Origin of the sequence: Christensenella tenuis, assembly GCF_014287795.1 — a bacterium.
Classification (GTDB): Bacteria; Bacillota; Clostridia; order Christensenellales; family Christensenellaceae; genus Christensenella; species Christensenella tenuis.
In genome coordinates this window covers 115019-170388 of record NZ_JACOON010000004.1, presented here as the reverse complement: position 1 = coordinate 170388, position 55370 = coordinate 115019, and the positions used below count along the sequence as shown (strand labels likewise).

Genomic DNA, 55370 nt, shown 5'->3' with positions numbered 1-55370 from the left:
TAAATACTACTATGCCAATAAAAAAGACAATACCCACCTCATCCGATCAAGGGCAATCTTTTATCGTCCTAGTGAAAGTCGAAACCTAAAATTCCACAGACAAATTTATATTGATTTCATTAAAATATAGTATTATCATAAAGGTACAAAAATATCTACCTACACAAAGCAAAACAGAATAGTGTTTAAGCTCTACGGCTGCCATTGACGACGCCAATGAAAGGAAGGTCCTTATGGAGTGGAGATTTATGGTTGTACAGCGACGCTATAGTAATGGAGCGTGCGAGGCAGAGATTATTGAACACGATAACTTCCGCAAAGAAGATTTTCCAGAGGATAAGGAACGATACGAGCAGAAGTTTTTTCCGTGCAAGGACTTTAAAAAAGCTGTAAGAGAATTGGCGCGAAGGTCATTTGCTGCGCTATAATTGGATCAGTACAGCAGAAGAACAAGACGATAAGCCGCTTTGAATAGGGACAGCCTTTTCTACGAGGGTACAAAACCGAAGGGATAATTGACGCTCCCAAAAGCAGAAAACGGAAATTTACCGATCCCGCCACATTGTCCGCTCTATAAATTACAAGTATAGTAAAACAAAATAGCCGGTAAACTATGTTGCGCTTCCCCGCGACCATTATTAAAAAGGCTTTTGGAATATTCCAAAAGCTTTCTTGTATCATGAAAACCCCGCGCTAAGCGTGGGGTTCCGTAAAGTTTAAAGCTATGGGAAGAGAACCCCTCCGTTTGATAAAATAACCTTGCGGCCTGATAACTGCAAGGAAACAAACGGAGGATTTCAAACGGAACTGCAAATATCATATCGTATTTGCACCAAAGTTCGGAAAGCAGTATCAAGACACAAAAGAAAACGGTATCGATGACAAACCCTGGCAGTGAAGTATTCCGCAAGGGAGGACACAAGATGTATTTCGCGCATGGAGTGTATACAGCGTGCGGCAAACATAATTTTGCGCTGGGAGTAGAGGTCCGCACGGGAAATGTACACGACGACAGCGTGATATTTAATCCGTTATACGCGCAAGTAGCAAACGCCAAAAAATTTATAAAAATGTTTCAGGATAGTAAAATAAGGGTATCATACTCGATAATAAGACTCGTTACTAATAATGGAGGGCGTGATAAATGACGATCAGGACTGCCGCTGTAACAATAGTTGGATTTATCCTTCTTGCACTGGGCGCAATCGGGATTGTCCTGCCCGTCTGGCCAACCACTCCCTTTGTTATTGCGGCGGCCGGCTGTTTCACTTATGTGCCGGCGATGCGCGCACGGATCATGAAAATTCCTTTTTTCAAAGAATATATCGAAAATTACAGCAAAAGAAAAGGACTTACCGTAAAAACAATTGCGATAAGCCTTGCCTTCCTGTGGGGCATGCTTGCGCTTTCCAGCGCGCTGATGAAGCGGGTATGGCTCCTGCCTGTGCTCGCGGCGGTCGGCGCGGCGGTCACGGCGCATATCCTGTGGATGGCAAGGCCGCGCGGAAAAGCACGGGAATGGAAGGCCGGGGGATCGGAAGAAGCATGAAAGAGAAAAAACGTTTTTTCGGAATTGTGGAAGTGGTATTTGATATTGCCTACCTCTCTGCCGTACTGGTTTTGGGAATTTTTATTCTCCTGCACGCCTTTCCGGCGGTGCGCCTCCTTGGCGGCGCGGCCGCGTTGGTGCTGGCGGGCGGAGATTCCTTTCATTTGGTTCCACGGATTGCCTCGATCATACGGGATAACACGGATGGATATCAAAAGGCGCTCGGGCGCGGAAAGTTTATTACCTCAATTACGATGACAGTCTTTTACTTGCTGCTGTGGCATATCGCCCTGCTGCTGTTTTTGCCGCAGGGGGCCGGGGCGTGGACCATACTCGTCTATATCCTTGCGGCTTTGCGGATCGCTCTTTGCTGCCTGCCGCAAAACAGGTGGCTGGATCAGAACCCGCCCGTTATGTGGGGCATCTACCGCAACATCCCGTTTCTTATCATGGGAGTTATGGTCATTGCGGTGTATGGGCTTTTGGGAAACGGTGTTTTGGCGGTGAAATGGATGTGGCTCGCGGTCACGCTGAGCTTTGCGTTCTACCTCCCGGTCGTAGCCGGGGCAAGGCGCAACCCCAAACTGGGGATGCTGATGCTGCCGAAAAGCTGCGCATACGTGTGGATCGTCGCAATGCTCGCGGCGCTGTAGAAAACGCCGCGCGGAACGAAAAAGGAGAAACGGGAAATGATGTGGACGGGGATTTTGATCGGAGTTATATCGTTTTTGATTATCGGGGGATTCCACCCGATCGTCATTAAATGCGAATATTATTTTAGTGCCAAAATATGGCCGGTTTTTTTACTTGGCGGAGCGGCACTCTGCGCCGTCTCCCTATTCCTCCCACATCCCATATTGTCCGCGGCGGCAGGCGTGGCGGGGTTTGCGATGCTGTGGAGCATCAAGGAACTGAAGGAGCAGGAAAAGCGCGTCGAGAAGGGCTGGTTTCCCGCCAATCCGAAACGCAGGACAAAAACCAGGGCCTTGCGGCAGGAAAAAGGATTTTCAAAGGACGAAACGGTTTGAGCTGTTGCAGGAAAGGCGCCAACGCTGTGCCTTTTTATAAAATACAAGATAGAAAAAAGGGTTTGATTTAGCCAAGAAAAGGAGAACAGGACTATGAAAGAACAAGGCAAAGACAGGAAGAAATTAACGAATGAAGTGGGAGCGCCGGTGCCGGATAATGAGAATTCCATCACGGCGGGCCCGCGCGGGCCTGTGATGATGCAGGACGTGTGGCTGATGGAAAAAATGGCGCACTTTAACCGCGAGGTGATCCCGGAACGGCGGATGCACGCCAAAGGATGGGGGGCGCACGGCAAGTTTACCGTGACGCACGATATTTCAAAGTACACGAAGGCAAAGGTATTGCAGCCGGGCGCGCAGACGGATGTGTTTATCCGTTTTTCAACGGTGGCCGGGGAACGCGGCGCGGCGGATTGCGAGCGGGATATCCGCGGCGTGGCGGTCAAATTTTATACGGAGGAAGGAAATTGGGACCTTGTGGGCAATAATACGCCGACTTTCTTTATCCGCGACGTGCACAATTTTTCCGACCTCAACCGCGCTGTGAAGCGCGACCCCAGGACGGGCAGGCGCAGCCCGCAGAACAACTGGGATTTCTGGACGCTGCTGCCGGAGTGTTTCCACCAGGTTACGGTGGTAATGAGCGACCGCGGCATTCCGGCTTCTTTCCGCAACATGCACTTTTTCGGAGAACATACGTTCAGCCTTTATAACGAAAAAAACGAGCGGGTGTGGTGCAAGTTCCATTTCAAGACCCAGCAGGGAATCAAAAACCTTTCCAATGAAGAGGCGGCACGGATCAACGGCATGGACCGCGAACACCACGGCGCAGACCTTTTCAACGCAATTGAAAACGGGGATTACCCGAAATGGACGATGTATGTGCAGATCATGACGGAGGAACAGGCGAAGAACCATTACGAGAATCCGTTCGACATCACCAAGATTTGGCGGCATGCGGAATATCCGCTGATCGAGGTCGGGGAACTGGAACTCAACCGCAACCCGGAAAACTATTTTGCGGAAGTAGAGCAGGCCGCGTTCGCTCCGGCCCACGTCGTCCCGGGGATTGGATTCTCGCCCGACAAGTTTTTGCAGGGCCGCCTGTTCGCCTATGGCGATGCGCAGCGTTACCGTTTGGGCGTCAACCACAACCTGATTCCAATCAACCGCGCGAAGGTGGAGGTGAACGAATACCACCGCGATGGCGCGATGCGTGTGGATGGCAATTACGGCGCTGCGCCCGCATATACGCCGAATAGCGCCGGATATTGGACGGCCCAGCCCGAAGTAGCGGAGCCGCCGCTCGACCTCGAAGGAGCAATGTGGCGGTATGATCCCAAAGACGACCCAACCGACGATTGCTTCCGGGCGGGCGGCGACCTGTGGCGCGTGATGACAGAGGACAAAAAACAATTGTTGATCGAAAATACCGCCGCCGATATAGCGCCCGTTACGGAGAACATCAAATACCGCCACGCGGCGCACTGCTACCTTGCCGACAAGGAATACGGCGAACGGATGACAAAGGCGCTGGGCCTTGACCCCGACCGGGTAAAAGAACTATCCAAGCTTGACAATGACGGCCTGATCGAGGCGACACTGCCGGATACGGTGTAAAGACGAAAGGGACCGATGCAGGAGTGACAATCTATGAAGCAACAGCGCAATTCCCGCCAGCGGCGGCTGGTATTGGAAGCCGTACGGAACCATACCGACCACCCAAGCGCGGACCGGATTTACCTTGATGTTCGCCTGCGGGACGATAAGATCAGCCGGGGAACCGTGTACCGCAACTTGAACCTTTTGGCGGCAAACGGAAAGATCAGCCGGGTGGAAACGCCGGGAATGGACCGCTTTGACCTGCGGACAGAACCGCATTACCATTTGATGTGTGTGGGCTGCGGCAAAATAACCGACGCCGCCCTGCCATACCAAACGGAATGGGACCGGGAGGTTGGGGCACAGGCTGGTTACACGGTGCATACGCACAGCGTTCTGTTCGAAGGGTTATGCCCGGACTGCGCGAAGAAGGACGAAAAAGAGCGGGGCGCCCCCCGCGAATAAGGGCGCACAAAAATACCCCTTTCGGCGGCAACCGCCGGAAGGGATATTTTATTTGTACAAGTGTGTTTCGCGGACCGTGTAGCTATGCGCTTTCTTATTCCAGACGGAAAAGCGCCTTCTCGTATTCCTTTACATAATACCGGAAATTCGTCCGGCCCCGGCGGATAACCGTGTGGCCCTCCGCTTCCAGCTTCTCCTTTTGCGCCGCAACACCGCCGGGATATTTGGGATTGAGCTCCCCGTTGGCTTTCAAGGTCCGCCAGTAGGGCGTTTCATTATCCTTCCGCTGGGCGCTTGCCCACGCGGCGATCGAAACAAAGATACCGGCTGTGACCGGGTCGGTGAAATCGGCATGATTTTGTTTGGCGAAATAGTCGCGGATCGCGCCGATGGTAAGCACCTTTCCATAAGGAACGGTTTTCATCACCTCATCATACGCGAAGGGGGGAGCAAAAAACATTTTTTCCCCGCCATATTTTTGAACCGTGGCCTCGTCTGTTACAACCTGTATTTTCGGCATCCCGGTATCTTTGTGCAGCATCGCGTTAAAGTCCTTTTTTTCCTCATTTGCCATCATACGCACCTCCTGCCCCAAGCATAACCTGTTTCCGGCAGGGATGCAATGAGGCGGTTGAAAAAATTTTTCTGCTTTCAGGAACAATGAAACTGTGCCGCAAAGCGCCGGGAAAGGGCCTTCTCCCCACTTTATCCGGCCATGCCGCTGTAATGGTAAACGGTACAGGCGAATAAAGCGGAACAGGGCGTCGAACGCGGCGGGCGTCGGCGAATGCCCGAGGGTGCAGGCCTGTCCGGCTCAAACAAAAGTCCAACGCGGTGTAAATGGAAGGTAAATAAAAAGCGGGCCTTGCCCGCCATAAAGTTTTGAAATTTCGGAATGGGCTTTCAAATGCAGTAGGAATGTGCGGCTGGGCCTGCTGGCGAAAGCCTATTCCGCCGAAGGTGCTTTTTTTACCGCGCCTTTTTTCCGCGCGGCAAGAACTCCGGCATAGAGCGCGGCAAGGATCAGGCAGCCCCAAAACCTGACAATCTGCACCGCATGGACCAGCGTTTCCGGGTGGGACACTTGTTCCGTCATCGTGAAAAACGCCGCCGCGGGTAGCCGGTAAAAGCTGAAAAGGGCGAGAAGGAAGGCGGCAATGATGAACTGGTAGGTGATGCTGCCGATATCCTGCATGGTAAATTTACTGACGAGCCGCCTGTCTGTGGGAATGGACTGCGTATGGTAATACTCCCGGTTGAGCAGGGAACTTGTGCCGCTGAAGAAAAAGCTGACGAGGAAGACGCCGGCCGGGAAATAAAAGGGCGTCATCAGCAGGACGAGGCTCGCGCATGCGCCGATTGCCTGTACCGTAAAGGGAGATACACCTCCCGCTAGTTTCCACAGTTTTGAGGCAAACGCCATCGAACAGCCCATACCAAGGACGAATGGGACGTATACGTAGGCGGCCGCTTCGCCAATCCCGTAAACAGCGCCGACATAAAAGGAACCGAAAATAAAGAGGAAATTCCCGCACATACCGTTGGCGAGGGAAAGAAGGTTGAGCCATAGGGGCAGCCGGGCCTGTTTCCTGCGCAGCCAAACAAGGAGCATGGCGATAAGGAAGGCGACGGCGAACCAAATGGTAACGACGTCCAGTTCCTGCGCGTCAAAGGTCAGGCGCGCGATGCGCAGTACGATCAGCAAAACGAAAAATATAAGGAAAACGGCCGCGTACCGCGGGGATACGGTCACGTTTTTCAGGCGGACGAAACGCAAGGTGTGCGCCGGGTCGCGGGAGGCGGAATAGAGGGCGAGCAGGAAAAGGGCAAGGTAAAGCAGCATCACGCCGCCCGTCCGTATGGGGGAGGGCAGGGCCATCAGGGCAAGCAGGAACACGGCGACGAATGCGAGGGGCGCAAAATTTTTCTTTGGCTTGCCCGCTCCAGACGTTTGGGTTTGTTCCTGCCGCTGGAAATGCAGGGTAGTGAAAGCGGGCTGGATGAAGGCCGTACTAAGCCCAAGGAGGATTGCGGAGGGCGTGAAAAACGGGAAATAGAAAACGCCCAGCACGCCGCAGAGCGCGCCGGCGGCTCCAAGGACCAGCGAAAACATCATCATAAAATAGCTGTCCGCGCCCGCGCGGATACTGCGCAGCAAAAATATACCCGTCATGCGCAACGTGTAAAAGATCACGAGGGGCAGAACCGTTGCGAGGCTGGTTCCGTCCACCAACTGAAGGAACAGCAGGTAGGGAATGGCGATCAGGGAGCTGTTCAATAAAAAGGCGGACGATCCGGCGATGGATCCGAAGAATGCTTTTGCTTTTTTGATAAGACTTCCCTCCTGGGCGAAAAAGGCAGGCGCCAAAACATGGCGTTTGCCGGATTTTTGTTTCGTATTGGCTATAAACAGAAATTTCCTTCTTTAAACAGGGCGCGCCGGACGGAATGACAAAGCGTTCCGCATCCGGTATAATGTATAATAAAGGGAAAACATACAAGGAGCGCGCTAAAATGGATCAAACGATGAAAGCGGTTGTTTTTGAGGAAAAAGGAAGATTTGCGCTTAAAGAACGGCCCGTACCGGCGCTGCATGCGCCCACGGATGCGGTCGTCCGGGTGACGCTGGCTTCCATCTGCTCGAGCGACCTGCATATAAAGCACGGCAGCGTCCCCCGTGCAAAGCCAGGAGTTATCGTGGGGCATGAAATGGTGGGCGTGGTGGAGCAAACCGGGGACGGCGTGCGAAAGGTCCGCGTGGGGGACCGGGTGGCGGTCAACGTGGAGACCTTTTGCGGCGAATGCTATTTTTGCCGCCGCGGGTTCGTCAACAACTGTACGCACGAATATGGCGGCTGGGCGCTTGGGTGCAGGATTGACGGCGGACAGGCGGAGTATGTCCGCGTGCCGTTTGCCGACCATGGGCTTGACGTGATCCCCGCTGGGGTAACGGACGAACAGGCGCTTTTTACAGGGGATATCCTTGCCACCGGCTATTGGGGCGCCGGGATCGGCGGGATCAAAGAAGGAGACACGGTGTTGGTGCTCGGCGCGGGCCCAACGGGCCTGTGCACCATGGCCTGCGCGCGGCTCTGCCGCCCGGCGCGCATCATTGCCGCGGATCTTTCCGAGGGACGGCTTTCGCTCGCGCGGCGTATGGGAATCGCGGACGTTACGGTGAATCCCGCGCGGGAAGACCCCGTCGCTGCGGCGCGCAGCTTTACCCAGGGGCGGGGCGCAGACGTGGTGTTTGAAGTGGCGGGCGGCGCGGGCACTTTTGAGGCCGCATGGAAAGCAGCGCGCCCGAACGGGACGGTATGCGTAATCGCCATGTATGAAACACCGCAAGTCCTTCCCTTGCCCGACATGTACGGCAAGAACCTGACCTTTAAGACGGGCGGTGTGGATGCCAATTCCTGCGGAAAAATCCTGGAGCTGATCCGGCAGGGAAAACTCGATACCACGCCGCTGGTCACGCACCGTTTTTCACTGGACCGTGCGATGGAGGCTTATGCGCTTTTTGAAAGCCAGGCGGACGGCGTGGTGAAGGTTGCGCTGGAGCCGTAAGGAAAGAAATGCTTTTTAAGCATGAAAAATAATAGAATATAGGTATTAGACATTATAAGGCATACCCCTTATCCTGTGGATAAGGGGTATTTTTGACGGACAGGGTGGATATGAACAATTTGTAAACAAGAAAAAGAGGAGCTTGACTTAGAGTTCACTCCAAGGAGTAGAGTTTTAATAAAGACAGAAGAAATATGGAAGAACAGGGAGGAAAACGATATGAATTACCACATGTATTTACCGACAAGGACACTGTTTGGCCCAGGAGAGCTGAATAACCTCAATATCCAGGAAATGCCGGGCAGGAAAGCCATGGTCGTTATTTCAAACGGCAACTCGGCGCGCGCAAACGGCGCGCTTGCACGTACGGAAGAACAGCTGCACCTCGCAGGGGTACAGACTGTGGTGTTCGGCAAGGTGCAGGCCAACCCGCTTAAAGATACGGTGATGGAAGGCGCGGCGTTCGCGCGGGAAAACGGCTGTGATTTTGTGGTGGCGCTTGGGGGCGGCAGCGTGATGGACGCGGCCAAAGTCATGGCCATGATGGCCCCAAACCCCGGCGACCTGTGGGATTACGTGGCGGGCGCGACGGGAAAAAACAAACCGCTTGAAAACAGGCCGCTGCCCGTCGTTTGCATCACCACCACGGCGGGAACCGGCTCGGAGGTGGACGCGGGGGGCGTGGTGACGAACCCGGACACCCACGAAAAGATCGGCTGCGGCGGTATGGACAGCCTGTTTCCCGTGCTTGCGGTCGTCGATCCGGAGCTGATGACCACCGTACCGCCGGAATTCACCGCATACCAGGGGTTTGACGCGCTGTTCCACAGCACGGAATGCTATATTTCCAAAGCGGCGAACCCCATGAGCGACATGGTGGCGCTGACGGCGATCGAAGCGATTGCCAAATACCTGCCGGCCGCCGTGAAGAATGGGGAAGACCTTGAGGCGCGCGGGCAGGTGGCGTTCGGCAACACCCTCTCCGGGTATGTGATGAGCCTTTCGTGCTGCACGAGCGAGCATTCCATGGAGCAGGCCATGAGCGCCTTCCACCAGGAGCTTCCGCACGGGGCGGGCCTCATTATGCTTTCCCGCGCATATTACGAATATTTTATTGAAAAGAATGTTTGCGAAGACCGTTTCATCCGTATGGCGAGAGCGATGGGCATGGAAACTGCGCGCGGGCCGGAGGATTTCCTTGCGGCGCTTACGAAACTGCAGCAGGACTGCGGGGTCGCGGATCTTAAGATGTCGGACTATGGGATCACGCGGGAGGAACTTGGAGCGCTTGCCGAAAATGCCCGGGCCACCATGGGCGGCCTGTTTACCGCCGATCCGTGCGAGCTTTCACATGAGGATTGTACGGCAATCTATCAAAAGGCGTACCGGTAAAAAATGGAGGGATAAAACATGGATGACCTTTCAAATAGTGTGATTTTTCCCCGGGGCGGCAAGCTGCCCGGGGAATTCAGCAAGAATTTTACGGGGCAGGCCTATCTTGAGATGCTTGCCGCAGGCGGCGATGAATTCCATTGCCCGATTGGCAACGTGACCTTTGAACCGGGCTGCCGCAACAACTGGCACAGGCATCCGGGCGGCCAAATATTGCTCGTGACCGGCGGGCGGGGCTGGTATCAGGAAGAAGGCCGGCCCGCGCGCCCGCTTGGCCCCGGAGACGTGGTGAAGATCCCGCCGGACATGAAGCATTGGCACGGTGCGGCGAAGGATAGCTGGTTTGTACATCTTTCCGTCGAAACCAACAGCAGCATGGGTCCGGCGCAATGGCTGGAGTCGGTGACGGACGAAGAATACGAAAAATTGGAATGGAAGGGAAAGTAAATGCCGCATATCACAGTCGCAATGTTTCCGGGGCGGGACGCGGCCGCAAAAACAAACCTGGCCCTGGCCGTGCGGGAGACGGTTTCAAAAGAGCTTGGCATCGGGCCGGAATATGTTTCCGTATCGGTGGAAGACATTGAACCGGAACGCTGGGAAGAGGCGATGCGGCGGATTCCCGCCGGAACGGTGTTTGTGGAGCCGGGCGCGCCGAAAAACGCGGATGGTGCAAAAGGAGGAAAACAGGTATGAAGAAACTGCTGATCGCATATTATTCCCACTCAGGGAATACGAAAGGGCTTGCGGAGCTGATCCGTACGGAAACGGGAGGAACCCTGCTTGAGATTAAGCCGGTGGAGCCGTATCCTTCCGCCTATCAGGCGGTGGTAGACCAGGCGAAAGAAGAGATACGCGCCGGTTTCCGTCCGGAAATCAGGGAAACCGCAGACGTGGGGTCTTACGACGTTGTGTTTGTCGGCTCGCCGAACTGGTGGAGTACGATTGCGCCGCCGGTCGCGTCGTTCCTCGAACGCTGCGACCTTACGGGCAAGACCGTCGTGCCGTTCTGCACGCACGGCGGCGGAGGAATGGCCGAGCTGGCGCGCGATACGCAGGCCCTCTGCCCGGGCAGCAAGGTTCTGGACGGCTTTGCCGCCTATGGAAACAGCGGCCTTCGCGCGCGTGACGAAGTGGACGCATGGCTGCGGGGAATCGGCCTTAAGGAACAGGGGTGAAACGATGGACCGCATAGGAAAAAGCAAACAAAAGAAAGAACAATTATTCGGCCCGGGCCGCGGCGTGGAAGATACGGATCCGGAGTTCCAGCAGATACTGGACCGGTTCGTCTTTGGCGACGTATTCCACTACGGAAGCCTCGACGACCAAACCCGGGAATTGATTACGCTGGCGGTGCTGACGGTAAACGGGACGCTGCCGCAGCTGCGGGCGCATACGGGCGCGGCGCTCAGTGCGGGCGCGGACCCGGCGGGTATCCGGGAAGCAGTCTACCAGTGCGCGCCGTATATCGGGTTCCCTAAAACACTGAACGCGCTTGGGGAAATGAATGCGGCGTTCCGCGAGCGGGGCGTTGCCCTGCCTGCCGCCCCGCAGGGTACGGTGGATGAAGACACGCGCTTTGAAAGAGGGCTGGACGTGCAGACGCAGATTTTTGGAAATGTGATCCGTGAAAACCATGCCGCCGCGCCGGAAAACCAGAAACACATCCAGGAATACCTTTCCGCATTCTGCTTTGGGGATTTTTATACCCGAGGCGGCCTTGACCTCAAAACGCGCGAACTGCTTACCCTGTGTATCGTAAGCGCGCTCGGGGGGTGTGAAAACCAGGTGAGGGCGCATGTGCGGGGGAACGCAAACATCGGAAACGGGAAGGAAATCCTGATTTCGGCCATCACGCACTGCCTGCCGTATATGGGTTTCCCACGGACGCTGAACACGCTTTCATGCATCAATGAGGTCCTGCCGGAGGCGGAGTAGAGGGGAAAAAGGGACCGGAACATCCGCAGACCCTGACAGCGTATTTTTCCTGCCCGGGGAATATGCGCGGGATTGCGGAGGCTTCACGCATATACCGGAAACAAAAAACCGGGGTGGACCGCCTTATCCGCCCCGGTTCTGCATGTTTGCGGTTTATGCGTTTTCACAGCTTACGAGCGTATAGCCCGCGTCTGCAATAGCGTTCCGGAACACCTGCTCGGGAACGTCTTCTGAAAGGGTGACGGTGGCCTGTTTCTTCTCAAGGTCAACGGCCGCATCCGTAACGCCGTTGAGTGCCAGGAGCGTTTTCTGCACGTTCATCTGGCAGTGTGCGCACATCATTCCATCAATTGTCAGTACTTTTTTCATCTCATTTTTTCCTTTCTCGCGTTCCGGCGCGCTTGCGCCGGTATTTTGTAGTTTCTCCGCTGCCGAAACCGGCGCGGCAGGCCGGGCCGTATTGTTTTTGTCCTTGAACAGCCGCAGCCGCAGTGCGTTCAGTACAACGCACACGGAGCTCAGGCTCATGGCGGCGGAACCGATCATCGGGCTCAGGCGGATGCCGAACGCCGGGAACAGCGCGCCCGCCGCGAGCGGGATGCCGAGGACGTTGTAAAAGAAGGCCCAGAACAGGTTCTGGTGGATGTTGCGCACCACCGCTTTGCTGAGGTCGATGGCCGTCGCCACATCGAACAGGGAATCCTTCATCAGCACCACGTCCGCCGATTCGATGGCGATATCCGTTCCCGCGCCGATGGCGATGCCGATATCCGCGCGGGTCAGCGCGGGCGCGTCGTTCACCCCGTCGCCCACCATGGCGACTTTATGGCCTTTTTCCTGCAGTGCGCGCACGCTCGCTTCCTTATCCGCGGGCAATACGTCTGCGATTGCCTCTTCCACGCCGACCTCTTTGCGGATCGCTTCCGCGGTCATGCGGTTATCGCCCGTCAGCATCACAACATGCAGGCCCATTTTGCGGAACCGTTCGATGGCCGCGCGGCTGTCCTCGCGGATAGTGTCCGCCACGGCGATCACCCCAAGGAGGCTATCGTCCGCCGCGAACAGAAGGGGCGTTTTACCCTCGCCCGCGAGGCGGTGCGCGATCTCCTTTGCCTGCGCATTTTCGGCGAGGCCGGATTCTTCCATAAAAGCAAGATTGCCCGCCACATAACGCCGTCCGTCCACGAGCGCGCGGATGCCGCGTCCCGCCTGCGCTTCAAATTCTTCTGCGCGGGGGATGGAAAGCCCTGCTTCCCGTGCTTTTTCCACCACCGCCTGCGCGAGCGGATGCTCGCTTCCGGCTTCCGCCGCCGCGGCCTGCGCAAGAAATTCATGTTCCGTGAGGGATGTGTCCAGCACCACGATATCCGTGACTGACGGGTGGCCGGAGGTGATGGTCCCGGTCTTGTCGAGCACGATGGTATCCACGGAATGCAGGTTCTCGAGGCTCTCTGCCGATTTGATCAGGATCCCCTGCTCGGCGGCTTTTCCGGTGCCCACCATGATGGCGACGGGCGTTGCCAGCCCAAGCGCGCACGGGCATGAGATGACCAGCACCGAAATGGCATTGGAGAAGGCAAATTCAAAATTCTGCCCCGCGATGAGCCATACGGCGACCGTCACAATGGCAATGCCGATGACAACGGGCACGAAGATGCCGCTGACGCGGTCCGCAAGGCGCGCGATCGGCGCCTTGGAATTCCCCGCCTCGTCCACCAGCCGGATGATCTGCGCGAGCGTCGTGTCCTCGCCCACCTTGGACGCCTGGAACCGGAAAGTCCCATTTTTATTGATCGTTGCCGAAATGACGGTATCGCCGGTTTTTTTCTCCACAGGGACGCTTTCCCCGGTGATGGCGGCCTGGTCCACATAACCGTAGCCTTCGGTGACGACGCCGTCCACCGGGATGCTTTCGCCCGGGCGGATAACGACGATATCGCCCGTTTTAACCTGCTCCGCGGGAATCACAAGTTCTTCGCCGCCGCGGATGACGGACGCCGTTTTCGGCGCAAGGTCAACGAGCTTGCCGAGCGCGTCGGAAGTTTTGGATTTGGAGCGCGCCTCGAGGTATTTCCCCACAGTAACCAGCGTGAGGATCATGGCCGCCGATTCAAAATACAACGCGTGCGCATATTCGTGTACCAGCGTCATATCCCCGTGGCCAAGGCCAAAGGCCATGCGGTACATAGCAAAAATCCCGTAAACAAGCGACGCGCCCGAGCCGACCGCCACCAGCGAATCCATATTGGGGGCACGCGCGATGAGCGCCTTGAACCCGTTTTTAAAGAAATGTCCGTTGATGACGATGATCGGTATGGTAAGCAAAAGCTGCGTCAGCGCCGAGACCAGGGAATTTTCCATCCCCACAAGGAAATCGGGCGCGGGAAGCCCCATCATCGGCCCCATCGCTACATACATCAGCGGGATAAGGAGGATAATGGAGGAAATGAGCCGCCGTTTCATGCTCTCACGGCCCTCGTCGGCAAGCTTTTGCCGGGCCTCCCACTCGCTGCGGAAACCGCTCCCGCCCGCTGCGTTTTCCGTATCGCTGCCGGGCAGGGAAGCGCCATAGCCCACACCTTCCACGGCTTCTATGATGTTTTCCGGGGTCAGTTTCGTTTCGTCATAGGTGACGGTCATGCGGTTTGCGAGCAGGCTGACGTCCACATCGCTCACGCCGTCAAGCTTTTGTACGGTGCGGGTGATGTTGGCCTGGCACGCCGCGCAGGTCATCCCGGTGATATTGAATCTTTCTGTCTTCAAGGGAACCCCTCCTCACTTCAGTTTTTTGACCAGTTCCACCGCTTCGTCCACAATGCCGGTGTTGCCCTTGCGGATCTCTTCCACCACACACGTCTTCATGTGGTCCTGCAGGATCAGGTACCCGAAGGATTGGAGCGCGCTTTCGACAGCCGCGATCTGCGTTAAGATGTCTCCGCAGTAACGGTTGTCATCCAGCATCTTGCCAATCCCGGAAAGCTGGCCGGCCATCCGGCTCAAGCGGTTTTTCAAAAGGCGCAGCTCCTCTTCGCTGCGCGGTGTGGCTTTATGGTGGCACGCGCACTGCGCGTCCCTGCCGCCGGTATTTTGTTCGTTTCCCATTGTTTCCCTCCGTCCTGCAATGGTTTGGAATTCTATAAATACCCTATACGGGTATTTTATAACAATGATTATAATATACCCCGATGGGGTATTTGTCAAACCAAAATACTATACCGGAAAATTTTGCAGGCATTCTGCTGTTGACAAATGGAATAAAGGATGATATTTTAAGAACGTTGTTATTGATAACGGTGTTATTAATATTTCCGGAAAGGGGCAGGGTATGGCGAAACGGGAGGAAGGGATCACCGAAAAACTTCTTTTATGCGCGAAACGGGAATTCCTGGAAAAGGGATACAAGGACGCCTCTTTGCGGGAGATCGCGGAGAAGGCGGGCACGAGCACAGGAGCAATCTATATCCGCTATCCGGATAAAAGCGCCCTTTTCGGCGCGCTGGTGGAGCCCGTGGCGGAAGGTCTTATGGGCCGCTTTCGCGCCGCGCAGGACGAACATTTCGACCTGATTCCCGAAGGGAAAACCGGAACCAGCCAGGAGCTTTCCACAATGTATCTCTACCGCTTCCTGGATTATATTTATGAAAACTTTGATGCATTCAAGCTGCTTATTTGCCGTTCCGATGGAACAAAATATCAGGATTTCCTGCACGAACTGGTACGCCTCGAGGTGGAGCGGAGCGGGGAGTATTACAGACAGCTCCGGGAGGCGGGAAAGATCGGGGGAACGCTCGATGGGGAAGTCCACCATATGCTGACGAGCGCGTATTTCACTGCAGTATTCGAAGTGGTGGCGCACGATATGCCAAAGGAGAAGGCCCTTGCTTACGTGGAGCAGATCGCGCATTTTTTCAACGCCGGATGGAATAGCCTGGTGCGTTGGCTATGATTTTTTTGGACGAAAGTTAGTCTTTGCTAACTTTGTTGAAAGATATGTCAACAAAACATTTGAGGAGGAGAAAACAAGATGAAACCGAATGCCAAATGGTCCGCAAAAGACGTGATCACGACTGTGCTTTTGAGTGTGCTGTTGATTGTAATCCAGCTGCTGATTAACATGATTTGCATGGCCAACCACTTTGTCAGCATGGTGCTTTCCGTGGGAATCACTTGCCTTGTGTGCGCGCCAATTTACTTCCTGATGGTGCGCCGTGTACACAAGCGGTTCGTTTCTCTGCTCTACATGACGCTGCTTGGCGTTGTTTTCCTGATTATGGGCGACTGGTTCCTGCTGCCTTATTTTATTGTAGTGGGATTTGTATGCGAAGCAATCTTATGGAAAACGGATGCGTATGATAATCCATGGCGGATCACCGCCGCGTGGACGGTTTACAGCGGGCTTTACCAGGGCGTGAACCTGCTGCCCATCCTCGCGTTTTGGGAGGCCTTCACTTCCAATGCGCTCGCCTCCGGCATGTCGCAGGAGTATATCGATTCCTATCTGTCCTATTATACGCAGCCGGGCTGGCTGGCGTTCATCCTTATATTTACGGTGGCCTGCGGCTTTGTAGGCAGCCTGATCGGCAGCCGCATGATGAAAAAGCATTTTGGCAAGGCGGGCATCCTGTAAATGGGAAAACAGGATGCAGGCTTTGCCGCCCCCGTCAGGCTGTGCGTGTTTGCCGCAACCCTGTTGGGCGTTTTCCTGACGGGCGGCACGGAACGGACATGGATCATTGCGGCGATGCTGTTTTTGATCCTCATGGCGCAAAAGGCATGGAAGCAATGCGCGGGGTTCGCCGTTTTTTACGGGATATTGTCCCTGCTGTTATACCTGATCCGTTTCCACGGGCTGCGGATGGCAGTGTTTTCGGAATTTCACGTGTTCCTGTTTTGGTGGATGACGCCAGTCTTCATGGCGGCATGGAACCTTGTATCCACACCGCCCGGTGAGCTGAGTGCGTTTTTTGCGCGTGTCCACGCGCCTACGGGGGCGATCCTTGGGATGCTGGTCATTTTCCGTTTTTTTCCCACCATGCGCGCCGAACTGCGCGGACTGAGGGAATCCATGCATAACCGTGGGCTCACCGGACCGGCGCAGGTGCTCCGCCATCCGGGGAACACGTTTGAATACATCCTTGTGCCCATGCTGCTGCGCTGCCTGCAAATTTCCGACCAGTTGGCAGTGTCTGCCGCGGCCCGCGGGATCGATACGCCCGGCCCGCGGCACAGCTATTACGAACGGAAGCTCCGCGCGCGGGACATCCTCGCGGCGGCGCTTTATGCAGGCGGGATCCTGGCGTTCCTGCTGACCGGAGGGATCAAATGATTGAGCTTGAAAACGTATCGTTTGCCTATGTGGGAGAAAAGCCGTGCGTCCGCGGCGTGAACCTCAAGGCAGCAGAGGGGGAATGCGTCGTACTCATAGGGCGGTCGGGCAACGGGAAAACTACGCTGACGCGCCTCATAAACGGCCTTGCGCCCTATTATTACGAGGGGACGCTTGGCGGGACGGTCCGGCTTGGCGGGACAGACCTTGCGGTTATGCCGCAATGGGAGCGCGCTAAGCGGGTCGGCTGCGTATTTCAGGATCCTAAATCCCAGTTTTTTTCAGGAGAGCTTACAGGGGAAGTGGCGTTTGCCTGCGAAAATCTTGGTTTTTCTGTGCGGGAGATTCGAACGCGCACGGATGGGATGATCCGCGCGATGGGCCTCGGCGGACTGCGCGGGACGCCGCTCGACCGGCTTTCCAGCGGAGAGAAGCAAAAGGTGGCGATCGCCTCGGTGCGCGCAGCGGGCCCGCGGATATTCACCTTTGACGAACCCACCGCAAACCTTGACGAAGAGAGTGCAGACCAGCTTTCGGAGACGCTCGGGGCGCTGAAAAGAAAGGGACACACGCTGGTTGTCGCCGAACACAGGCTGTCGTGGCTGATGGAGATTGCGGACCGGTTCCTGTATGTAGACGACGGCAGGATCGTGCGGGAATTTTCTCCGCGGGAGCTTCGCGCGCTGTCCGCGGGCGAAGCCGCGCAATTGGGCCTGCGCCGCCCGCACGAAACGAAGCCGCCTCTCCTGCCCGGTGCGGATTACCGCCACGGCGCGGCGGTGGCGGTGCGGCAGGCCTGCTGTGCGCTGAAGGGAAAGACCATTTTTCGGGATGTGGAATTCAGCGCTTTTCCAGGCGAGGTCGTGGCGGTCACGGGACGCAACGGAAAGGGTAAAACGACGCTGGCAAAAATACTGTGCGGGCTGCGCCGCGAAAGCGGCGGAAGCGTGCTTTTCAGCGGGGAAAAGATACCGCCGCGAAAGCGGCGGGAGCGCGTCTTTTACAGCGCCAACGATACCAACACCCAGTTTTTTACGCCCAGCGTGGAGGAAGAAGTGCTTTTGCTCCTGCCCCGGCGGGAAGAAAACCTGGAACGGGCGAGGGAGACGCTTCGGCAGCTCGGCCTGTTTGAACACCGCACCCGCCACCCCGCTACCCTTTCCGGCGGACAGAAACAAAGGCTCTCGCTGGCCTGCGCCGTCCTGAGCGGACGGGAAATCCTGATTTTCGACGAACCGACCAGCGGCCTTGACGGCGGCAATATGAAGATCATTTCAGGCGTGCTGGGGCAACAGGCCGGGGACGGAAAAACGGTGCTGGTGATTACGCACGATCCCGAATTGATGGAAGCATGCTGCACACACCGGTTTTCCATCGGCGGAGAATGAAAATGCCGAAAAGAAGCGGCGGCGGGACGCCTTGGCGGAAAACACAGAAAGGCCCCGCGTATTTTTATGAAAGCATTGACAGATTTCCCATTGAATAGTAAACTAAAAAACGGGGTAAGCATACGCTAACCCCATATATTCCGGCCAAAGGTTAGCTTTGGCTTACTTACTTTGGAGGCAATATGAGCGGTGGATTTTTGGCGGCAGCCCTGCTGCCTATCCTAGGCGGCATGATTTTAAACGGTGGGAAAAAGCGGCGCAAACCCAACCAGTTGAATCTCCCCTCTTTTCGCGGGGTGATGGAGGTAAAAAGCGCGATAGACGGACGGATTCGTTTTCACGCGCCCTTCCTCAAGGGAAATGATGAATTGGCAAAGCAGGCCGGACAGCAGATCGGTAGGCTTGGAGCGGTGACGGAGGTGTCGGCGAACACAGTGACAGGCTCCCTGCTGGTTCGCTATGATACGGCGGCGGTGGAGCCGCAGCTTTTGATGGCGGCGGTAATCAAGCTCTTGGGGCTGGAGGAAGCGGCCCGGCAGAGCGGCGGATCGCTCCTCGGGAAAGAGTGCCGAACCTTTGCCGATTCTTTAAACCATGCCGTTGCGGACAAGACAGGCAAAGCGGCATTCCTCGGGGAATTTTTCAATAAATACCTGCAAACCTATCCGCAGCTTCCCTTTGCAGGAGGCGGACGGTTCGTCGTGCAGGGATAAAAAATGGTATGCAACCGGCCGCAGGCCGGATCAATAAAGGAGGAAATCATTTATGATGAGCGGACTTGCAAAGGGGCTCCTGACCGGATTTGGGATCAGCGCGGTAGGGTTCTATTTCTACAAAAAAAAACGAACAGAAAGTCGATTCATTCTTGCGCGGGCATGGGTTCCCGGTGCCGGATTGCGGGAAACTGAACCTTTCGGACCTGTCGCTTGAGGAACTCATGGAAACCAAGGAAGATATCGAGGACATCATCGCCGAGCGCGAAATGAGCGGGGAGAGCAATGTAATTACGTGTACCGCGGAACCCGCCGCGCCTGCCGAAAAGGCAGAACTTAAACCGAAAAAAGCCTGAAAACAACGGATACCGGAAGCGCCCGGGCCATAGCCATACTCCCAGCGGGGGTATGGCGTTTTGGTTTACGGAAAAAAGTGGATTCTTGAAATGATATGTGAAAAACGATATAGTATAGAAAAACAGTTTGAAGCATAAAAAGCGCTTTTTGCGGCGTACCGGGGCGGTATCTGCCTATGGCCGCAAACCGTTTTGGAAGATTGAAAAAAGGCAAAAGAGGGATTTATGGAAAAACCGGTGTTTCGGATCGCGGTCTGCGACGACGAAAAAGTGCATAGGGACCACCTCATGCGCACCGTGCGCGGCGCGTGGGAAGACAGCGAAAAGCAATGTGAAATTCTTGGTTTTTCTACGGGAAAAGAGCTGCTCGAGGCGGCGGAACAAAGCTGTTTTGACCTGATTTTCCTCGATATCCTGATGGACGGGATGGATGGGATGCAGGCCGCGCAAAAGCTGCGCGCGGATGGGCTGCGCACAAGGATCGTCTTTGTGACGTCAAGCCCGGATTTTGTGTTCCGGGGCTACGAGGTGGAGGCGCTGCGCTACCTGATGAAGCCGTTCCGGGAGGAACAGATCCGCGAGGCGCTGCGGGCGTGCCGGAAAGATGCGGCGCAGCCAAAGGAGCTTTTGGTCCGCGCGGGCGCGGCGATCCATAAAATTCCCTTTCGGGATATTTATTATGTGGAAGCGCAGCGGAAATCTTCCGCCGTTGTGCTGAAAGACCGCACGCTTCTGTCTGCACATGGAATCAGCGATATGGAAAAAGAGCTTCCCGAAGATTTATTTTTCCGGTGCCAGAAAAGCTTTATCGTGAACCTGCGGCAGGTAGCGAGCATTTGCCGGTATGAAGCTACGCTGAAAAACGGCGCGGCCGTACCTGTAAGCCGCGCGAAATGGGCGGAGATGAAGGAACGGTTGATCGGCTATCTCGCACGCTGATGTGAAGTTCCCGTTCCGGCGCTTTCCTTGCGCCGCAGGGAGTTTTCGCCCTGGCAAAACAGCGGAATGCGGGCTTAAGGAAGATTGGCGGGAACCGCTATACTGAGCTTGAAGCTCGCGTCCGTGGATTCGATGTTCATCGCGCCTTGATATTTTTCAACAATCTGCTCCATGATGGCCAGTCCGTAGCCATGCACGCTGCCCGCAGGCCTTGCGGCTTTTGCGGCGGGCGCGGGATGGTCGGCCCCGTTTTCACAGGAATAATATAAGAAACCGTTTTTAAGATGGATATTGACTTCGAGAAAGCGGTTTTTTGCTGCCTGCGCGGCGGACAGCGCGTTTTCGAGGCTGTTCAACAAAAGGGAACATAAATCCATATCGGAAATGGGCAGGCATCCGGGAACCGGCCCGTACGTAATTTTTGCATGAATTCCTTTTTGTTCCGCCTCCGCGAATTTACTATTGAAGATAGTATCGATGAGGTAATTTCCCGTATTCGAGATGTGCGCCTTTTCCCCGAAAGCCGCGTCGAGGCCCCGAATGTACTCGCGCGCACGTTCCTCCCGGCCCTCCTGCAAAAAAGCGTCCACCACCGCGAGATGCTTTTTCAGGTCGTGGCGAAGGATCATCGTCTGTTCGGTATAGCGGTTTAGTTGATCATAGCTTTCCTTTGCCATACGGTTTTTCAGTTCCAGTATACGCAGGGATACGTTCCTTTGTACGGTGGATTGAATAAATTCCACGAGAGTTACGAGGAAGCAGGCGAAAATCAGGAAATAACGCAGGAACACCAGCGGATAATAGAACAGCCCGGTATCAAAGGAGGCCGCCATATTCTGGTTGAATTCACGGTGGAAATCCGTTCCGCCGATCAGGGAAACAAGGTAGACGCCGCCGAAAGCGATGGCGGCAACGATGAAAAGCTTTACGAACAGGCGGAAAAATGAAGTGCCCCGGCAGGATTCCACGATGGAAAACACGATACCCGCCAGGATCGAAAGAAAGCTTACGAGCTGCGGAAAGGTCATGAGGAATACGGAAAAGTCGCTGTAGGGAAGAAGCGGCGAAACCGCACAGAGCGCGATGGCTGCAGCCTGCGCGATAATGAACGGCAGGAAAAACTTCCGGCAGCGCTGCATCCTGCCCGCAAGGAACAGCGACAGGAACACAAAACACCCGAAATACAGGTATTGTTCCGTCATTGCCATAGACGAGCCGTAATAATAAAAGGAAAGCTCGGAGCGAAGAAGCGTATCCGCCATCCACAGGAGTGCAAACAGCGCAAGAAAGAGGATGCCCGGATTTGCCTTTTTGTGATAGAGCTGGTAGAGGAAAAGCGCGGCGAGCGAGAATCCAAGCATAGCCAGGAGCATGGCAGGATATGCCGTTTGTGTGGCCTGCGATGCGTAAATACTTTGCAGGGCCGTATTGTCATACAGCGTGACGGGTCCGAAAAAGACAGAACCGTCCCAGTCCTGCTTTTCCGAAAACGGCTGGCTTTGCGCAATGGTAAGGATTTTGCCGGAATAGTCGGGGGGCAGGGAAAGTTGCAGCGGCATTGTGCTGCTGAAAATTTTTCCGGAAAAATTAAGGGCGCCGATCCGGTTTCCCGCCGCGGGATCATTGGTATACAAAAGGCCGCCGTCAAGGAAAATGCTAAGGGCAAAGCTGCCGCCTTCCACCTGCAGGATTGGCTCGTCAAAGGATTCCGTCATCACGCGGGACGCATAAAAAACCTGCCCCGGATAGGAAAGGCCGGAATAGTAACCGCCCCCCTCGTAGGTAAGGAGCGTTTTTTCCCCATTTTCCTCGGTATACACCTCCCAACCGTTCGTGTTTTCGTCCTGCACGGACAGGTCTGCCGCGCCTCCGGAAAGCGGAACCGTGTAAGCCGAAAGGAACAGCAGGGAAAAAACCACGCCGGCGGCGACCGCTGCGGCACAGATAAAAAACACCAGATGGTCCGCAATAAATTTCCCAAAGCCTTTTTTCATATAAAATATCCCGATACAAACTGGTTTTGTTACAAGCGTAGCAGAGGAACCGCCGGGTGTCAATCCGCTGTGCGGAAAGGAACTTACCAGTTGTGCCCTGCCGCGTACCGTTTGTTCCGGAGAGGAGACATTTTGGGGCCGCCCATCGTATAATAAAACGCAGGAAAGAAGAAACGCTTTGGACAGCGTTTTCCGGCAGTACAATTATTTAGCGGGACAGGAGGAGGACATGAAAAACAAGGTAAGGATTATTTTGCCGTGCGTGATTGCGGTAATCGCAGTCGTGGCAATTCTGGCGTTTATGAACGCTTCGGCAAAGGAGCCTGTCATGGAGGTAGGCGGCGTGGAGATACCGACGCTGTATGCTTCGGCAGGGGAAAAGACGATGACGGCAAGCAAAAGTGAAATGGGGGAACAGGAAAGCCGGGCGGAGCGCACTTATGCCGACGTTACGCAGCAAGAGCTCGACGGCTATACCGCTCTGCTGAAAAACGAAGGATTTTCAGATGCGGCGGACGGTTCGGCCGCTTTGGAAAAAACGGAGGGAGACCGTGCGGTGCGAATCGAGATATACCCGGCAGCGGACGGCGGAACCACGATCGCCTATACTGTGACGGCAGGATAAAAATTCTGTCCAGAACGAACGGATATGACAGAACAAAAGGAGACCACTTATGAAACGTAAATTTTTAGCAATTGTTTTGGCGGCGCTTCTTGCGCTCACGCTCTTTCCCATGACGGCAGGGGCGGAGGAGCCGTCTGTCCCGGAACCGCTTGCAGGGCCTTATGCCCTCACGGTAGAGGTAAGCGGCGCAGGCGCGCTGGGTGTGAAAATAGGGGATGCGGATCCCCAGACGGTAGCGGGAAGCCAGCAGTTTTCTGTAGATAAAGGCACGCAGGTAACGCTGACGTGGAGCCCTGAGGAGGGTTCATATTTGGATACCCTCTCAGTTGGCGGCACGGAAGTCCCGGCGGGCGAAGGGGAATCAGAAACGTCTTATACGTTCGCCATGGATAAGGAGACGGCCGTGGCAGCCGCATTCGCGGAATATACCATGTTTTATTTCGATGTAAGCATCGAAGGCCCCGGGACGCTCAGCATGCTGGAAAACGGAAAGTGGGAGGGCGTGGCCCCGATGGAAAATTCGATTGAGGTAACGAAAGACAGCACACTCACTTTCAAGGCATTTCCCGCAGAAGGCGCGGCCTTTGACAGCGCGGCGGTGGACGGCCAGCCCGCGGACGTGACGGAAACAGAGGACGGCGGCTATATGTTCGAGGTTCCAAGCGTGCAGGCAGACGGCAGCATTGAGGTTGTATTTACAGAGAAAATGGCGGACATCAGCGTGGACATCGAAGGCCCGGGCGGTTTGTTTATGCTGGAAAACGGAAAATGGTTCGGCGTTGCTGAAGGCGAAGGCTCTATCTCGGTTGCTGTGGGCAGCACAGTCACCCTGCGGGCCTATCCGGAGGAAGGCGCGTCTTTCCTGCTGGCGGTGGTAAACGGCCAGCCGGTGAATGTAACGGAAACAGGGGATGGCGGCTATGAATTCAAGATTGAGGACATCCAGGCAGACAGCACAGTGGAAGCCGCGTTTTTAGGCGCAATCGACATCGGCGTTATGAGCCAGGATAATACAACGGGTATCGAATACTTCCTCCCGAGCGCAATGGTAGTGCCGGGCAGCAACATTACGCCGGATTCATGGCTTGAGATCAGCGCGGTCACAGGCGGCGACGCATATGCGTCGGTCAAAGCGGCGGTAGCGAAGTTTGGAACGGTGTTCAAGGCATATGACATCGCCCTGATGAACGGGGAGGGCGCGTACCAGCCGAACATCCCTGTTTATCTGCGGTTCCCGCTGCCGGAAGGATACAGCACAAACCCAGAAGACATCCGCCTTGTCCACATCGGTGCGGACGGTTCGGTGGAAGAACTGGAGTTTGAATGGAAACAGGGCGATGACGGGACGTATTCTATGGAAATCCAGACAGGAAGTTTCAGTACTTTTGTCATTGTGGATTCCTCTAAGACCGCGGCGGCAGCCGTAACCGAAACCAAAGCGCCTAAAACGGGCGATACGGAAAATATGATGTTCTTCCTCGTGCTCGCGGCGGTTTCGGCAGGCCTGGCCGGCTGTGCGGCCCGCAGGCTGAACGGGAAAAAAGCGCGGTAAGGGCGCACAGGAAAACACGGGGAGAATCCCTCTTTGGAACCGGAATGACGCGCGGCGGCAAAGGATAAGACCCTGCCGCCGCGTTTTCCTCCGGGACACTTCTGGAAAACGGGGAAACGTCCTATATCATCATTGCCATAAAGGCAGAAAAGAATTTGAAAGAACGGGGGAAGACCAGAATGAAAAAATTATGGAAGATCACAGCGGCCTTCCTGCTTCCGGCGGGCTGTGCATGGCCCGTACAGGAGAACGTGCCTTAGGAAACCGCCCCCGCTTCGGCAGCGGAGAGCGCGCCGCCGCAGGCGCAGGGAAGCGAGCCGGGTGCGGCGTGCGCGGAGAGGGAATAGCGGGAACGGCGTTGTATTGCCGGAGAAAAGCGCACGGCTTAAAGTAAGATGGCCGGGCCTGTGTGCCTGTGTTCTGCGATCATGACGCTTTACATGGATTAGGCCATAGGAATCAAACCATATCAATCAAAAGGAGAACAGAACATGGAACAAACCAGAGGAGAAAGACGCAGCCTTTTTCACTATCCGGTCCTTTTCGCGATCGTCGTTGCTGTGGGCGTAGCGCTGATTTGCATATTCCTTTCCTCTTTTATTGCAAATTTAGCAGTTCCCGAAGAAGGCATGGAGGATTATAGAAGCTATATAAACACCTATGCTTACAGGATCGTACGTATTGTTATTGCATTTCTTATAATCGTGATTATGAAGTTGGTCAGCAGGCGCACATACCAATTCGGATTCCGAAAGGAGAGCTTTGGAACGTCGCTTGCACTTGCGTCAATTGCTTTCGCTTTTGTCGCCTTTCCTAACATTATCCATCCCTTGCTTTACGACGGAATTTTGCCGCCCGGCACTGAACTTTTCCCCATTATTTTAGGCGGAATTGCTCCCGGCTTTTATGAAGAAGTTCTTTTCCGCGGTCTGATTTTCCAGAATATGATGAATCAATGGGCCGGCAATAAGAATTATATTCTAAAATCGGTGCTGATCTCCGGATTGATGTTTGGCCTGATCCATTTGCTCAACCTAAGACACGGTCTGTCTCTTCTTGACAGCACACTCATACAGGTTGTTAATACAGCGGGAGTCGGCGTATTCTTCTGCGCAGTTTACGCACGGACGCGGAATTTGTGGGGGCCTGTCATCATCCATACACTGGCCGACATTTCGGCAGGCCTCATATATAGCGAGGCGGCTTTAGGAATCTGGGAAGCGGTCATTCTACTCGGTTCAGGCGTTGCATACCTGCTCATTGGCCTGTACCTCATTCGTTCGAAGAAGCGTAAGGAAATTGCGGCGCTGTGGGAACACACTTCTAAAGCAGACAGCTTCTCTGGAAAAACAGGAAAAAATCCTGTATCATATTAAGAAAAAAAGAATCTAAAAAACGAGGGACAGTTCAAATGAAAAAATTACGGCAGATTACAGCAGCCTTGCTGCTTTTGGCATTCCTGCTTTTGGCAGGCTGCGCACAACCTCCGCAGGAGTCCGCGTCTGCGGAAGCCTCCGCCTCCGCTTCGGCGCAGCCGACGAGTGGCGCGCAGGAAACGGCGCCGGGCGCGGCGTGGATTAATTCGGATGTTTCCGGGAATGTGACGGCGGACATGCAGACCGATCCCAAAAGCGACTTCAACGCGGCGGTCAACCAGGAATGGATGGCGGGAACGGAGCTTGGCGCGCAGGCACAGGTCAGCACCTTCACCGAGCGCGGCAACGAGGTGATGGCGCAGATCATGGAGCTCATTACGGACGAGTCGCAGACCAGCCACGAGGCGGAGCTCGTGCGGGAATTTTATAACGACTTCATAGATATGGACAGCCGCAACGCCCTCGGCATGGAGCCGATGTTGCCGCTGCTCGAGGAGATACGGGCGATCGAAGACATGGACGGCCTTACGGCCTACATTGCCGACTGGGGGAACCTCGCGGGCGCGCCCATGACGACCGAGATCGCGACGGACTGGAAGGACAGTACGCATAATGCGATCTTCCTCAGCGCGCCGTCTTTCTCCCTTTCGGACGCGGACGAATATAAAAGCATAACGGACGTAGGACAGCGGAAGAAGGATGCGTCGGAGGTCATGTTCAAAAAGCTGCTTGTCCGCGCGGGCTATACAGAGGAGGACGCGGCCGCCCTGTGGGAAGCGTTCTTCGCGCTTGAAACGGAAATGGCGTCGGTGTCGATCGGCACGGCGGAGGGAGCTGCGGAGGATACGCGGGAAAAGTCCTACAATCCGAAAAGCGCGGCGGAGCTTGCGGAGCTGTCCCCGAATTTTCCGGTCACGGAGATATTGAGGCCCTACATAGACGGCGGGATCGACCGCTTCATCTTAATGGAGCCGGAATGGCTTGCGAAGATGAACGAGCTGTATACGGAGGAGAATCTGGAAGCGTTCAAGGCGTGGCTCGTTTACCAGACTCTGACGGGTGCGGCTGCGCTGCTCGACCAGGAGTGCCTCGACATTATGACGGAATACAGCGGCGCGGCTGCGGGAAACGCGCAGATGGAGCTGCCGACGGAGCAGCTTGCCTACCAGATGTGCTCCAAGCTGTTCGATATGGCGATCGGGAAGCTGTATGTGGAAAATTATGTGACGGAGGAGACGAAGCAGGACGTAACGAAGCTCGTAAACGACGCCGTGGCGGTTTTCCGGCAGCGGCTAGGAGAAAACGAGTGGCTGAGCGACGAGACGAAGGCGAAGGCCATCGAAAAGCTCGACAATCTGACGATCCGCGTCGCCTATCCGGACGACTGGTCGCTGTATGATTATTCGGATTACGCGCTGCCCGAGGGCGGCGGGATCATAGACGACGTCCTTGCTGTGCGGGAAAAGAGTATGTCGGAGAAGGTGGATAAGGCAAAGGCAGAGGTCAACCAGAATCTCTGGATCACATCGCCGCAGGAGGTAAACGCCTATTACCGGCCGACAGACAACTCCATCAATATCCCGGCGGGCATTTTAGGCGGGGATTTTTATAATCCGGACGGCTCCGTGGCAGAGCAGATGGGCGCGCTCGGCGTCATCATCGGCCACGAGATCACGCACGGGTTCGATTCCAACATGGGCAGCCTTTTCGACAAGGACGGCAACCTCTCCAACTGGTGGACGGATGAAGACCGCGCGGCGTTCAAAGAGCGCACAGACAAGGTGGGTGCGTATTATGCGGGCATGGAGGTGCTGCCCGGGAAATATGTAAACGGGGAATACACCATCGGCGAGACGGTCGCCGACCTCGGCGGAATGTCCTGTATGCTCGAGCTTGCGAAAGGAATGGACGGGTTCGACTACCAGACGTTCTTTGAAAGCTGGGCGAAGGTCTGGAAGGTGCAGGAAACGGAAGCGACCGCGGAATATCTGCTGCAGGTGGACACGCACGCGCCAGGCTATCTGCGCACAAACGTGAACGTGCAGCAGTTCCAGGAGTTTTACGACGCGTTCGGCGCCAAAGAAGGCGACGGCATGTATCTCGCGCCCGAAGAGAGGCTTTCCGTCTGGTAAAAACCGCGCCCGCGGCAAAGGGAACGGGCCGGCGGTAGACGGGAAAAAGAGGAGCCGGACAGTCAAACTGTGCGAAAGAGACCGCAAAAGAGGGCTGATCTGCCGTACAGACAGCTTGGAGGAAATAGTGGAATGAAGAGAAAAATGAAACAACTTGCAGTGCTTGCCGCGGCGGCACTGCTCCTGCTTCTGCCGCTGACCGCCTTTGCGCAGGCGGCGCCGGATTATGTGATTTCAAGCGAGGAGATCACGATCCGGGTGAACCGGGACAATACGTATGACATTTCCAAGAAAATTACGGCGGATTTCTCGCGGAGCGTGGGCGAGACGCACGGTATCACGGAAACGGTTCCCGTGGATATGCAGCTGAAACGCATGGTAAACGGGAATTTTGTAGAAAACGGGGCGCACGCCGTCCTTTCGGACGTGACTGCCAATGTACCGAGCGAGACGGAGAAGGATGGCGGCAACATGGTCATCCGCCTGGGCGACCCGGATATAACAGTTACGGGCGTACAGGAATACGAGTATAGCTACCGCTATGATCTCGGGGCGGATACGCTTACGGACGCAGATGAATTTTATTATAACCTCGTCAGCCCGCAAAATACGGTTCCTATTGAACACTTGGCTTTCACGATTGAAATGCCGAAGGAATTCGACGCGGAAAAAATCGGTTTTACCACCGGCATAGAGGGCAGCGGGACGTATGATACGGACGCGCTCCGCTATACGGTGGAAGGCAACATCATCCGGGGAGAGGTAATAAAGACCATCGAGGGCGGCTATGGCGTAGGCGTGCGGATCGAACTGCCGGAAGGCTATTATGAGGGCGCGCGAACCGCGTTTTCCTCTTTTTTGCCGGCGTTTTTGTTGGGCGGCGCGGCACTGGCGGCGACGCTGATCCTGCTTGCGGCGGCGGGGAGACGCCGCAGGGAAGTGGAAACGGTTGAGTTTGAAGCGCCGGAAGGTATGAACAGCGCGGACGTCGGCTATATCATCGACGGCGAATCGAGCGACAAAGACGTTGTTTCCCTGCTCATCTTCTGGGCTGACCGGGGGTATATCGAGATCCACCAGCCGGATGAAAAGAACATGGTCTTCAAAAAGGCGCAGGATCTCCCTGCGGACGCCAACGATTACGAAAAGGTTATCTTCGGCAAGATGTTTGTGCTTTCGGACAGCATCAGCATCAAGGATATGAAATATGAGTTCGCCGATACAATACGTTCCGCCAAAAAACGGATTAAAGCGAAATACAACACGGAGCAGAACCGTGTGTACACCAAAAAGTCAGTTGTATTTGAATACTTGTCCACCGTGCTGGCGGCGGTCCCACTGGCGGCGTTTGCCGTTGTCGCGTCTTACCTTGACAGCATGGATCTGCTTGCTTCCATACTGTTTGGCGTGGTATTTGGCCTCTTTTGCTGGCTGGGCGCGCTGCTGGTGTGCGACGCGGTCAGCAAACGGAAATCGGACAAAAAATCGGCAAACGTGGGCAAGACGGCCGGTGGAATCGTGCTGATCGCCGCCAGCTATGCCGCTATGTATCTATTTTTTCCGCTCCTTGTTGGGCTGTGGCTGTGTATCCCGGCAGTGGCCTCCCTTGTGATGGCATTCCTTGCGGGGACGATGCCCCGCCGTACCGGGCAGGGCGCACAGTGGGCGGGACGCATCCTCGGCCTGAAGCGCTTTATTGAAACTGTGGAAGCCGACAAACTGAAAACAATGGTGAATGACGATCCGTCCTATTTTTACCATATCCTGCCCTATGCCTATGTATTGGGCGTTTCGGATGTATGGGCCAAGCAGTTTGAAAGCATCGCACTTGAACCGCCGCGCTGGTATTATGGGTATTACGGCGGCACGTGGTCTACGCTGTATTTCACGCGGTCGCTGCACCGGGGCATGCAAAACGCGCTTGCCAGTATGACGGCAACCAAAAATTCGGGCGGTGGCAGCGGTTCGGGCGGCGGAGGATTCTCCGGCGGCGGAGCGGGCGGCAGCAGCTTTGGCAGGTGGTAAAGGATATACTACTGCCTTCCTGCCGGGAAAGTGCTGCGGCACGTTTCCCGCTTTTGGCGGAAAGACGCTTCGGCCCGGCGCGCAGGATGGGCTAAGAAGGCACTATGAATCGCTGGGCAGCTTGTTTTTTATATCGCGCGGCTAGATGAAAAATGATAAGCGGAAAGACATGGCCGTATCGAGGGAAAAGAAAAAACAGGCCTCAAGGGGCCTGGCCTGCATAAAAACTTGCGATAATTGTTGTTAATGGAATAATAAGATCATACGCTTATTCTGTTTCTAGGGGTACTATAGCATCCCGGGACTGTTTTTGTTAATTGTACGGCAAAAAAAGCCGTTCCTTACAAAAAATAAATGAACAGATTACCAATCAATAGGGGGAAAGAACCCTTCGCCTGGGCGAAGGGTTCTTTTTTTTATAAACATAACAAAAATTATCGCAACCTATACGGCGGCGGAAAACAAGTACGGGAATGGCAGTAGGAAGCGGCACGGATTCCCGCAATGGAAGAGCACGTTCCATCGCGGTAGAAAAAATGTTTTCATCCAATAACAGGAATTTTCCACAATATCAACAGTGGAGGAAAACGGGTGGAAGGCAAAGGAGAAGCGGTAAAAAGCACAAGCATACGGCGGGCCAGTGGGTGTATTCTTATGAGATCACATGGGAAACAGCGCAGCCGGGAGGTATTGCCTTCTATAAAAACCCGCAGGACGCGGGAATCAACCATGTCGGCATCCTTGCGGGCGCGGATGAAGAAAGAGACGCGCTTGTGGCGCACTGTTCTTCTTCCAAAAATGGTGTCGTAACCAGTTCTCTTGAAGGCTCCGGGTTCCGGTATGTTCGCCGGCTCGCATACCTTGATGAACGTGAAACCGTTCAAACGGTACAGGAAACAGATGAAATCAGGTTTTCGACCGCGCCAAACGGGGTACCGTTAATGTTGATGGAAGAACAGGCCTATGAAGGAGCGATCCTCAACGGATGGCCGGTCAATTAACGGAATAAATGAAACAAGGAGAACGTATATGGGAAGGTTTGGGAACAAATTTTTAAACGCAATCGGATTTGAGGAAACGCCGGCCGAGGCATATGAAGAGGGTTTTTACGGTGAACCCATGCAGGAGGAACCGCGGGAACGGGCGCGTTCCGGAAAAAGGGAACAGGGAAAAATTATCCGTATGTACGACGGAAAAACGAAAATACTTATTTATGAACCGAAAGAATATGAAGACGCACGGGAGATCGCCGCAGACCTCGAACACGGCAGACAGGCGCTGGTGAACGTAGGCGGGCTTGAAAACGGCGCGGCGCAGCGCATCGCCGATTTTGTGGGCGGGGCGGTCTACGCCCTGAAAGGGCAGGTCCAATGGGTGACGCCAACCCTTTTCATCGCCGTGCCCGCAGATGTGGATGTGGAAACGGACGGCGGAAATTTTGACGCAAAAACAAAATTAAATTGGTGACAGGTCAGGGAGGGAAGGAACACAGGAGTGCGAAGGAAAGAAAACTGTTGGTCATTCTGGTCCTTGTGGCGGCGCTGCTGGTTGCGGCGACAGGCTGCATGCCGAAGACGGCGGAGACAGTCGAAGCCGGAGGACAGGAGGTTATTACGCTGTATTCCGTGGTTGGGGAACGGGCCATTACGGGAACGTCCAAAAGTACGGGGCAGGACGGTACAAAAACCGGGGTTACATACGGCAACGGCGAAGTATCCGCAGATGATGTCAATAATTACCTTGCGAAGCTGGTAACGAGGATGGATTTATAGTGGCGCAGGAGGTGCAAAGCGGCGGGACAGGGCAGTCTTACCAGATCGGAAAACGGACGGATGACGGAAAAGCGTTCCTGATTGATTTTTATTTCGCAGACGGACAGAAAACGGTCATCGCCTATCAGGTTGTGGGGTAAGGACCGGCGGCGAAACAGTGGAATAAACGAAAGGCTTTCGTCTCTTTGGGGTGGAAGCCTTTTTTGCGCGGGGCTGCTTTGCGCCTGCAAAACGTCCTTAATGCTGGTCAAAGAGAATTCATATAGGCCAAAAGGCTTTTTTAGGGACTGGTTTTGCCCTCGTCAACGGATTTGCTTCGGTTCAACCCCACCGGCATATGTTTGCAAAAATGCATGGAAGGATTGGGAACAGGTCCTTTTACCCCCGCAGCATGATTGGCGGCCTGGGGGGCGCCGCCAATTTCCTTTTACAAGTTTCAGAGGATATTACTTTTTGTACCGCGGCCCAATGAAAAATTCCGGAAAATCCGTAATACCAAACCGGTGTGTGCCCTGGCTCCGGATGTTTTCCTGCCGGGGATTTTTTGTTATACTGGCAATATGGAATTTGGATATACGATTCCCCTGCAAAAGCGCATGGGGATAAAGGGCCTGCGCTATGGTGCGGAGGTGAAACGGATTTTTTGCTGGGATTTGCATGTGATTCGCCTGCATGGGCGGGAAGCACTGCTTGCGGTTCATTGTGCAAGCCGCTATGCGGTGGTCTTGGCGATGGGGGAAAAGGAATGGGCGCGTTTGCCGGAAACGGCGCTCGGTGGAATCCGCGCGGCGCTTGCGGCAGATGGATTTGCAGCGGCGCAGGTTGAAACATATATTGAATGCGCCGGAAAGATACAGGTTACGCGTACGCATGGGAGGCGGGAAGTCGCCTTCCTCAACAGGGCGTGGGACGATGTGGCGGCGCAGGACTGGTTGTTCGATCCGGAAGAGGTTTCCCAGTTTTTGCTGGACTATGAAGTGAATGGCTCTCTGTGCCGCTGCGCCGGTTATGCAGGCCTCGGAAGGCCGCGGGAGAGAATGGCAGAGGAACTTTCCGTTTTTACCTAAGGAAAAAGGGAGGAATCTTAGAAATGGAGATCCGCTTTACAGAAGAAAAAATTTTCAGCCGGGAAAATGTACAGGAGTTGTTTTTGTCTGTGGGTTGGCTGTCAGGCGAATATCCCACGAGGCTTTACAAGGCCCTGATGAATTCATCCGCCGTTTTCAGCGCGTGGGACGGCAGCAGGTTGGTAGGCCTGCTGCGGGCGGTGGCGGATGGGGAACTCGTGGTGTTCCTGCACTATCTGTTGGTGCATCCCGGCTACCAGGGCCGGGGGATCGCCGGGAAGCTGGTCGCTCTGGCGAAGGAAAAATACAGGACGTATCTCTACATCAACATCATGCCGGAGGAAAAAAACGCCGCATTCTATGAAAAACATGGATTCCGGCGCATGGGGGACGGTGTAGCCATGCAGATATGCAATTTCGAAAACCGGGTATGACAAAAACCGCCGTTAAAAAACGGACGCTTACCTGAGAAATGTCAAGAAAAACGGACAATAAAAAAGGGCGTGCCGAAAAAGTGCCGCCGCTACGCGGAGGAATGTTTTTTCGAACTTTGCTGCGCGTCGAGCGCGCGGCCGTAGAACCGCCATATGAGCGGGCCTGCGGGCGTATATGCGGTCTTTGTCCGCAAATAACAGTTTAGAAAAAACGGTTGATGATCCGCACAAAGGTTTATTGACAGTCTGAAAAAAGGGCCTGTCCTATGAAACGGCGGCAAGCTTTTTTGGTAAAGGTATCTATACAGGAAACCATTCAGACGGAAGCCGGGCCTTTCCATGATTCGGCAAGCGCAAGCTTCTCCCTGCGGGACAGCCGCTTGATTGCGCATTCGCGCCGCAGCGCCTGCTGTTTCGTTTCGGCCCGTTCGACGTAAACGAGCTGCACGGGCCGCCTTGATTTGGTATATTTTGCGCCCGATCCGGCCTGATGGGCCGCAAGGCGCTTTGCAATATCGTTTGTCCAGCCCGTATAAAGCGTGCCATCCGCGCACCGGAGCATATAAACGCAGGCGTTCGTTTCGCTTCCCATATTTACGCCGCCACGGCTGCACAGGCAAGCACAATGAGTTCCATCACACAAAGCAGGAACCCCGCGAGGTCGCCGGTAAGCCCGCCGAATTTACGGTAACAAATCCGGCGAAGGATCAGGAACCACAGCAGCGAAGCGATAGATGCGGCGGTTCCCGCTGCAGGGGCAAGCAGGATCATGCCTGCCATAGCCGCCGCAATCCACAGGATGCTGACGGCCCGGACGGTCTTTTTTGCCGCGCTGTCTGCAAACGCGTGTGCAAGGCCGGTATTGCGCGCGAGGCGCAGGGAAACGATGGCAAAAGAGGAATACCCGCGTGCAAGCACATATCCGAAACACAGCAGCAGGGGAACGGAAGCGCCCGCGGAAAACTGCGCGGCAAACCCGAAGGTAAGGAGCAGATAGGCGGCGCAAAAAATGACTCCGAACGCCCCTACATTCGAATCTTTGAGGATTTCCAGCCTGCGTTCCGGGCTTTGGTGCGAGCCGAGGGCGTCCCCCGTATCGATCAGCCCGTCGAGGTGGATTCCGCCCGAAAGGAGTATGGGCAGCAGCGTAAGCACGGCGGCGCACAGCACCGTTCCAAGGGAAATGGCGGAACATATCCACATCCACAGCCATACGGCCCCGCCGCAAAGTACGCCCACCAGCGGAAAAAAACACATGGCATATTTCATGGTGGAGGAAGTCCACTCAAGCTGGGGCATAGGCAATATGGAATACATGGAGAATGCAGTCGCAAGTCCGCCGACGGCTGATTTCATGGCGCAGGCCTTCCTTTTCGCGGAATTTATTTCATCTTTATCATACCATTGACGGCAAAAAAAGAAAAGGGCGCGCGCCGGACAGTCAAAAAAACCAAAAAGGGATTTCAAAGAAACGCCGCTTTGCCGTATGAATTGGACACGCATCCCTGCCCGCGCAAGAACGGTTTTACGGCCATGCGGCTGCGCGGCAAAGGAAAGCCGCATATCCCCAAAAGCCGCCCCGGCCTCCGGAGGCAAGCAAGCCGTGTGGGTTTACGCGCCGGGCCGCTCCTTTGGCCGGAGTTTCAAAGCGTTAAAAACAAACACATCCACCAGTTCGGTGATATCGCTTCCTTCGTAAACGGCGGTTCGGCTGTTTAAAACGGCAATCAGGCCGTTGAGCAGGGTGGAAACCATCTGTATGAGGGGAAGCCGTTCTTTTTCCGGTATGCCGCAGCGGCGTAGGAAGTCCCGGATCATTTCCCTTTGTGCCGCATGTTGTCTTTCGGGAAACGCCCTGATGACCGGATCCTCGTTTTGCTTTGCCAAAGGCGACATGTGGAGCAGGGCATGAAAATGCGGATACCTGACCATATAACGAAGGTAGGCTTTGCACATTGCAATATAAGGCTCCTGCGCATTGTGCGCCGCACGCTTGCAATAGGCATGAACGCGCACTGCGATGCGGGAGCGGCAAACGGAAATCAGGTCTTGCTTATTCTCAAAATATTTGTAGGCCGTGGCATGCGTTACGCCGCAGTCCGCCGCGATTTTGCGCAGGGAAAGGTTCTCCGCGCCGTTTTTTTCGATCTCGCGGACCGTCGCATCGATAAGACGGTCTTTCAGGGGTTTTGTTTGTTTCGCAACCATACCGGAACGCTCCTCTCACAGAATTCTGTCAAATAGCAGGCGAAGCATGGAAAGAATTGCCTCGTCCCTGTTTTCCTCCGGAAGGAAGCCGCTGTGCAGCCCATACTGCAAGCCGTTGATAAAGCAAAGTATCAGGATTTGGCCTTCTGTAACGGAAGGATCCTGCTTTTTGGCGGGCGGCCCGGACGGTGTTTTTTTGATATGCTCCATGACCTGCCCGACTTTTAGCATCCCTTTTAAGATAGGGGCGGGGAGGGTACTGAGTTTATTGAGCGTTTTGAGGTTTGGCATGCCGGAATATTTCGACAGATAAGAAAGCGTGTTTCCGTCCGACTCAATCAGGTAATAGGGATCCCTGCTGCGGTGAAGCAGTATTTGCATATGGTGCGGGTATTTTTCGAACAAAACCAGGTAGGCCTGGGCAAACCGGTTCATTTTGACGGCGAAATCAGCGGAGTCCCGGAATAACGCATCCATACAATATTCGGTGATTTTTTTCTCAATCCGGTCGCCGATTGCAATCAGGAGTTCTTCCTTATCCCGAAAATGATTATAGATTGCGTGCGGGGTTACGTGGCACAATTCGGCCATTTTACGCATAGTAAGCTCATCCATCGTATGCCCGTTTAAAAAGTCAAGCCCAGCGCGGATCAGTTCGTCACGCAATGATTCTTTTTTCGTGTCACGGCTTTTCAACAAAACCCTCCGTTCACTCAAACAATTCCTTTTCAATTAATTTCATATTATACAGGATTCATTTGCAAGTTACAATCAAAAGAGGAAATGAAAATGGCTACAGAGCTTGGTTTTTCATTCCATATGGGTGATGGAAAACAGCAAAACAGACAGGAGGGCGGCGAAAATCCGCTCTTGTAAAAGTTACCGGTATATATTGAAAATAATTGGGCGGACGGAATACAGGAATAAAAAAGTATGAAATAATGCTGCGCCGCCGTTTTTCCCAATATGGGGAAAGCATGCGTATGGGCAGATCAGGACAAAACCGCAGAAACGCGGCAATGCAGGACAGGGCCTAAACGGTGTGCGGTGCTGCCACCGGCTGCCCTTTGGGAAGATTCTAAAAATAATCCGATGCGACAGGGAACGGAGCCGTGTAACGGAATAACTGCGTTGGCAAGAAAGGAGCGTCAGCCTGTTTAGCATATGCGTTATCTTGCCGGGACGTACGCAGCCTATACGCGGGAAAGAAGATGCGCCGGATCGGTTTCCCGCTGCCCTCGGAGCGGGACGGGATGCGCTTCCCGGTGAGCCCAGTGTGTGTAAAAACCAGTTTAAAAGCCGGAAAAACGGGCAAAACTACTTTTGGAAAAGAATAAAATATTCCCGGAAGGGAATACGGCGGAAGCATGGACGGTGGGTAAAGAAGACAGACAGTTTATCGGGAGGATTGGGATGGATGGAACCTACCGGGTACGCGAACTTTCCGCGCCCGGCGGATACAACGCGGCTGCACCAGTTTTCTTTACAATACATTTGGATGATAGGCTTAAGCCAATTCTGGTTATCAATAATAGGCGTCGAGGCGCAGAAGCGGAAATAACGGATAAAACTGAAAAAACCGCCTGTGGATGAAAACAAAGATACGTCTGTGAAAAAAGCGAAAAATCCAAAACAGAGGGTAGGAAGACTATTGATAAACCTTTATTGCGGGGAAGCAACCGGCATTTTCTGAAATGTTATTTGTGGGCAAAGGCGACATGTGTGCCTGCATACCCGCCGCAAATGCGAAAAAGTGTCCGGCTGCGCAGCGGCAAGACTTTTCGGGCAAGCGCAGGGATGTATCCTCCGGTGGTTTTGCTTACGGCGCCCCCGGCGGCGTACTGATTGGCGCACAGCGCCTGAAGAAGAAAAAAAGATTTTCATGAAAGCTACCACTGTATATTGACTTTTGCTTTGCATGAACCTAAAATATGATACATAAAGCAGTAACCAATGTATATAAGCGGAGGCCTTTACAGAGCGAAGATCGAGGTTTTTGCTGTCTATTTGAAAGGGGAAGAACAGATGAACAAAAAAGAACTGGTGGGCAAAGTGGCGGAAAAAACAGGGATCATGAAAAGAGACGTCGAAATCGTGACGGATGCGATCCTTGAAGAGATCAAGGAAACGCTTGCCGCGGACGGAAAAGTGCAACTGATGGGATTCGGCTCGTTCGAAGTCAGGAGCCGCGCAGCCCGCAATGGAAAGAACCCGAGGACTGGGGAAGCGATTCGTATGCCGGAAGTAAAGCTTCCTGCGTTTAAAGCAGGAAAGCTGCTGAAGGATGCAGTCAGATAGAGTGTGCTTAAATCATCGGAGCATTGAACCGGAGGTATCATTGATGAAAAAGTATGTTGCGGAATTTATCGGTACGTTTGTGCTGGTGCTGTTCGGCTGCGGCACGGCGGCGCTTTCGGGCGGCATCGGCGGCGTGACCGGAATCGTTGGCATCGCGCTTGCGTTCGGCCTTTCCATCGTTGCGATGGCGTATTGTATTGGGAACGTTTCGGGCTGCCATATCAACCCGGCGGTGTCTTTTGCAATGCTGCTTTCAAAGCGTATGAGCGGTAAGGATTTTGTAGGTTATGTAATCGCACAGGTGCTTGGCGCAATTCTGGCAAGCGCGATCTTGATGGCTATTATAAACAGTGCGGATCTGGGCGGCGTCGCGGCGACGGGCCTTGGCCAGGACGGTTTTGGCGAAGCGTCGGCAGTCGGTCTTTCCATGGGCGGCGCATTCCTCGTGGAAGTGATCCTGACGTTTGTGTTCGTGATGACGGTGCTCGGCGTGACCGCTTCGGAGAAAATGGGCTCGGTTGCGGGCATCGTGATTGGCCTTACGCTGGCCTTTGTGCATATTATGGGCATCCCGCTGACGGGCACATCCGTAAACCCGGCGCGCAGCCTTGCTCCGGCGATCTTTATGGGCGGGCAGGCGCTGGAACAGGTATGGCTGTTCATTGCGGCTCCGCTTCTCGGAGCGGCGGTCGCGGCGTTTGTGTGGGTATTTCTGGTGAAAAGCAAGAAGGAGCAGCTTGCATAAAGAAGGAACAAAAAAACAAGGGCCGTGCAAAAGAGCGCACGGCCCTTGTTTTTTCCGTTTTTCCTCCCATGGAGGGCGGCGGCCAGATATTGTATGTAACGTTTCCGGGGCGCTCGGCCACCTTGGGACCGGTATGCTCGCGGAAGGGGCTTTTTCCTGTGCCGGGCGGGGAAGCCTTTTTTGTTTTCCTCTGTAAGAGGAGAATCGAAGAAACCGGAAGTTTTCACCTTGTGCCACAGGAGGGTATTTCAGGAAATTTTCCTCCTGCGCCGTTTCCACAGCCCGAGCAGGAGTATGGCAAAAGAAATTGCGCCGAGGATTGCAAACGACAGGACGAGCGGGCCAAAATCGTAGGAACCGCCTTGCCAGAACCCGGCAAAATCATTGCCGATATAGGTCATCGGGAGTACATTGGCGGCGGCCTGCACGCCTGCGGGCAGGCGCTCTACCGGTACGCCCATCAGGCCGCAGATAATCATAAAGCCGAAATACAGCGTCATGGTGACGGCATAGGTCGGGCCGAACCTGCCGAACAATGTGGCGACGCCGTGCGCCAGCACAAACAGGATCAACGCGAGCAGGTAAATGGAGAAGACCAGCAAAAGGGCGCTTCCCGCGGCGGGAGGCTCGATGCGCAGGAGCAGGATATCAGCAGCCGTATAGACGGCGAGCGCAGCCGTCACGAAAATGAGGTTTGCAATCATTTTAGCCCCGAGCAGGACACCCTCCGGGCAACCGAACAGCCGCAGCCGCAGGGGAACTTCCTTTTCAAGCTCTTGCGAATAGTTTGCGGCATAACCGATCAGAAGCGTCGCCATAGGTACGACCAGGCTCATGGAAATAAAGACGCCCGTTTCAAAAGCGGGGACGGATTCCGCGGGCATTTCACCCGCAAACGCTTTTGAAATGAGCAGCGACATCAGAATAGGGAACGCCACGCCGAAGAAGACGGAAAACCAGTTTCCCACCGCGTTGCGCAGTTCGTAGCCCACAAACCGCAGGGTCAGTTTTTTCATAAAGCTCCACCTCCTGAAAGCACATTGCTGTAAAGGATCTCGATATCTGTGCCGCTCCGCCGGTAGTCAATGTTTTCCCTGATGAAGAGTGATGCGAGATGCGCTTCATCTGTTTCGTCCGCGCAGGGGAAAGCGAGCAGGTGCGCGGGCGCGGCGACCGTTTTTATATGTGCAGTCAGCGCGCGGTTTTTTTCGTTTGCGGGAATGGTGACGACGGCCCGCCCGCAATAACGGCGGAACAGCTCATCTGTTTTGCCGAACGCGGCCACGCGCCCATGGTCTAAAATCAGCAGCTTATCCGCGAGGCGTTCCAATTCATCATAGTAATGGGAAACGATCATGACGGCGCTTTCTTTTCCGGCATACCACGCGCGCATCTTTTCCATCAGCTTCTGCCGCGTTTCAAAATCGAGGCCGGAAGTCACTTCGTCAAAAAAAGTCAGCGGCGCGTCCTGGTACAGGACTAAGATAATTGTCAGGCGCTGCTTTTGTCCGCCGGACAGCGCCGGGTATTTTTTGTCCATGCAGCCGCTGAACTCAAAAAAATCAATCAGGCCGCGCAACTTTTTGTCTGTTTTCACATCGGTGTTGAGGATGGCTGAAATGATATGTTTCACAGGCATTGTGCCGACATAATGATTTTGTTGCATATGCACGGAAATATCTTCCGGACGCAGCTTCGTGCGGATGCGGCCATGGTAGGGCACGAGGCCGAGCACCGCTTTTAAAAGCGTAGTTTTTCCCGCGCCGTTCGAGCCGATGACGCCGATCCGGTCTCCCGCGCCGATCTCAAGCGGGCGGTCCACCAGAAGAGCGGTCTTATTTCCGTACCGCACTTGCAGCCTGTCGATGGTCAGCATAGGTATCACTCCCTTTCGTTCCCAGTATAGGATGTAAAAAAAGCGCCGTCCATATGCTTTCGGCAAGACGCTTTTTTCACCGGGTAAACGGCGGAAAAGAAAGGATAAGATGCACATGCCGGGATGTTACCTATGGGAGCCTCCTTTGGCCCTCCCGGCGATCTCAAGGAATCCGGCAAGGGGTGGGGAAAGGTATTTATCTTTGTGGTAAACGGTGTAATTTGTATTTTTGAGCTGCATCCCACGGATGTGGACGCGCTCGAGCTCGCCTGCCGCAAGCTCTCTTTCGATGAGCACTTCGGGAAGGATGCTGACGCCAAGGCTGCTTCCCGCTGCGGCCACGAGCGCCTGTGAATCCACGCTTGTCCACGCGGGCTTCACAACAAGGCCGTGCAGCATCATCGCGCTGTCGAAGAGTTCGCGCACCGAGCTGCCCTTTTCCCGCAGCAGCAAAGTTTCGCGCGCCAGCATGACGGGAGAGACGGAACGCGGTATAGGATAGGTGGGCGCGCATACGGCGGCAATGGAGAAGGAAGAAAACGGCTGTGCAACGAGGCGGCTGTCTGTTACCGCGCCTTCGATCAGCGCGGCGTCGATCTCGTTGGCGAGCAGCTTCTCCGTATTATGGCGGGCGGTATCCACACTGACGGAAACGGGCGCGGTGAAGGATGCGGAAAAGGTGTGCAGGATATCCGGCAGGAATACGTTGGCAATGGTGATGCTCGAGCCGATCCGCAGCGGAGAAGCAAAATCAAGCGTTCCGGGGCTGCGCTCAAGGTCCCCCATGAGTTCCACAATGCGCGCGGCCTTTTCGTAAAAGGCCCGGCCCGCACCCGTGAGATGGATGCCGCGGGAAATACGGTCAAACAGCACACATCCGGTTTCCCGTTCAAGCCCGGCGATCACATGGGATACGGCGGGCTGGGTCATGTACAGCCGCTTTGCGGCACGGGTAAAGCTCATTTCCTCGCACACAGCGCAGAAAATGGAAAGCTGGCGCAGGTTCATAGGTTCCTCCAAATGCATTATAATATAGTTATGGATATAATAAAATAATAGCATTTTATTTATGAAGGTGCAATTCATATAATAGAGGTATGGAACAAAAGAAAGTATCGCTTTTATGGCTGTTTGGAATCAACCTGTTTATCAGCGCTTTTACCTTTGGGGGCGGTTATGTCGTCGTACCCATGATTCGGAAATATTATGTACAGAAAAAAGGCCTGTTCGATGAAAAGGAATTGATGGACCTCGCGGCGTGCGCGCAGTCTTCCCCCGGGGCCATTGCGGTCAACCTCGCGGCGGTTACGGGCTACCGCGTGGCGGGCAAAAAAGGCGTTCTGATCGGCTGCGTGGGCGCGGTCATCCCCCCGCTCATCATCCTGACGGCAATCTCATTTTTCTATGCCGCGTTCAGTGAAAACCAGATCGTCCGCGCGGTCCTCCGGGGGATGGAAGCGGGCGTGTGTGCGCTGGTTGTGGATGTGGTGCTCGATATGGGGCGCGCGGTCTTCCAGGAAAAGAACCGCCTGTTAAATATCCTGCTGCCCGCATCTTTTGTGCTCGTATTTTTTTTGCAGGCCAATGTGGTGTTCGTGATCGCGGGGAGCGCGGCGGTATCCTTTGCCGTGGGCCTTATCTCAAGAAGGAGGAAACGCGATGGAACTGCTGTTTAACCTTTTTGTGAATTTCCTTCAGGTAGGATTATTCAGTTTTGGCGGGGGCTATGCCACCATTCCGCTGATCCAGGAATATATTGTGGAAACGCAGCACTGGCTGACGTATGGCGAGCTGACGGATATCCTGACTATTTCGCAGATGACGCCCGGCCCCATTGCGGTCAACACGTCTACCTTCGTAGGCACGCGTATCGCGGGCCTGCCCGGGGCGGTGGTGGCTACGGTCGGGTGCGTGATTTCGGGCGTGCTGATGGCGACGATCCTCTATTACCTGTTCCGCAGGTACAGCGGCATCCAGGGCGTGACAGACGTGCTTGCCGGGCTGCGCGCCACATCGGTCGGGCTGATCGCCGCTTCCGCGTGCACCATCCTGATGATTGCGCTCACAGGTTCCTCCGAATTTGGGGAGAGCACGCAGATGAGCCTTGCTACGGCGGGGATCTTTGCGGGCATGCTGGTTTTGCTGCGCAAATGGAAGTGGAGCCCGATGCTCGTCATGCTCGTTTCGGGCGGCATAGGGCTGCTCCTGTTCGGGGCGCTCGGCCTGTGAGGAAGCTGTGCGTGTGCGCCTGCCTTTGGGAGCTTTTTTGCGCCTGGCGGGTAGGTCTCGATTACATATGATATACTTGATATAAAAACTGGAGGTGTATGATGAAACAGATATTCCCGGAACGGTTTGCAGGTAAAGTAATGATTATTACCGGAGCGGCGCGCGGCATTGGCGCGGCAACCGCCCTGCGCGCGGCAGCGGAAGGCGCGAAACTGGTGCTTGCGGACCGGTTGGAAGAAGAGGGAAAAAAGACGCTTGCGGACGTCGGGCGGATAACCGATACGGCTGTCTTCCTCCCGCTTGACCTCTCCTGCGAAGAAAATGCCGAAAAGATGGTGGAGGAATGCGTGCGGCGGTTTGGCAGGCTGGATATTGCCATCAACAATGCGGGCGTGATGGGAGAGCCGGCCCCGGCCGCCGAGCTTGCGAGGGAAAAGATGGAGTATACGATGGCCAATAATTTTTATTCCGCTTTTTTCTGCTGCAAATATGAGCTTCGGCAGTTCATGGCGCAGGAAGACGGCGGGGTGATCGTGAACAACGCGTCCATCGCAGGCATGACGGGACTCCCGGGGAATCCTGCCTATGTGGCGTCCAAGCATGCCGTGAACGGCCTGACCAAAAATTTGGCGCTCGATTATGCACGTTACGGAATCCGCGTCAATTCGGTGAACCCGGCAGGCACGGCAACGCCAATGGTGGAAGAGGCATATGCGTTTGTGATGGAAAAACAAAAGGAAGCGCAGGCGGCGGGCATGAGCCCGGAGGAGGCGCAGTCCATGGCGGGACAAAAGACGGAATCCATGCTCAAGCGGGACGCGGCCGCGGAGGAGCAGGCGGCGTCTATTTTGTTCCTTGCCTCGGACGACGCGACGCACATGACGGGCAGTATCGTCGCCACGGACGGCGGCTGGACGTCGTTCTGACAGAAAGACAGCACCGCAAAAATGCCGTCCCCTGCACAGGGGGACGGCATTTTCCGTTTGCAGAACCAAATCAGGCGACCGCGTGCACCATCCGGTCGCGTACCACGTCCCCGGTGCGGAAGATGTTGCACAGCAGGCCGAGCACCATGCTTGCATAAATAGACGAGTCGATGGATAAAAAGGGAATGACGGAATAGGCGTTCGGAAGCACGCCCGCCGCGCTTGCCGTGCCGAGCACAGTCGGAATTACGAGCGCCGCCCACCCCATGAGGGAAAGGGAACGCCCAAGCATGCTCCGCTGGCGGAGACATTGTTTCAGCAGGTACAGGTAAACGCCCGCTCCCGCGGCCAGTATGCCAAAGAACGGCAGCCAGCCGATCCGGAAGATGAGCCGTGTGACCTCATTTGTGGAAACCTCGGCGACTATATGCCCCTGCCCGAACAATACGGCGTTTTCCAGCGTTTCCCGTATGAGATTCATCTGGGAAAATCCGGCTTGGGATTCGTATAATTGTGCTTCGGCGGAATAGAGCAGAAACAGAACCGTAAAGGCTGCCGTGGGAATGAGAAGCGTAAGCAGCGCTTTCTTTTTATTGACCGCGAAAAAGCCGCAGCACACGCAAATGGCCATCATCGCCGCGCAGCTCAGGACAAATATGATGAACGACTGGTTGATGGAGAGCAGGAGCCACGCGCGGGGGGAAAGATATCCGTAATACCGAAAATAAAAAAACAGGACGTATCCAATACTGGGCAGGATGATAAATAACAAGCAGCAGCGCAGGAATTTACGGAATCCTCCGCCACGCATATGGAAAAGCATCAGCAGGAAGGCGAAGGGCAGCAGGTATGCCGCGACGGTCTCCGTTCTCCAGAAGATGCTTACGCCCGCACCCGCCAGCGCGATACAGGCAATGAGCACAGAAAGCAAAATCACCGGTATTTTGGCATACGAAGTGAAGTCGATAAACAGGAAGGGCAGGGCAATGGCCACGCATAAACCGACTGACACAAAATAGGCCAGGTTGGCAAATTCTGATGATCGATAAAGCAGAACCGGGAGCAAACAGCTGCACATGATGACCGCCAGCATACACACAAGCGTTTTCCAGCCGATGCGCGGGCGGTAGGAATGGTCGAGCATCGTCCCGACCGTCACAGCGTCCCCCATTTCGGCAATGGCGGCGCTTGTGGCCGCGCCGGGTTCTATTCCCGCGAGGATCAGCGCGTCGCGCTGGTCGAGGATATGCGTTTCCAGTTCGTCCGCAACCGCGGGACGGGCTTTTTTCCACCGGATTTGTTCGCAGACAGTTTTGATATAGGCGGTGACGCCGTCAGGTTTGTTCACAATGAGCACCGCCTTTCAATACGCTCGCCACCGCGGAGGAAAAGATATCCCACTCTTTCCGCTTTTCCGCGAGCAATTTGCGTCCGCCGTTTGTGAGTTTGTAGTATTTGCGCGTCCGTCCTCCCGCTTCCCTGTCGTAAGACTGCACCATACCCTTTTTTTCAAGGCCGTGCAACAGGGGATAGAGGGTTCCCGCCTTGAGGGCGAACACATTTTGGGAACGTTTCCCAAGCTGTTCGATCATTTCATATCCGTACATATCCTTGTTTTCCAATAACTTTAAGACAAGCAACGTAGTGCTTCCGGTCAGTAAGCTTCTGTCAACAGGCATCATTCTATCCTCCTAATATATTGGTTGCCGATATATGAATTATATATCGGTGGCCGATAGCATGTCAAGATGTTTTTTACATTCGATGGCTTGCCGGGGCGAATATGAGTATTTTCGCGCGGGCCCAGCGCATGGAAACAGGAATCCAAAAGGCCGCCTTTCGGCGGCCTTTTGCGGTTACAGGTTTTCTAAAATACGAATTTCATTTTTTACAATATATTGCTGTTCCTGGGGAGGAGCGCCGCTCATCAGAGAATTGAACGCAAGCTTCACCGCTTCATACCCCTGGGCAAACGGCTGTTGGCAGATTGTCGCGTGGATCAGACCCGCCTGCATCAATTCCCCCGTTTGTGGGATATGGTCAAAAGAAACGATGTGCAGCTTGCGCCCGGGCAGGAATGACTGCACTGCACGGCACGCGCCATATACGCCTGCGGCGGCAAGGAAAATCGTATCAATTTCGGGAAAATCCGTCAGCATTTTGCGCGTGCTTTCGAAGCCGATCATATCATCGTCCTCGGTCTCCATGATGGATAAAAAACGGAAGCGGGGGTATTTACTATACATGACATCCAAAAAACCGTCGATACGTTGTTTATGCCCGAGGATATGCACCGAGCCTGTCAGAATGCCCACGTTTGCAACGCCGCCCGTAAGCAGCCCGAGCATGCCGCAGGCAATACGGCCACCCTCAAAATAATCGCTGCCCACATAACACAGGCGGCGGCAATCCCCAATATCCGTATTGACCGTATACACTTGCACACCACGGTCAGAAAGGGCGTTGATTTTTTCTGCAACGGCAGGATCGTTAATGGGATTTAGGATAAGCGCGCTGGCATCCTTGCCCAGTTCTTCCATTGCGGAAACCTGTGCGGAAACATCGTAGCCCTTGAGGGTGCGCAGCACCACCTTCACGCCATAATCGTGAAGCTCGCGCTCGGCCTCGCGTACGCCGCGGATTACCTCGCTGAAGAAAGGATTGCCTTCACTGGCCAAAAGCACGCAGATGCTGTATGATTTTTTACGTGCGGCCAGCGCTTTGCCCGCGCGGTTTGGCGTATAGCCTACCTGCTCGGCAATGCTGCGTACCAGCCGTTCCTTTTCCGGCGAAACATGCCCGCGCCCATTGAGGACGCGGTCCACCGTTCCACGGGAAACGCCGCTCAGTTCGGAAATCTGTTTGATCGTCGCCATGATTTACACCAAATCCAAAATACAAGTTTTATGTGCACGAGCACATGTTGTATGATTTTATCATAATCCCTTGCCCGGTCCCTGTCAACAGCCTTTAAAAATAAAGAAAAAAGCATTGACGGAAGCAAAATGCAATGGTATGCTAAAAGTAATTAATATGTGCTCGTGCACAAAGACGGAATTTTATCAAAGTCATTTAAGAATCCAAGGGGGGAATCACGATGGAAATTCAAGCGGTTACATCCCCGGCTTTCCGCAAATACGGAAGGGTCGTCGAGGGGATTGATTTTACAGGGCTTATGAAGGCGATGGAAGCTACGCCCACGCCGGACGGCGTAGTGTATGAGCCGAGCATTCCGGAGCTTGAGGCGCTTGACGTTTTTGCGGCGCTGAGGGATTCCGCTTATGGCGGCCTGCCCATCCAGATCGGCTATTGCAATGGGGATAACCACACGCTTAATGCAGTGGAATACCACCGTTCGAGCGAGATCAACGTTGCGTGCACGGATATGATCCTTTTGATCGGTATGCAGCAGGATATCGACCCGGACAGCTTCGAATACGACACGGCAAAAATGGAGGCATTCCTCGTACCCGCGGGTACGGCAGTGGAAGTATATGCGACAACCCTGCATTATGCGCCCATCAGTTCCGGCGGGAAATTCCGCGTAGTGGTGGTGCTGCCGAAGGGAACGAATGAACCGCTGACGTTCACCCCTGCAAAAGAGGGGGAAGACGCGTTGCTCTTTGCGCAGAACAAATGGCTGATTGCCCATCCGGAAAGCGGACTTGACAAGGATGGCGCGTTTATTGGCCTTACGGGTGAAAATATCACAATATAAACAAAACAGTAAAAAAATATTTGGAGGTCAAAGAATATGGGTAACAACATTCCTGAAGTAAAACTTGGCGTAATCGCGGTCAGCCGCGACTGCTTCGTGATTTCGCTGTCCGAACGCCGCCGCGCCGCGGTAAAAGAGGCGTGCGGAAAGAAAGGTATCGACCTTTTTGAAGCGAAGACAACGGTGGAAAACGAAACCGACATGCTGAAAGCCGTAGAGGAAGTGAAGGCGGCAGGCTGCAACGCGCTGCTCGTATTCCTTGGAAACTTCGGCCCGGAAACGCCGGAAACGCTGATTGCGAAATATTTCGACGGCCCGGTGATGTATGCGGCGGCTGCCGAAGAAACGGGAAAAGACCTGATTAACGGACGCGGCGACGCATACTGCGGCATGCTGAACTGCTCGTACAATCTCGGCCTGAGGAACCTCAAGGCGTATATCCCGGAATACCCGGTGGGCACGGCGGAAGAAGTTGCGGATATGATCGCGGATTTTGTTCCCGTGGCACGTGTGCTGATTGGCCTTGCGAACCTCAAAATTATTACGTTCGGGCCGCGCCCGCAGGACTTCTTTGCCTGCAACGCGCCTATCAAGCCGCTGTATGACCTCGGCGTGGAGGTGCAGGAAAACTCTGAACTTGACCTGTTGGTGGCGTACCGTGCGCATAAAGATGACCCGCGCATCGCGGACGTTGTGGCGGATATGGCAAACGAGCTTGGCATGGAAGGAAACCAGTATCCGGACCTGCTGCCCCGCATGGCGCAGTTTGAACTGACGCTGCTCGACTGGGCGGAACAAAACAAAGGCGCGCGCAAATATGTGGCGTTTGCGGACAAATGCTGGCCGGCCTTCCCGTCGGAATTCGGCTTCGAGCCTTGCTATGTGAATAGCCGCCTTGCTTCGAGGGGCATTCCGGTGGCGTGCGAAGTGGATATCTACGGCGCGCTTTCCGAATATATCGGCGCGTGCATCACAGGCGACGCGGTGACGCTGCTTGACATCAACAACTCCGTTCCGCGTGATATTTATGAAGAGGACATCAAGGGCAAATTCGATTATACGCTGGAAGATACGTTTATGGGCTTCCACTGCGGTAACACGCCGTTCTGCAAGCTTGCGAAGGGCGCGGCGGTGAAATACCAGCTGATCCAGAACCGCCTGCTTGAAAACGGCGGAGAGCCGGATTTCACGCGCGGTACGCTCGAAGGCGACATCGCCGCGGGACAGATTACCTTCTTCCGCCTGCAAAGCGCGGCGGACGGTACGCTCAGGAGTTATATCGCGCAGGGCGAAGTGCTTCCGGTTGCGACGCGTTCGTTCGGCGGCATCGGCATTTTCGCTATTCCGGAGATGGGCCGTTTCTACCGCCACGTGCTGATTCAGAAAAATTATCCGCACCATGGCGCGGTTGCGTTCGGCCATGTGGGCAAGGCGCTTTTCAGCATCTTCAGCTATCTTGGTGTGGAAGACATCGCGTTCAACCAGCCAAAGGGTATGCTGTATCCGACGGAAAACCCGTTTGCAAAATAAGCAAAGTAAAAAGGCTCTGCTTTAAGCAGGGCCTTTTTTTGTGTTGCTATCTTGTTCCGCAGGGGCATTCCGCGGAGGCCTGGAGCTGGTCATAACCAATAAAATGGCAGGCCGCCTCCCCCTGAACCATCACGGGGAAATGTTCTGAACGGTCAAATGTCAGGCGCAGAAAACCGGGCGTTGAATAATGCCCGGCCGGATCGACCAGGTATTTTCCAACCGGAATCAGGGAAAGGTCGATATCCGCATAGGCAATTCCTTCTTCATCGGCCGGGATTTCCCCGCTGATTACCTGTAGGGAAGGAGCGAAAATTTTTGTGCATCCGCCGCCCACGGCAAGGATCATTCGCTGGGTATCGTTTTCGCAAAGCATATCCTGCATTTCCTGCGTATAAATCTGCGAGGCCATCAACGTGAAGGTCTGGTTTGCAACCGTATAATATTTTGCGCAGGTTTCACACGGCTCCTGCCGGAACAGCGCATCCGGCTGGGGCAGGAAAGCGGGCCAGGAGGAAACATGGACCTGTTCGTTCATCGAGCCCATTGCCGCGATATTGAGCGGGAGCATATGTTCCCAGCACTGCAAGCCGCCAAGATTTCCGTATTCGGTTTCGAAAACAGGCATCATGCTGCCGTCGCCGTCCCCCCAGATGGTTTTTTCCGCGCCCGTTGCTTTCAGCTTGCGGTGCTTGCCGATCAGGTCACCGGAGGGGGAGAACCAAAGCTGTGTAAGATAAAGCGATCCTCCGTCCTTTTCGGTCACGGAAACGCAGACATACACGTCATTTTTCCTTGCGCACCTGCTCAATTTCCGTACAGATTTTCCCGGAATCTCGACAGCGTTGTCATACAGCTGCCGGTAAAATTTCATTCCGTACACAAAAGGGTCCCCCAGCCAGATCCACCAGGGATATCCGGGAATCAGGGCCTCGGGAAACGCGATCACCTTCGCGCCGTTTGAGGCTGCTTCGCCAATAAATCCGCATACCTTTTCCACCGTTGCGTCCCGGTCAAGGAAGACGGGAGCAATCTGGCAGGCCGCCGCCTTATATTTCGTTACTTTCTCCATTTACTGTAAACTCCTTTGTTTTGTTTCAAAAAGAAAGGCGAACCCCATGGATTCGCCTTTGAATACAACTCTATCCTAGCACACCGCTTTTTTTCTGTCAATCTGCCGGGAGTTATTTCAACGGTTCGAACGCGTCTGCGCCGTGTTTGCACAACGGGCAGATGAAATCTGCCGGGAGAGCATCCCCCTCGTAAACATAACCGCACATTTTGCACACAAAGCCCTTCTCGACGCCCGACGTTACAGGAGGCTTGGGCTTGATATGCTCGAAATAGTATTCATACGTCACCGACGGCGTGTCTGAAAGAACGCGCGCTTCCGTTACATCCGCAACGAACAGCGTATGCGTACCGCAATCCTGCGTGGAAATTACGTTGCCGGAGATCACTGCATTGGAATACTTGGAAAGATAATACAGCCCGTTTGCGCAACGGTCCATATGCTTGAACTCCTGGAATTTATCCACATCCCTGCCGCTCTTGAAGCCAAAATGCTGGAACAGCTTAAACGGAGCGTCCTCCGTCAGCACGGACACGGTAAATTTCCCGGTTTTAAGGATCATATCGTGCGTACAGTTGGCCTTGTTTATGCCGATTACAATGCGGTTCGGCGCATCGGTGATCTGCATGACGGTGTTGGTGATGCAGCCGTTATCACGCCCGCTTTCGTCCTGCGCGCTCACCACGAACAACCCGTAGCTCAACTTGAACAGCGCGTCTATATCAACGGACGCGTTTTTCGGGCCCCCCGCGGCCTCGAAGTGCGGCATGGAAGCGGCAATTGCATCCGCCAGTTTCTCCATATCCGCGCCTTGCTCCGGTTTGAGGGACGAAGCGATATTGACGGTTTCATCGAGAATAGTCATATTTTTGAGCGGTTCGATGATTTCGCGCATCAGCTTGCCGCTGGTCGGCGCCCATGATCCGTTCTGGATAAACGCAACCGTCCTGTTCTGCAGGTTGTGCGAGGCAAGGTCGCGCAACAGTTCGTCCATCGTTACAAAGATTCCCGCGTTATACGTGGTGGACGCAAACACGAGGTGGCTCCAGCGGAAGGAAGCCGCGACCACTTCGGAAGCGGGAATAACCGAAACGTCGAACATAACTGTCTTAATTCCCCGGTCACGCAGGAGGCATGCAAGGATATTCGCCGCATTTTCCGTATTTCCGTAAACGGACGCATAAGCGATCATTACACCGGTATCTTCCGGCGTGTAAGCGCTCCACCGTGCATATTTATCAATATAGTCCCCGAGGTTGCTCCGCCACACAAAGCCGTGGAGGGGGCAGATCATCTCGATATCAAGCGAAGATGCTTTTTTTAGGAGGGCCTGCACCTGCGTACCGTATTTACCGACGATGTTTGTATAGTACCGGCGCGCCTCGTCCATGAAATCCCGTGCAAAATCCACTTCGTCCGCAAAGAGCGCACCGTTGAGCGCGCCGAACGTACCGAACGCGTCGGCGGAAAAAAGAATTTTATCCGTGGAATCATAAGTGACCATGACTTCCGGCCAGTGGACCATCGGCGCCATCACGAACGTCAAATTGTGGCGGCCCGTTTCGAGTGTATCGCCTTCCTTTACGGTCTGTGTCTTGCTTTCAAGGCCGGTACTGAAAAACTGGCCGATCATTTTTTTGATTTTATCGTTGCAGATAATCGTTGTTTCCGGATGACGCAGCAAGAGCTCGTCGATCGTTGCGGAATGGTCTGGCTCCATGTGCTGGACTACGAGGTAATCCAGCTTCCTTCCGGAAAGCGCATGTTCCAGATTTTCAAAAAAAGTTTTGGCAACGGCTTTGTCTACCGTATCAAACAAGACCGTCTTTTCATCCGTAAGCAGGTAGGAGTTATAGGATACGCCGTCCGGTACGGAGTAGACCCCCTCAAACATGGCGAGCCTGCGGTCGTCTGCGCCAACCCATATCAAATCATCCGTTACTTTTCTTGTGCAGTACATATTGATCCTCCATTCATTCAAGTTTTTTAATTTATGAAAGAGGGCATAAAACGCGTTTCCTTCTGCGTACCGGCCGCAATTCACGCCAATTTATAAACCCTGCCCTTTCCCAGAATGCGCCCTGCAAACCGGGGCAACACCGGATATTTGCCGCCGCTTGTCCATTTTATCACAGGTGCATCTTTATCTTACAGCAAACGGAGCTTCGGTGCAATAAATGAATGAAAAATCTCTTGTTTTCCTTTTTAGGGACCGGACGTTCCCCCGCGTTTTTAATTGGGGAATGCTATTGCTTTTCTCTCTGTTTTCGTTTACAACTATACTATAGGAAAGCGGGGACATGTGGATGGCGGATAAGCTGGATTATAAAAAGGAATATAAGGATTTATACCTGCCGAAGGCAAAACCCATGCTGGTCGAGGTGCCGCCCATCCATTTTATTATGGTGGATGGAAAGGGCGCGCCGGAAGACGTGGAATACCAGAATGCCGTGAGGGCGCTGTATGCGCTTTCCTTTACGATCAAAATGAGCAAAATGGGCGGCATGCAGCCAGAAGGATATTTTGAATATGTGGTTCCACCGCTTGAGGGGCTTTGGTATGGCGATAAAGGGCGGTTTGAAACGGACCGGCGCGGGGAGTGGATGTGGATTTCCATGATCCGCCAGCCTGAATTTGTAACGCCGGACGTATTCGGCTGGGCGATGGAGGAATGCCGCAGAAAAAAGCCGGACGTGGATATTTCCGGAGCGCGCTTTGAAACCTTCGAAGAAGGGCTGTGCGCACAGATGATGCACGTTGGACCTTATTCAAAAGAAGCGGAGACGGTCGAAGCCCTGCACCGGTATATCGAGGAAAACGGACTGAAGGACATGACGGGAACAAAGCGCAAGCATCATGAAATCTATCTTGGAGACCCGCGGCGCACTGCGCCAAAGCGTCTTAGAACAGTGTTGCGCCTGCCCGTGGAAAGGAAGGAAGCATGAAAAAGAAATTTGCATTTTTGCTGATGGGAGCGCATTATGACCCCGCGCAGCACCATGCGCAGTTTGAAACGGGCAAGCAGACCACGTATATTTATTCCGTAAAAAATCCGGAAGAAGCGTACGCAAAAATTATGGAACTGAAAGAGGATGGCGTGGGTGCAATCGAGCTGTGCGGTGCGTTCGGTGAAGAGATGACCCGGAAGATCATCGGGATGACAGGCGGAGAAATTGCCGTTGGCTTTGTGACGCATTTCCCCGAACAGGATGGTGTGTTCGCGGAATTTTTTAAAAAATAGCAAATGACAAAAAGGGGAAAGCAATGACAGAACACTTAATTGGATCCATCGCGGAGGAACTGGCTGCCTTGCCGTTCATTCAGGGAATTGTGCTGGGCGGTTCGCGCGCGACTGGAACGGCAGGGCCTGGTTCGGATATTGATATTGGAATTTACTATGACAAAAACAGGCTTGACCTCAAGGCACTGAACCATGCTGCGCAAAAGCTGGACGACGAGCGCCGGGAAGCGCTGGTGTGCCCGGAGGGCGAGTGGGGAGACTGGGTAAACTGCGGTGGATGGCTGATGACGGAGGGATACCGTACGGACCTGATTTTACGGGAAACCAGGCGGGTACGTAAATGCGTTGGCCAGTGCGAGCAGGGAATGATATCGGCAAACTACCAGACTGGACATCCGCATGCCTACCTTAACGTGATGTACCGCGGGGAGCTGGCTGCGGCGCGCGTTCTATACAGCAGGGATGACGATTTCCTGCAGTTGAAAAAATGGGCGGAAAATTATCCGGACAGGCTGCGGCATTCGCTGATGGACTTTTTTCTGTTTGAAGCACGGTTTTCATGCAGCCTTGCAAAGGAGCATGCGCAGGAAGGCGACCTGTATTATGTGGCGGGGCATCTTTTCCGGGCAGTATCCGCCCTCAACCAGGTGCTGTTCGCGTATAACAGGGAGTATTGCCTGAACGAAAAGAAAGCGGCTGCCCGCATCGATACATTTCCGGTGAAGCCAGCCCATTACGGCAGGCGGGTAAACGGGATTTTTTCATTATCCGAAAAGTCCGCAAACGAAAGCTGTATCGAGACTGAAATACTGATTGAAGAAACGGAGAATTTGTGCGGTGAATGATGTTTGCCGCAGCTTGCCGGATGGCCGGGCGCCGATTATTTGCCGGGACGCCGTAAATGAAGCGGCGCAGTGATCTATTCCGGGGCAACTGCCCTGGTTTGAGCTTGCCGAAAAATTTTGCCGCTACATAGATAGATCCTTTTTGAGGGTACAGCTACGGCTCGCCAGGCCCGTGTGGCGGCAAAACAGCCGGAGGAGCGATTCGGTGGACGCGCAGTATATGCCGTCCAATAGACCATAGACCAGGGGAACTTTCCCCTTTTAGAAAGTATCGAGAGTTTGAACCCGGGACATTTGCCCCGGGATTTTTGTTTGCAGCACCGCGCGGAGGTGTAAATTTGAATTGCAGACAAAAACAAGGGGGAATTCCTGTGCCTAAAACAAGGCTTGAGGCGTTTACGGACGCCGTAATCGCAATTATTATGACCATTCTGGTGCTCGATTTTGCAGTGCCTATGGAGCCAACTTTCGCAGCGTTATGGGGAATGCGTTTTAAATTCCTGATCTATATCCTGAGCTTTGTTTCGCTTGCAATCTATTGGAACAACCACCACCATCTCCTGCAGGTTTCGAAAAAGATCAACGGACGTGTGCTGTGGCACAATATGGCGTTTATCCTGTGCCTAACCTTTTTTCCGTTTGTCACGGCGTGGGTAGACGAGCACCTGTTTGATACGGCGCCCGAAATTACATACGGTGTTGTTGTACTGCTCGCGGATATCAGTTATGCGGCGCTCGCGCATTCCCTCGTGAAGGTGAATGGAGCGGACTCCGAGGTTGCCCGCGCGCTGTGCGGCTTCCGTAAATCCAAGATTACCTTTGTAATTGTCGGCACAGGCCTTGGCATCGGTTTTTTCTTCCCGATTGCGGTAGTCATTTCCATTGCACTCTCTCTTGTGCTGTGGTTTACACCCGACAAACGGATTGAACGTACGCTTTTCGGTGAAGATATTTCCTGCTCCGCTTCAGGCAAAAAGACACATTAAAACCTATTTTATGATATAATAAAATCACTTTTTACAAGGGGGTTTTGCATGTGGAGCGGACAAACATAAACGTTAAAAAATTACGGGACGGAGCGGTGCTTCCAACCTATGGATCGGAATATTCCGCAGGCGCGGACCTGTATGCCTGCCTTGACGAAGCGGTTGTGATTGCCCCGGGAGAAACAAAAATGATTCCCACGGGCCTTGCCGCGGAGATTCCGGTTGGATATGCGGGACTGATTTATGCGCGCAGCGGCCTTGCAACAAAGCAGGGACTTGCCCCCGCAAATAAGGTAGGGGTTGTGGACAGCGACTACCGTGGGGAATGGATGATTGCCCTGATGAACCATTCGGGCAGCCCGCAAACTGTGGAGCCGGGGGAACGAATTGCGCAGGTGGTGGTCACGCCGGTTCTCGCAGTTTCTTTTTGTGAAGCGGAGGAACTGGAAGATACCTTGC

At 54.3% G+C, this 55370-nt stretch carries 62 protein-coding genes (1 of these 62 cut by a window edge); 45 read left to right on the top strand and 17 right to left on the bottom strand.

All coding sequences use genetic code 11. The annotated features are described in order from the left end of the window. Nucleotides 1-233 precede the first annotated feature (233 nt). The 6 genes from H8S18_RS08490 to H8S18_RS08465 all read left to right on the top strand — a co-directional run bounded on the left by H8S18_RS08490 (nt 234) and on the right by H8S18_RS08465 (nt 4644). Nucleotides 234-428 carry a hypothetical protein gene (locus H8S18_RS08490; RefSeq protein ID WP_186857880.1) on the top strand — a complete coding sequence of 65 codons (195 nt, stop codon included), beginning with the start codon at nt 234-236 and terminating at the stop codon, nt 426-428. A 716-nt stretch (nt 429-1144) separates the two neighbouring features. After that, on the top strand, nt 1145-1549 hold the full coding sequence (locus H8S18_RS08485) for a YbaN family protein (RefSeq protein WP_186857879.1): 405 nt from the start codon (nt 1145-1147) through the stop codon (nt 1547-1549). Beyond that, nucleotides 1546-2202, top strand: a complete 657-nt coding sequence (locus tag H8S18_RS08480) for a hypothetical protein (RefSeq protein WP_186857878.1) — start codon at nt 1546-1548, stop codon at nt 2200-2202. The genes H8S18_RS08485 and H8S18_RS08480 overlap by 4 nt, the downstream gene beginning before the upstream one ends. A 36-nt stretch (nt 2203-2238) precedes the next feature. After that, nucleotides 2239-2577: a DUF4491 family protein gene (locus H8S18_RS08475; RefSeq protein WP_186857877.1), complete on the top strand. Its 339-nt coding sequence runs from the start codon at nt 2239-2241 to the stop codon at nt 2575-2577. A gap of 93 nt (nt 2578-2670) precedes the next feature. Beyond that, nucleotides 2671-4197 carry a catalase gene (locus H8S18_RS08470; protein ID WP_186857876.1) on the top strand — a complete coding sequence of 509 codons (1527 nt, stop codon included), beginning with the start codon at nt 2671-2673 and terminating at the stop codon, nt 4195-4197. A 33-nt stretch (nt 4198-4230) separates the two neighbouring features. Further along, the gene (locus H8S18_RS08465) at nt 4231-4644 is read left to right on the top strand and encodes a Fur family transcriptional regulator (protein ID WP_186857875.1); all 414 of its coding nucleotides are present in this window, start codon (nt 4231-4233) and stop codon (nt 4642-4644) included. A 94-nt stretch (nt 4645-4738) separates the two neighbouring features. Here the strand turns inward: H8S18_RS08465 and H8S18_RS08460 are convergent, their stop codons facing one another. After that, the gene (locus H8S18_RS08460; protein ID WP_186858072.1) at nt 4739-5218 is read right to left on the bottom strand and encodes an MGMT family protein; all 480 of its coding nucleotides are present in this window, start codon (nt 5216-5218) and stop codon (nt 4739-4741) included. Between the two features lie 372 nt (nt 5219-5590). Beyond that, on the bottom strand, nt 5591-6922 hold the full coding sequence (locus H8S18_RS08455) for a hypothetical protein (RefSeq protein ID WP_207721716.1): 1332 nt from the start codon (nt 6920-6922) through the stop codon (nt 5591-5593). A 248-nt stretch (nt 6923-7170) separates the two neighbouring features. Between H8S18_RS08455 and H8S18_RS08450 the strand changes: the two genes are divergently transcribed. From H8S18_RS08450 to H8S18_RS08425, 6 genes are all read left to right on the top strand, one after another. Further along, nucleotides 7171-8211, top strand: a complete 1041-nt coding sequence (locus H8S18_RS08450; protein WP_186858071.1) for an alcohol dehydrogenase — start codon at nt 7171-7173, stop codon at nt 8209-8211. 219 nt (nt 8212-8430) lie between these two features. Continuing rightward, a complete protein-coding gene (locus H8S18_RS08445; protein ID WP_186857873.1) occupies nt 8431-9603 on the top strand; it encodes an iron-containing alcohol dehydrogenase in 1173 nt (390 codons plus the stop codon). Nucleotides 9604-9621: 18 nt separating this feature from the next. After that, nucleotides 9622-10050, top strand: coding sequence for a cupin domain-containing protein (locus tag H8S18_RS08440; RefSeq protein WP_186857872.1), 429 nt, complete (start codon nt 9622-9624; stop codon nt 10048-10050). Next, nucleotides 10051-10299, top strand: a complete 249-nt coding sequence (locus H8S18_RS08435) for a tautomerase family protein (protein WP_186857871.1) — start codon at nt 10051-10053, stop codon at nt 10297-10299. Further along, a complete protein-coding gene (locus tag H8S18_RS08430) occupies nt 10296-10781 on the top strand; it encodes a flavodoxin (protein WP_186857870.1) in 486 nt (161 codons plus the stop codon). The genes H8S18_RS08435 and H8S18_RS08430 overlap by 4 nt, the downstream gene beginning before the upstream one ends. Before the next feature lie 4 nt (nt 10782-10785). Further along, nucleotides 10786-11541 carry a carboxymuconolactone decarboxylase family protein gene (locus H8S18_RS08425; RefSeq protein WP_186857869.1) on the top strand — a complete coding sequence of 252 codons (756 nt, stop codon included), beginning with the start codon at nt 10786-10788 and terminating at the stop codon, nt 11539-11541. A 153-nt stretch (nt 11542-11694) separates the two neighbouring features. On the opposite strand, the gene H8S18_RS08420 is transcribed toward H8S18_RS08425, so the two are convergent. Together H8S18_RS08420 and H8S18_RS08415 are read right to left on the bottom strand one after the other, a co-directional pair. Further along, the gene (locus H8S18_RS08420; protein ID WP_186857868.1) at nt 11695-14304 is read right to left on the bottom strand and encodes a heavy metal translocating P-type ATPase; all 2610 of its coding nucleotides are present in this window, start codon (nt 14302-14304) and stop codon (nt 11695-11697) included. A 12-nt stretch (nt 14305-14316) separates the two neighbouring features. Further along, nucleotides 14317-14643 (bottom strand): metal-sensing transcriptional repressor, encoded by a 327-nt coding sequence (locus H8S18_RS08415; protein ID WP_186857867.1) that lies wholly within the window; start codon nt 14641-14643, stop codon nt 14317-14319. A gap of 223 nt (nt 14644-14866) precedes the next feature. Between H8S18_RS08415 and H8S18_RS08410 the strand changes: the two genes are divergently transcribed. The 8 genes from H8S18_RS08410 (at nt 14867) to H8S18_RS08380 (ending at nt 20263) form a co-directional block, all read left to right on the top strand. Continuing rightward, entirely contained in the window at nt 14867-15487 is a 621-nt protein-coding gene (locus H8S18_RS08410) for a TetR/AcrR family transcriptional regulator (RefSeq protein ID WP_186857866.1), read from the top strand. 78 nt (nt 15488-15565) lie between these two features. Further along, nucleotides 15566-16168: an MptD family putative ECF transporter S component gene (locus tag H8S18_RS08405; RefSeq protein ID WP_186857865.1), complete on the top strand. Its 603-nt coding sequence runs from the start codon at nt 15566-15568 to the stop codon at nt 16166-16168. Beyond that, on the top strand, nt 16169-16867 hold the full coding sequence (locus H8S18_RS08400; RefSeq protein WP_186857864.1) for an energy-coupling factor transporter transmembrane component T family protein: 699 nt from the start codon (nt 16169-16171) through the stop codon (nt 16865-16867). Then, on the top strand, nt 16864-18255 hold the full coding sequence (locus tag H8S18_RS08395; protein ID WP_186857863.1) for an ABC transporter ATP-binding protein: 1392 nt from the start codon (nt 16864-16866) through the stop codon (nt 18253-18255). Before H8S18_RS08400 ends, H8S18_RS08395 begins: the two co-directional genes overlap by 4 nt. A 182-nt stretch (nt 18256-18437) precedes the next feature. Beyond that, nucleotides 18438-18968 (top strand): HMA2 domain-containing protein, encoded by a 531-nt coding sequence (locus H8S18_RS08390; protein ID WP_186857862.1) that lies wholly within the window; start codon nt 18438-18440, stop codon nt 18966-18968. A gap of 52 nt (nt 18969-19020) precedes the next feature. Then, nucleotides 19021-19185 (top strand): hypothetical protein, encoded by a 165-nt coding sequence (locus tag H8S18_RS08385; RefSeq protein WP_186857861.1) that lies wholly within the window; start codon nt 19021-19023, stop codon nt 19183-19185. 7 nt (nt 19186-19192) lie between these two features. Beyond that, complete coding sequence (locus H8S18_RS14835) at nt 19193-19324, top strand: hypothetical protein (protein ID WP_279288449.1); 132 nt, start codon at nt 19193-19195, stop codon at nt 19322-19324. A 225-nt stretch (nt 19325-19549) separates the two neighbouring features. Continuing rightward, nucleotides 19550-20263 (top strand): LytR/AlgR family response regulator transcription factor, encoded by a 714-nt coding sequence (locus tag H8S18_RS08380; protein WP_186857860.1) that lies wholly within the window; start codon nt 19550-19552, stop codon nt 20261-20263. 74 nt (nt 20264-20337) lie between these two features. Here H8S18_RS08380 and H8S18_RS08375 read toward each other — a convergent pair whose 3' ends face one another. Continuing rightward, nucleotides 20338-22257: a sensor histidine kinase gene (locus H8S18_RS08375; protein ID WP_186857859.1), complete on the bottom strand. Its 1920-nt coding sequence runs from the start codon at nt 22255-22257 to the stop codon at nt 20338-20340. Nucleotides 22258-22486: 229 nt separating this feature from the next. Between H8S18_RS08375 and H8S18_RS08370 the strand changes: the two genes are divergently transcribed. From H8S18_RS08370 to H8S18_RS08315, 12 genes are all read left to right on the top strand, one after another. Beyond that, on the top strand, nt 22487-22882 hold the full coding sequence (locus tag H8S18_RS08370) for a hypothetical protein (protein ID WP_186857858.1): 396 nt from the start codon (nt 22487-22489) through the stop codon (nt 22880-22882). Nucleotides 22883-22931: 49 nt separating this feature from the next. Beyond that, on the top strand, nt 22932-24434 hold the full coding sequence (locus H8S18_RS08365; protein ID WP_186857857.1) for an InlB B-repeat-containing protein: 1503 nt from the start codon (nt 22932-22934) through the stop codon (nt 24432-24434). Between the two features lie 190 nt (nt 24435-24624). Continuing rightward, nucleotides 24625-24828: a hypothetical protein gene (locus tag H8S18_RS08360; protein WP_186857856.1), complete on the top strand. Its 204-nt coding sequence runs from the start codon at nt 24625-24627 to the stop codon at nt 24826-24828. A 97-nt stretch (nt 24829-24925) separates the two neighbouring features. Further along, nucleotides 24926-25810, top strand: coding sequence for a CPBP family intramembrane glutamic endopeptidase (locus H8S18_RS08355; RefSeq protein WP_186857855.1), 885 nt, complete (start codon nt 24926-24928; stop codon nt 25808-25810). Nucleotides 25811-25845: 35 nt separating this feature from the next. Further along, on the top strand, nt 25846-27942 hold the full coding sequence (locus tag H8S18_RS08350; RefSeq protein ID WP_186857854.1) for a M13-type metalloendopeptidase: 2097 nt from the start codon (nt 25846-25848) through the stop codon (nt 27940-27942). A gap of 132 nt (nt 27943-28074) precedes the next feature. Further along, on the top strand, nt 28075-29967 hold the full coding sequence (locus H8S18_RS08345) for a DUF2207 domain-containing protein (protein ID WP_186857853.1): 1893 nt from the start codon (nt 28075-28077) through the stop codon (nt 29965-29967). Nucleotides 29968-30440: 473 nt separating this feature from the next. Beyond that, nucleotides 30441-30968 (top strand): C40 family peptidase, encoded by a 528-nt coding sequence (locus H8S18_RS08340; protein ID WP_186857852.1) that lies wholly within the window; start codon nt 30441-30443, stop codon nt 30966-30968. A gap of 28 nt (nt 30969-30996) precedes the next feature. Continuing rightward, entirely contained in the window at nt 30997-31434 is a 438-nt protein-coding gene (locus H8S18_RS08335; RefSeq protein WP_186857851.1) for a cell division protein SepF, read from the top strand. A gap of 47 nt (nt 31435-31481) precedes the next feature. Continuing rightward, nucleotides 31482-31739 carry a hypothetical protein gene (locus H8S18_RS08330; protein ID WP_186857850.1) on the top strand — a complete coding sequence of 86 codons (258 nt, stop codon included), beginning with the start codon at nt 31482-31484 and terminating at the stop codon, nt 31737-31739. Beyond that, entirely contained in the window at nt 31739-31879 is a 141-nt protein-coding gene (locus H8S18_RS08325) for a hypothetical protein (RefSeq protein WP_186857849.1), read from the top strand. The genes H8S18_RS08330 and H8S18_RS08325 overlap by 1 nt, the downstream gene beginning before the upstream one ends. Before the next feature lie 420 nt (nt 31880-32299). Beyond that, nucleotides 32300-32806 (top strand): DUF6933 domain-containing protein, encoded by a 507-nt coding sequence (locus H8S18_RS08320; protein ID WP_186857848.1) that lies wholly within the window; start codon nt 32300-32302, stop codon nt 32804-32806. Nucleotides 32807-32829: 23 nt separating this feature from the next. After that, complete coding sequence (locus H8S18_RS08315) at nt 32830-33240, top strand: GNAT family N-acetyltransferase (protein WP_186857847.1); 411 nt, start codon at nt 32830-32832, stop codon at nt 33238-33240. A gap of 316 nt (nt 33241-33556) precedes the next feature. Here H8S18_RS08315 and H8S18_RS08310 read toward each other — a convergent pair whose 3' ends face one another. From H8S18_RS08310 to H8S18_RS08295, 4 genes are all read right to left on the bottom strand, one after another. Next, nucleotides 33557-33832 carry a GIY-YIG nuclease family protein gene (locus H8S18_RS08310; protein ID WP_186857846.1) on the bottom strand — a complete coding sequence of 92 codons (276 nt, stop codon included), beginning with the start codon at nt 33830-33832 and terminating at the stop codon, nt 33557-33559. A 2-nt stretch (nt 33833-33834) separates the two neighbouring features. Continuing rightward, complete coding sequence (gene cobS, locus H8S18_RS08305) at nt 33835-34596, bottom strand: adenosylcobinamide-GDP ribazoletransferase (protein ID WP_186857845.1); 762 nt, start codon at nt 34594-34596, stop codon at nt 33835-33837. 255 nt (nt 34597-34851) lie between these two features. Continuing rightward, nucleotides 34852-35448, bottom strand: a complete 597-nt coding sequence (locus H8S18_RS08300; protein WP_186857844.1) for a TetR/AcrR family transcriptional regulator — start codon at nt 35446-35448, stop codon at nt 34852-34854. Between the two features lie 15 nt (nt 35449-35463). Beyond that, on the bottom strand, nt 35464-36144 hold the full coding sequence (locus H8S18_RS08295; RefSeq protein WP_186857843.1) for a TetR/AcrR family transcriptional regulator: 681 nt from the start codon (nt 36142-36144) through the stop codon (nt 35464-35466). Between the two features lie 627 nt (nt 36145-36771). Between H8S18_RS08295 and H8S18_RS08290 the strand changes: the two genes are divergently transcribed. From H8S18_RS08290 to H8S18_RS08280, 3 genes are all read left to right on the top strand, one after another. Continuing rightward, the gene (locus H8S18_RS08290; RefSeq protein ID WP_186857842.1) at nt 36772-37041 is read left to right on the top strand and encodes a hypothetical protein; all 270 of its coding nucleotides are present in this window, start codon (nt 36772-36774) and stop codon (nt 37039-37041) included. Nucleotides 37042-37401: 360 nt separating this feature from the next. Then, nucleotides 37402-37746, top strand: coding sequence for an HU family DNA-binding protein (locus tag H8S18_RS08285; protein ID WP_279288448.1), 345 nt, complete (start codon nt 37402-37404; stop codon nt 37744-37746). A gap of 40 nt (nt 37747-37786) precedes the next feature. Further along, on the top strand, nt 37787-38491 hold the full coding sequence (locus H8S18_RS08280) for an MIP family channel protein (RefSeq protein WP_186857841.1): 705 nt from the start codon (nt 37787-37789) through the stop codon (nt 38489-38491). A gap of 248 nt (nt 38492-38739) precedes the next feature. On the opposite strand, the gene H8S18_RS08275 is transcribed toward H8S18_RS08280, so the two are convergent. The 3 genes from H8S18_RS08275 to H8S18_RS08265 form a co-directional block, all read right to left on the bottom strand. After that, a complete protein-coding gene (locus H8S18_RS08275) occupies nt 38740-39507 on the bottom strand; it encodes an ABC transporter permease (RefSeq protein ID WP_186857840.1) in 768 nt (255 codons plus the stop codon). Beyond that, on the bottom strand, nt 39504-40367 hold the full coding sequence (locus H8S18_RS08270) for an ATP-binding cassette domain-containing protein (protein ID WP_186857839.1): 864 nt from the start codon (nt 40365-40367) through the stop codon (nt 39504-39506). The genes H8S18_RS08275 and H8S18_RS08270 overlap by 4 nt, the downstream gene beginning before the upstream one ends. 126 nt (nt 40368-40493) lie before the next feature. Next, entirely contained in the window at nt 40494-41375 is an 882-nt protein-coding gene (locus H8S18_RS08265) for a LysR family transcriptional regulator (protein ID WP_186857838.1), read from the bottom strand. A gap of 89 nt (nt 41376-41464) precedes the next feature. Between H8S18_RS08265 and H8S18_RS08260 the strand changes: the two genes are divergently transcribed. The 3 genes from H8S18_RS08260 to H8S18_RS08250 all read left to right on the top strand — a co-directional run bounded on the left by H8S18_RS08260 (nt 41465) and on the right by H8S18_RS08250 (nt 43522). Beyond that, a complete protein-coding gene (locus tag H8S18_RS08260) occupies nt 41465-42043 on the top strand; it encodes a chromate transporter (RefSeq protein ID WP_186857837.1) in 579 nt (192 codons plus the stop codon). Further along, entirely contained in the window at nt 42027-42596 is a 570-nt protein-coding gene (locus H8S18_RS08255) for a chromate transporter (RefSeq protein ID WP_186857836.1), read from the top strand. The genes H8S18_RS08260 and H8S18_RS08255 overlap by 17 nt, the downstream gene beginning before the upstream one ends. A 101-nt stretch (nt 42597-42697) precedes the next feature. Then, complete coding sequence (locus H8S18_RS08250; RefSeq protein WP_186857835.1) at nt 42698-43522, top strand: SDR family NAD(P)-dependent oxidoreductase; 825 nt, start codon at nt 42698-42700, stop codon at nt 43520-43522. A gap of 70 nt (nt 43523-43592) precedes the next feature. Here the strand turns inward: H8S18_RS08250 and H8S18_RS08245 are convergent, their stop codons facing one another. From H8S18_RS08245 to H8S18_RS08235, 3 genes are all read right to left on the bottom strand, one after another. After that, nucleotides 43593-44870 (bottom strand): permease prefix domain 1-containing protein, encoded by a 1278-nt coding sequence (locus H8S18_RS08245; RefSeq protein ID WP_186857834.1) that lies wholly within the window; start codon nt 44868-44870, stop codon nt 43593-43595. After that, complete coding sequence (locus tag H8S18_RS08240) at nt 44857-45201, bottom strand: PadR family transcriptional regulator (protein WP_186858069.1); 345 nt, start codon at nt 45199-45201, stop codon at nt 44857-44859. Before H8S18_RS08240 ends, H8S18_RS08245 begins: the two co-directional genes overlap by 14 nt. Before the next feature lie 177 nt (nt 45202-45378). Continuing rightward, a complete protein-coding gene (locus H8S18_RS08235) occupies nt 45379-46398 on the bottom strand; it encodes a LacI family DNA-binding transcriptional regulator (protein WP_207721712.1) in 1020 nt (339 codons plus the stop codon). A gap of 221 nt (nt 46399-46619) precedes the next feature. Here H8S18_RS08235 and H8S18_RS08230 point away from each other — a divergent pair, with 221 nt between their 5' ends. Next, nucleotides 46620-47240 carry a DUF4867 family protein gene (locus H8S18_RS08230; RefSeq protein ID WP_186857833.1) on the top strand — a complete coding sequence of 207 codons (621 nt, stop codon included), beginning with the start codon at nt 46620-46622 and terminating at the stop codon, nt 47238-47240. 36 nt (nt 47241-47276) lie between these two features. Next, nucleotides 47277-48770, top strand: coding sequence for an L-fucose/L-arabinose isomerase family protein (locus H8S18_RS08225; protein WP_186857832.1), 1494 nt, complete (start codon nt 47277-47279; stop codon nt 48768-48770). Between the two features lie 46 nt (nt 48771-48816). Here the strand turns inward: H8S18_RS08225 and H8S18_RS08220 are convergent, their stop codons facing one another. Next, nucleotides 48817-49839 (bottom strand): carbon-nitrogen hydrolase family protein, encoded by a 1023-nt coding sequence (locus H8S18_RS08220; protein WP_186857831.1) that lies wholly within the window; start codon nt 49837-49839, stop codon nt 48817-48819. A 112-nt stretch (nt 49840-49951) separates the two neighbouring features. Beyond that, nucleotides 49952-51799 (bottom strand): flavin reductase, encoded by a 1848-nt coding sequence (locus H8S18_RS08215; RefSeq protein ID WP_186857830.1) that lies wholly within the window; start codon nt 51797-51799, stop codon nt 49952-49954. 346 nt (nt 51800-52145) lie between these two features. Here H8S18_RS08215 and H8S18_RS08210 point away from each other — a divergent pair, with 346 nt between their 5' ends. From H8S18_RS08210 to dut, 5 genes are all read left to right on the top strand, one after another. Further along, on the top strand, nt 52146-52784 hold the full coding sequence (locus tag H8S18_RS08210; RefSeq protein ID WP_186857829.1) for a GyrI-like domain-containing protein: 639 nt from the start codon (nt 52146-52148) through the stop codon (nt 52782-52784). After that, nucleotides 52781-53080, top strand: coding sequence for a DUF6506 family protein (locus H8S18_RS08205; RefSeq protein WP_186857828.1), 300 nt, complete (start codon nt 52781-52783; stop codon nt 53078-53080). The genes H8S18_RS08210 and H8S18_RS08205 overlap by 4 nt, the downstream gene beginning before the upstream one ends. A gap of 23 nt (nt 53081-53103) precedes the next feature. Continuing rightward, entirely contained in the window at nt 53104-53925 is an 822-nt protein-coding gene (locus H8S18_RS08200; RefSeq protein ID WP_186857827.1) for a nucleotidyltransferase domain-containing protein, read from the top strand. A 371-nt stretch (nt 53926-54296) separates the two neighbouring features. Continuing rightward, nucleotides 54297-54911, top strand: a complete 615-nt coding sequence (locus H8S18_RS08195; RefSeq protein WP_186857826.1) for a TMEM175 family protein — start codon at nt 54297-54299, stop codon at nt 54909-54911. A 50-nt stretch (nt 54912-54961) separates the two neighbouring features. Continuing rightward, a protein-coding gene (gene dut, locus H8S18_RS08190; RefSeq protein ID WP_186857825.1) for a dUTP diphosphatase crosses the window boundary here: on the top strand, nt 54962-55370 show its 5' portion. 35 nt of this gene lie beyond the right edge of the window; the window shows 409 of its 444 coding nt (coding positions 1-409); it begins with the start codon at nt 54962-54964; its stop codon lies off the right edge, out of view.

What these genes read in the sequence shown, in the direction of transcription:
- H8S18_RS08490 (WP_186857880.1), top strand. Translation starts at nt 234, where the DNA reads ATGGAGTGGAGATTTATGGTTGTACAGCGACGCTATAGTAATGGAGCG.
- H8S18_RS08485 (WP_186857879.1), top strand. Translation starts at nt 1,145, where the DNA reads ATGACGATCAGGACTGCCGCTGTAACAATAGTTGGATTTATCCTTCTT.
- H8S18_RS08480 (WP_186857878.1), top strand. Translation starts at nt 1,546, where the DNA reads ATGAAAGAGAAAAAACGTTTTTTCGGAATTGTGGAAGTGGTATTTGAT.
- H8S18_RS08475 (WP_186857877.1), top strand. Translation starts at nt 2,239, where the DNA reads ATGATGTGGACGGGGATTTTGATCGGAGTTATATCGTTTTTGATTATC.
- H8S18_RS08470 (WP_186857876.1), top strand. Translation starts at nt 2,671, where the DNA reads ATGAAAGAACAAGGCAAAGACAGGAAGAAATTAACGAATGAAGTGGGA.
- H8S18_RS08465 (WP_186857875.1), top strand. Translation starts at nt 4,231, where the DNA reads ATGAAGCAACAGCGCAATTCCCGCCAGCGGCGGCTGGTATTGGAAGCC.
- H8S18_RS08460 (WP_186858072.1), bottom strand. Translation starts at nt 5,218, where the DNA reads ATGGCAAATGAGGAAAAAAAGGACTTTAACGCGATGCTGCACAAAGAT.
- H8S18_RS08450 (WP_186858071.1), top strand. Translation starts at nt 7,171, where the DNA reads ATGAAAGCGGTTGTTTTTGAGGAAAAAGGAAGATTTGCGCTTAAAGAA.
- H8S18_RS08445 (WP_186857873.1), top strand. Translation starts at nt 8,431, where the DNA reads ATGAATTACCACATGTATTTACCGACAAGGACACTGTTTGGCCCAGGA.
- H8S18_RS08440 (WP_186857872.1), top strand. Translation starts at nt 9,622, where the DNA reads ATGGATGACCTTTCAAATAGTGTGATTTTTCCCCGGGGCGGCAAGCTG.
- H8S18_RS08435 (WP_186857871.1), top strand. Translation starts at nt 10,051, where the DNA reads ATGCCGCATATCACAGTCGCAATGTTTCCGGGGCGGGACGCGGCCGCA.
- H8S18_RS08430 (WP_186857870.1), top strand. Translation starts at nt 10,296, where the DNA reads ATGAAGAAACTGCTGATCGCATATTATTCCCACTCAGGGAATACGAAA.
- H8S18_RS08425 (WP_186857869.1), top strand. Translation starts at nt 10,786, where the DNA reads ATGGACCGCATAGGAAAAAGCAAACAAAAGAAAGAACAATTATTCGGC.
- H8S18_RS08415 (WP_186857867.1), bottom strand. Translation starts at nt 14,643, where the DNA reads ATGGGAAACGAACAAAATACCGGCGGCAGGGACGCGCAGTGCGCGTGC.
- H8S18_RS08410 (WP_186857866.1), top strand. Translation starts at nt 14,867, where the DNA reads ATGGCGAAACGGGAGGAAGGGATCACCGAAAAACTTCTTTTATGCGCG.
- H8S18_RS08405 (WP_186857865.1), top strand. Translation starts at nt 15,566, where the DNA reads ATGAAACCGAATGCCAAATGGTCCGCAAAAGACGTGATCACGACTGTG.
- H8S18_RS08400 (WP_186857864.1), top strand. Translation starts at nt 16,169, where the DNA reads ATGGGAAAACAGGATGCAGGCTTTGCCGCCCCCGTCAGGCTGTGCGTG.
- H8S18_RS08395 (WP_186857863.1), top strand. Translation starts at nt 16,864, where the DNA reads ATGATTGAGCTTGAAAACGTATCGTTTGCCTATGTGGGAGAAAAGCCG.
- H8S18_RS08390 (WP_186857862.1), top strand. Translation starts at nt 18,438, where the DNA reads ATGAGCGGTGGATTTTTGGCGGCAGCCCTGCTGCCTATCCTAGGCGGC.
- H8S18_RS08385 (WP_186857861.1), top strand. Translation starts at nt 19,021, where the DNA reads ATGATGAGCGGACTTGCAAAGGGGCTCCTGACCGGATTTGGGATCAGC.
- H8S18_RS14835 (WP_279288449.1), top strand. Translation starts at nt 19,193, where the DNA reads ATGGAAACCAAGGAAGATATCGAGGACATCATCGCCGAGCGCGAAATG.
- H8S18_RS08380 (WP_186857860.1), top strand. Translation starts at nt 19,550, where the DNA reads ATGGAAAAACCGGTGTTTCGGATCGCGGTCTGCGACGACGAAAAAGTG.
- H8S18_RS08375 (WP_186857859.1), bottom strand. Translation starts at nt 22,257, where the DNA reads ATGAAAAAAGGCTTTGGGAAATTTATTGCGGACCATCTGGTGTTTTTT.
- H8S18_RS08370 (WP_186857858.1), top strand. Translation starts at nt 22,487, where the DNA reads ATGAAAAACAAGGTAAGGATTATTTTGCCGTGCGTGATTGCGGTAATC.
- H8S18_RS08365 (WP_186857857.1), top strand. Translation starts at nt 22,932, where the DNA reads ATGAAACGTAAATTTTTAGCAATTGTTTTGGCGGCGCTTCTTGCGCTC.
- H8S18_RS08360 (WP_186857856.1), top strand. Translation starts at nt 24,625, where the DNA reads ATGGAAGATCACAGCGGCCTTCCTGCTTCCGGCGGGCTGTGCATGGCC.
- H8S18_RS08355 (WP_186857855.1), top strand. Translation starts at nt 24,926, where the DNA reads ATGGAACAAACCAGAGGAGAAAGACGCAGCCTTTTTCACTATCCGGTC.
- H8S18_RS08350 (WP_186857854.1), top strand. Translation starts at nt 25,846, where the DNA reads ATGAAAAAATTACGGCAGATTACAGCAGCCTTGCTGCTTTTGGCATTC.
- H8S18_RS08345 (WP_186857853.1), top strand. Translation starts at nt 28,075, where the DNA reads ATGAAGAGAAAAATGAAACAACTTGCAGTGCTTGCCGCGGCGGCACTG.
- H8S18_RS08340 (WP_186857852.1), top strand. Translation starts at nt 30,441, where the DNA reads ATGGCAGTAGGAAGCGGCACGGATTCCCGCAATGGAAGAGCACGTTCC.
- H8S18_RS08335 (WP_186857851.1), top strand. Translation starts at nt 30,997, where the DNA reads ATGGGAAGGTTTGGGAACAAATTTTTAAACGCAATCGGATTTGAGGAA.
- H8S18_RS08320 (WP_186857848.1), top strand. Translation starts at nt 32,300, where the DNA reads ATGGAATTTGGATATACGATTCCCCTGCAAAAGCGCATGGGGATAAAG.
- H8S18_RS08315 (WP_186857847.1), top strand. Translation starts at nt 32,830, where the DNA reads ATGGAGATCCGCTTTACAGAAGAAAAAATTTTCAGCCGGGAAAATGTA.
- H8S18_RS08310 (WP_186857846.1), bottom strand. Translation starts at nt 33,832, where the DNA reads ATGGGAAGCGAAACGAACGCCTGCGTTTATATGCTCCGGTGCGCGGAT.
- cobS (WP_186857845.1), bottom strand. Translation starts at nt 34,596, where the DNA reads ATGAAATCAGCCGTCGGCGGACTTGCGACTGCATTCTCCATGTATTCC.
- H8S18_RS08300 (WP_186857844.1), bottom strand. Translation starts at nt 35,448, where the DNA reads ATGGTTGCGAAACAAACAAAACCCCTGAAAGACCGTCTTATCGATGCG.
- H8S18_RS08285 (WP_279288448.1), top strand. Translation starts at nt 37,402, where the DNA reads ATGTATATAAGCGGAGGCCTTTACAGAGCGAAGATCGAGGTTTTTGCT.
- H8S18_RS08275 (WP_186857840.1), bottom strand. Translation starts at nt 39,507, where the DNA reads ATGAAAAAACTGACCCTGCGGTTTGTGGGCTACGAACTGCGCAACGCG.
- H8S18_RS08270 (WP_186857839.1), bottom strand. Translation starts at nt 40,367, where the DNA reads ATGCTGACCATCGACAGGCTGCAAGTGCGGTACGGAAATAAGACCGCT.
- H8S18_RS08265 (WP_186857838.1), bottom strand. Translation starts at nt 41,375, where the DNA reads ATGAACCTGCGCCAGCTTTCCATTTTCTGCGCTGTGTGCGAGGAAATG.
- H8S18_RS08260 (WP_186857837.1), top strand. Translation starts at nt 41,465, where the DNA reads ATGGAACAAAAGAAAGTATCGCTTTTATGGCTGTTTGGAATCAACCTG.
- H8S18_RS08255 (WP_186857836.1), top strand. Translation starts at nt 42,027, where the DNA reads ATGGAACTGCTGTTTAACCTTTTTGTGAATTTCCTTCAGGTAGGATTA.
- H8S18_RS08250 (WP_186857835.1), top strand. Translation starts at nt 42,698, where the DNA reads ATGAAACAGATATTCCCGGAACGGTTTGCAGGTAAAGTAATGATTATT.
- H8S18_RS08240 (WP_186858069.1), bottom strand. Translation starts at nt 45,201, where the DNA reads ATGCCTGTTGACAGAAGCTTACTGACCGGAAGCACTACGTTGCTTGTC.
- H8S18_RS08235 (WP_207721712.1), bottom strand. Translation starts at nt 46,398, where the DNA reads ATGGCGACGATCAAACAGATTTCCGAACTGAGCGGCGTTTCCCGTGGA.
- H8S18_RS08230 (WP_186857833.1), top strand. Translation starts at nt 46,620, where the DNA reads ATGGAAATTCAAGCGGTTACATCCCCGGCTTTCCGCAAATACGGAAGG.
- H8S18_RS08225 (WP_186857832.1), top strand. Translation starts at nt 47,277, where the DNA reads ATGGGTAACAACATTCCTGAAGTAAAACTTGGCGTAATCGCGGTCAGC.
- H8S18_RS08220 (WP_186857831.1), bottom strand. Translation starts at nt 49,839, where the DNA reads ATGGAGAAAGTAACGAAATATAAGGCGGCGGCCTGCCAGATTGCTCCC.
- H8S18_RS08215 (WP_186857830.1), bottom strand. Translation starts at nt 51,799, where the DNA reads ATGTACTGCACAAGAAAAGTAACGGATGATTTGATATGGGTTGGCGCA.
- H8S18_RS08210 (WP_186857829.1), top strand. Translation starts at nt 52,146, where the DNA reads ATGGCGGATAAGCTGGATTATAAAAAGGAATATAAGGATTTATACCTG.
- H8S18_RS08205 (WP_186857828.1), top strand. Translation starts at nt 52,781, where the DNA reads ATGAAAAAGAAATTTGCATTTTTGCTGATGGGAGCGCATTATGACCCC.
- H8S18_RS08200 (WP_186857827.1), top strand. Translation starts at nt 53,104, where the DNA reads ATGACAGAACACTTAATTGGATCCATCGCGGAGGAACTGGCTGCCTTG.